General features: G+C 36.2%; 48 protein-coding genes and 2 pseudogenes (1 of these 50 running past the window's edge). 25 read left to right on the top strand and 25 right to left on the bottom strand.

The genetic code is table 11. The annotated features are described in order from the left end of the window. Positions 1 to 1,077 precede the first annotated feature (1,077 nt). Together ACFIKI_RS06790 and ACFIKI_RS06795 are read left to right on the top strand one after the other, a co-directional pair. Positions 1,078 to 1,434: a hypothetical protein gene (locus ACFIKI_RS06790; protein WP_375666469.1), complete on the top strand. Its 357-nt coding sequence runs from the start codon at positions 1,078 to 1,080 to the stop codon at positions 1,432 to 1,434. Between the two features lie 537 nt (positions 1,435 to 1,971). Further along, complete coding sequence (locus ACFIKI_RS06795) at positions 1,972 to 2,337, top strand: response regulator (RefSeq protein WP_273724078.1); 366 nt, start codon at positions 1,972 to 1,974, stop codon at positions 2,335 to 2,337. A gap of 303 nt (positions 2,338 to 2,640) precedes the next feature. Here ACFIKI_RS06795 and rpsI read toward each other — a convergent pair whose 3' ends face one another. Beyond that, positions 2,641 to 3,126 (bottom strand): 30S ribosomal protein S9, encoded by a 486-nt coding sequence (gene rpsI / locus ACFIKI_RS06800; RefSeq protein WP_015856545.1) that lies wholly within the window; start codon positions 3,124 to 3,126, stop codon positions 2,641 to 2,643. A 2-nt stretch (positions 3,127 to 3,128) separates the two neighbouring features. Then, a complete protein-coding gene (gene rplM / locus ACFIKI_RS06805; RefSeq protein WP_015856544.1) occupies positions 3,129 to 3,593 on the bottom strand; it encodes a 50S ribosomal protein L13 in 465 nt (154 codons plus the stop codon). Between the two features lie 294 nt (positions 3,594 to 3,887). On the opposite strand from rplM, the gene recJ reads away from it, so the two are divergent. Next, positions 3,888 to 5,672: a single-stranded-DNA-specific exonuclease RecJ gene (gene recJ, locus ACFIKI_RS06810; RefSeq protein WP_375666470.1), complete on the top strand. Its 1,785-nt coding sequence runs from the start codon at positions 3,888 to 3,890 to the stop codon at positions 5,670 to 5,672. A 17-nt stretch (positions 5,673 to 5,689) separates the two neighbouring features. Here the strand turns inward: recJ and parE are convergent, their stop codons facing one another. From parE to ACFIKI_RS06830, 4 genes are all read right to left on the bottom strand, one after another. After that, positions 5,690 to 7,756 carry a DNA topoisomerase IV subunit B gene (gene parE / locus ACFIKI_RS06815; protein ID WP_375666471.1) on the bottom strand — a complete coding sequence of 689 codons (2,067 nt, stop codon included), beginning with the start codon at positions 7,754 to 7,756 and terminating at the stop codon, positions 5,690 to 5,692. Positions 7,757 to 7,837: 81 nt separating this feature from the next. Then, positions 7,838 to 8,575, bottom strand: a complete 738-nt coding sequence (lipB, locus tag ACFIKI_RS06820) for a lipoyl(octanoyl) transferase LipB (protein WP_375622362.1) — start codon at positions 8,573 to 8,575, stop codon at positions 7,838 to 7,840. 147 nt (positions 8,576 to 8,722) lie between these two features. Continuing rightward, positions 8,723 to 9,574, bottom strand: coding sequence for a TPM domain-containing protein (locus ACFIKI_RS06825; protein ID WP_375666472.1), 852 nt, complete (start codon positions 9,572 to 9,574; stop codon positions 8,723 to 8,725). After that, the gene (locus ACFIKI_RS06830; protein ID WP_375633780.1) at positions 9,574 to 10,200 is read right to left on the bottom strand and encodes a LemA family protein; all 627 of its coding nucleotides are present in this window, start codon (positions 10,198 to 10,200) and stop codon (positions 9,574 to 9,576) included. The genes ACFIKI_RS06825 and ACFIKI_RS06830 overlap by 1 nt, the downstream gene beginning before the upstream one ends. 422 nt (positions 10,201 to 10,622) lie before the next feature. Between ACFIKI_RS06830 and ACFIKI_RS06835 the strand changes: the two genes are divergently transcribed. The 8 genes and pseudogenes from ACFIKI_RS06835 (at position 10,623) to ACFIKI_RS06870 (ending at position 23,184) form a co-directional block, all read left to right on the top strand. Then, the gene (locus tag ACFIKI_RS06835; protein ID WP_375666474.1) at positions 10,623 to 11,399 is read left to right on the top strand and encodes a class I SAM-dependent methyltransferase; all 777 of its coding nucleotides are present in this window, start codon (positions 10,623 to 10,625) and stop codon (positions 11,397 to 11,399) included. A 1,315-nt stretch (positions 11,400 to 12,714) separates the two neighbouring features. Next, on the top strand, positions 12,715 to 14,253 hold the full coding sequence (gene hutH / locus ACFIKI_RS06840) for a histidine ammonia-lyase (RefSeq protein ID WP_375666476.1): 1,539 nt from the start codon (positions 12,715 to 12,717) through the stop codon (positions 14,251 to 14,253). A 416-nt stretch (positions 14,254 to 14,669) separates the two neighbouring features. Continuing rightward, on the top strand, positions 14,670 to 15,029 hold the full coding sequence (locus tag ACFIKI_RS06845) for a hypothetical protein (protein ID WP_375666477.1): 360 nt from the start codon (positions 14,670 to 14,672) through the stop codon (positions 15,027 to 15,029). 448 nt (positions 15,030 to 15,477) lie between these two features. Continuing rightward, positions 15,478 to 16,854 carry an amino acid permease gene (locus ACFIKI_RS06850; RefSeq protein ID WP_375622368.1) on the top strand — a complete coding sequence of 459 codons (1,377 nt, stop codon included), beginning with the start codon at positions 15,478 to 15,480 and terminating at the stop codon, positions 16,852 to 16,854. A 1,042-nt stretch (positions 16,855 to 17,896) separates the two neighbouring features. Further along, positions 17,897 to 18,268: pseudogene (locus tag ACFIKI_RS06855) on the top strand (hypothetical protein). Between the two features lie 383 nt (positions 18,269 to 18,651). Then, positions 18,652 to 19,053, top strand: coding sequence for a hypothetical protein (locus ACFIKI_RS06860; protein WP_375666478.1), 402 nt, complete (start codon positions 18,652 to 18,654; stop codon positions 19,051 to 19,053). Positions 19,054 to 19,219: 166 nt separating this feature from the next. After that, positions 19,220 to 19,690 (top strand): annotated as a pseudogene (locus tag ACFIKI_RS06865) (hypothetical protein). 740 nt (positions 19,691 to 20,430) lie between these two features. Further along, entirely contained in the window at positions 20,431 to 23,184 is a 2,754-nt protein-coding gene (locus ACFIKI_RS06870; RefSeq protein WP_375666479.1) for an autotransporter outer membrane beta-barrel domain-containing protein, read from the top strand. 270 nt (positions 23,185 to 23,454) lie between these two features. On the opposite strand, the gene ACFIKI_RS06875 is transcribed toward ACFIKI_RS06870, so the two are convergent. The 5 genes from ACFIKI_RS06875 to ACFIKI_RS06895 all read right to left on the bottom strand — a co-directional run bounded on the left by ACFIKI_RS06875 (position 23,455) and on the right by ACFIKI_RS06895 (position 27,313). Beyond that, entirely contained in the window at positions 23,455 to 24,717 is a 1,263-nt protein-coding gene (locus ACFIKI_RS06875) for an acetyl-CoA carboxylase biotin carboxylase subunit family protein (RefSeq protein WP_375666481.1), read from the bottom strand. After that, positions 24,714 to 25,661 (bottom strand): DMT family transporter, encoded by a 948-nt coding sequence (locus ACFIKI_RS06880; protein ID WP_375666482.1) that lies wholly within the window; start codon positions 25,659 to 25,661, stop codon positions 24,714 to 24,716. The genes ACFIKI_RS06875 and ACFIKI_RS06880 overlap by 4 nt, the downstream gene beginning before the upstream one ends. Beyond that, on the bottom strand, positions 25,658 to 25,954 hold the full coding sequence (locus ACFIKI_RS06885) for a hypothetical protein (protein ID WP_375666484.1): 297 nt from the start codon (positions 25,952 to 25,954) through the stop codon (positions 25,658 to 25,660). Before ACFIKI_RS06885 ends, ACFIKI_RS06880 begins: the two co-directional genes overlap by 4 nt. A 445-nt stretch (positions 25,955 to 26,399) precedes the next feature. After that, positions 26,400 to 26,747, bottom strand: coding sequence for a hypothetical protein (locus ACFIKI_RS06890; protein ID WP_375666486.1), 348 nt, complete (start codon positions 26,745 to 26,747; stop codon positions 26,400 to 26,402). A gap of 107 nt (positions 26,748 to 26,854) precedes the next feature. Next, positions 26,855 to 27,313, bottom strand: a complete 459-nt coding sequence (locus ACFIKI_RS06895) for a prephenate dehydratase domain-containing protein (RefSeq protein WP_375666487.1) — start codon at positions 27,311 to 27,313, stop codon at positions 26,855 to 26,857. Between the two features lie 740 nt (positions 27,314 to 28,053). Here ACFIKI_RS06895 and ACFIKI_RS06900 point away from each other — a divergent pair. After that, the gene (locus ACFIKI_RS06900) at positions 28,054 to 28,827 is read left to right on the top strand and encodes an ATP12 family chaperone protein (protein WP_375666489.1); all 774 of its coding nucleotides are present in this window, start codon (positions 28,054 to 28,056) and stop codon (positions 28,825 to 28,827) included. A 34-nt stretch (positions 28,828 to 28,861) separates the two neighbouring features. On the opposite strand, the gene ACFIKI_RS06905 is transcribed toward ACFIKI_RS06900, so the two are convergent. The 3 genes from ACFIKI_RS06905 to ACFIKI_RS06915 all read right to left on the bottom strand — a co-directional run bounded on the left by ACFIKI_RS06905 (position 28,862) and on the right by ACFIKI_RS06915 (position 31,371). After that, complete coding sequence (locus ACFIKI_RS06905; RefSeq protein ID WP_375631309.1) at positions 28,862 to 29,407, bottom strand: hypothetical protein; 546 nt, start codon at positions 29,405 to 29,407, stop codon at positions 28,862 to 28,864. A gap of 156 nt (positions 29,408 to 29,563) precedes the next feature. Continuing rightward, positions 29,564 to 30,973 (bottom strand): type I glutamate--ammonia ligase, encoded by a 1,410-nt coding sequence (gene glnA, locus ACFIKI_RS06910; RefSeq protein WP_375622377.1) that lies wholly within the window; start codon positions 30,971 to 30,973, stop codon positions 29,564 to 29,566. A gap of 59 nt (positions 30,974 to 31,032) precedes the next feature. Then, entirely contained in the window at positions 31,033 to 31,371 is a 339-nt protein-coding gene (locus ACFIKI_RS06915) for a P-II family nitrogen regulator (protein WP_375606671.1), read from the bottom strand. A gap of 598 nt (positions 31,372 to 31,969) precedes the next feature. On the opposite strand from ACFIKI_RS06915, the gene ACFIKI_RS06920 reads away from it, so the two are divergent. Further along, complete coding sequence (locus ACFIKI_RS06920) at positions 31,970 to 32,326, top strand: hypothetical protein (protein ID WP_375666491.1); 357 nt, start codon at positions 31,970 to 31,972, stop codon at positions 32,324 to 32,326. Between the two features lie 106 nt (positions 32,327 to 32,432). Here the strand turns inward: ACFIKI_RS06920 and uvrA are convergent, their stop codons facing one another. Beyond that, the gene (uvrA, locus tag ACFIKI_RS06925) at positions 32,433 to 35,348 is read right to left on the bottom strand and encodes an excinuclease ABC subunit UvrA (RefSeq protein WP_375666492.1); all 2,916 of its coding nucleotides are present in this window, start codon (positions 35,346 to 35,348) and stop codon (positions 32,433 to 32,435) included. 330 nt (positions 35,349 to 35,678) lie between these two features. On the opposite strand from uvrA, the gene ssb reads away from it, so the two are divergent. From ssb to ACFIKI_RS06960, 7 genes are all read left to right on the top strand, one after another. After that, positions 35,679 to 36,185: a single-stranded DNA-binding protein gene (ssb, locus tag ACFIKI_RS06930; RefSeq protein WP_375666494.1), complete on the top strand. Its 507-nt coding sequence runs from the start codon at positions 35,679 to 35,681 to the stop codon at positions 36,183 to 36,185. Between the two features lie 230 nt (positions 36,186 to 36,415). Continuing rightward, positions 36,416 to 39,199, top strand: a complete 2,784-nt coding sequence (gyrA, locus tag ACFIKI_RS06935; RefSeq protein ID WP_375666496.1) for a DNA gyrase subunit A — start codon at positions 36,416 to 36,418, stop codon at positions 39,197 to 39,199. 24 nt (positions 39,200 to 39,223) lie between these two features. Then, entirely contained in the window at positions 39,224 to 39,742 is a 519-nt protein-coding gene (gene coaD, locus ACFIKI_RS06940; protein WP_375622382.1) for a pantetheine-phosphate adenylyltransferase, read from the top strand. Further along, positions 39,732 to 40,325 carry a peptidylprolyl isomerase gene (locus ACFIKI_RS06945; RefSeq protein ID WP_375666498.1) on the top strand — a complete coding sequence of 198 codons (594 nt, stop codon included), beginning with the start codon at positions 39,732 to 39,734 and terminating at the stop codon, positions 40,323 to 40,325. Before coaD ends, ACFIKI_RS06945 begins: the two co-directional genes overlap by 11 nt. Positions 40,326 to 40,343: 18 nt before the next feature. After that, positions 40,344 to 40,856, top strand: a complete 513-nt coding sequence (locus ACFIKI_RS06950) for a peptidylprolyl isomerase (protein WP_375666500.1) — start codon at positions 40,344 to 40,346, stop codon at positions 40,854 to 40,856. A gap of 1,462 nt (positions 40,857 to 42,318) precedes the next feature. Then, positions 42,319 to 43,437 carry a tRNA guanosine(34) transglycosylase Tgt gene (gene tgt, locus ACFIKI_RS06955; RefSeq protein WP_375666502.1) on the top strand — a complete coding sequence of 373 codons (1,119 nt, stop codon included), beginning with the start codon at positions 42,319 to 42,321 and terminating at the stop codon, positions 43,435 to 43,437. A gap of 1,281 nt (positions 43,438 to 44,718) precedes the next feature. Next, a complete protein-coding gene (locus ACFIKI_RS06960; RefSeq protein ID WP_375666504.1) occupies positions 44,719 to 45,918 on the top strand; it encodes an MFS transporter in 1,200 nt (399 codons plus the stop codon). A gap of 42 nt (positions 45,919 to 45,960) precedes the next feature. Here ACFIKI_RS06960 and ACFIKI_RS06965 read toward each other — a convergent pair whose 3' ends face one another. The 9 genes from ACFIKI_RS06965 to ACFIKI_RS07005 all read right to left on the bottom strand — a co-directional run bounded on the left by ACFIKI_RS06965 (position 45,961) and on the right by ACFIKI_RS07005 (position 54,074). Beyond that, a complete protein-coding gene (locus ACFIKI_RS06965) occupies positions 45,961 to 47,385 on the bottom strand; it encodes an MFS transporter (protein ID WP_375666506.1) in 1,425 nt (474 codons plus the stop codon). A gap of 119 nt (positions 47,386 to 47,504) precedes the next feature. After that, positions 47,505 to 48,719 (bottom strand): NADP-dependent isocitrate dehydrogenase, encoded by a 1,215-nt coding sequence (locus ACFIKI_RS06970; protein WP_375645837.1) that lies wholly within the window; start codon positions 48,717 to 48,719, stop codon positions 47,505 to 47,507. A gap of 901 nt (positions 48,720 to 49,620) precedes the next feature. Further along, a complete protein-coding gene (locus ACFIKI_RS06975) occupies positions 49,621 to 50,658 on the bottom strand; it encodes a tyrosine-type recombinase/integrase (protein ID WP_375666507.1) in 1,038 nt (345 codons plus the stop codon). A 6-nt stretch (positions 50,659 to 50,664) separates the two neighbouring features. After that, positions 50,665 to 50,883, bottom strand: coding sequence for a hypothetical protein (locus tag ACFIKI_RS06980; protein ID WP_012755083.1), 219 nt, complete (start codon positions 50,881 to 50,883; stop codon positions 50,665 to 50,667). Between the two features lie 118 nt (positions 50,884 to 51,001). Then, positions 51,002 to 51,625: a lambda exonuclease family protein gene (locus ACFIKI_RS06985; protein ID WP_375666508.1), complete on the bottom strand. Its 624-nt coding sequence runs from the start codon at positions 51,623 to 51,625 to the stop codon at positions 51,002 to 51,004. Position 51,626: 1 nt separating this feature from the next. Next, entirely contained in the window at positions 51,627 to 52,454 is an 828-nt protein-coding gene (gene bet / locus ACFIKI_RS06990; RefSeq protein WP_375666510.1) for a phage recombination protein Bet, read from the bottom strand. Positions 52,455 to 52,526: 72 nt separating this feature from the next. Then, the gene (locus tag ACFIKI_RS06995) at positions 52,527 to 52,985 is read right to left on the bottom strand and encodes a hypothetical protein (protein WP_375666511.1); all 459 of its coding nucleotides are present in this window, start codon (positions 52,983 to 52,985) and stop codon (positions 52,527 to 52,529) included. Between the two features lie 113 nt (positions 52,986 to 53,098). Continuing rightward, positions 53,099 to 53,479 (bottom strand): hypothetical protein, encoded by a 381-nt coding sequence (locus ACFIKI_RS07000; protein ID WP_375666513.1) that lies wholly within the window; start codon positions 53,477 to 53,479, stop codon positions 53,099 to 53,101. Positions 53,480 to 53,744: 265 nt separating this feature from the next. Then, positions 53,745 to 54,074: an XRE family transcriptional regulator gene (locus ACFIKI_RS07005; protein WP_375666515.1), complete on the bottom strand. Its 330-nt coding sequence runs from the start codon at positions 54,072 to 54,074 to the stop codon at positions 53,745 to 53,747. Positions 54,075 to 54,186: 112 nt separating this feature from the next. On the opposite strand from ACFIKI_RS07005, the gene ACFIKI_RS07010 reads away from it, so the two are divergent. Together ACFIKI_RS07010 and ACFIKI_RS07015 are read left to right on the top strand one after the other, a co-directional pair. Then, positions 54,187 to 54,468 (top strand): hypothetical protein, encoded by a 282-nt coding sequence (locus ACFIKI_RS07010; protein WP_375666535.1) that lies wholly within the window; start codon positions 54,187 to 54,189, stop codon positions 54,466 to 54,468. 10 nt (positions 54,469 to 54,478) lie between these two features. Then, entirely contained in the window at positions 54,479 to 55,783 is a 1,305-nt protein-coding gene (locus ACFIKI_RS07015; protein ID WP_375666516.1) for a hypothetical protein, read from the top strand. Between the two features lie 174 nt (positions 55,784 to 55,957). Here ACFIKI_RS07015 and ACFIKI_RS07020 read toward each other — a convergent pair whose 3' ends face one another. Continuing rightward, positions 55,958 to 56,620 (bottom strand): hypothetical protein, encoded by a 663-nt coding sequence (locus ACFIKI_RS07020; RefSeq protein WP_375666518.1) that lies wholly within the window; start codon positions 56,618 to 56,620, stop codon positions 55,958 to 55,960. A gap of 75 nt (positions 56,621 to 56,695) precedes the next feature. Between ACFIKI_RS07020 and ACFIKI_RS07025 the strand changes: the two genes are divergently transcribed. The 3 genes in view from ACFIKI_RS07025 to ACFIKI_RS07035 are tightly spaced (each overlapping or abutting the next) and all read left to right on the top strand, a layout consistent with a single transcriptional unit that may run on beyond the window. Further along, the gene (locus ACFIKI_RS07025; RefSeq protein WP_375666520.1) at positions 56,696 to 57,169 is read left to right on the top strand and encodes a crossover junction endodeoxyribonuclease RuvC; all 474 of its coding nucleotides are present in this window, start codon (positions 56,696 to 56,698) and stop codon (positions 57,167 to 57,169) included. Then, positions 57,159 to 57,524: a DUF1376 domain-containing protein gene (locus tag ACFIKI_RS07030; RefSeq protein WP_375666522.1), complete on the top strand. Its 366-nt coding sequence runs from the start codon at positions 57,159 to 57,161 to the stop codon at positions 57,522 to 57,524. Before ACFIKI_RS07025 ends, ACFIKI_RS07030 begins: the two co-directional genes overlap by 11 nt. After that, positions 57,514 to 57,671 carry the 5' portion of a DUF1376 domain-containing protein gene (locus ACFIKI_RS07035; protein WP_375666524.1) on the top strand. It continues 922 nt past the right edge of the window, so 158 of the gene's 1,080 nt are visible here — the first part of the coding sequence; the start codon lies at positions 57,514 to 57,516; its stop codon lies off the right edge, out of view. The genes ACFIKI_RS07030 and ACFIKI_RS07035 overlap by 11 nt, the downstream gene beginning before the upstream one ends.

The following is a 57,671-nucleotide window of genomic DNA, read 5'->3' on the forward strand; positions in this document are numbered from 1 at the left end:
AGTTGATTCAAGATAAACAGATTTGAAATGAGAGAATCCTACGTTATTCGGGACTCTCATTCAACATACAAAACAGTTAATTATTATTATAAATCAATGCCTTGTAAAGATGAAAAGGGGCATGAGCTGATTTGAATATCCATAAATTTTTCGTATCAACTCAAAAAATATACGATCATATAATTTTATGGCTATTCTAGATTATCATTTTGATAAACTGAAGAAGTATAACGATTAGCATTACAAAGGTTTGTGCAAAAATGCTTTTATTAGACATTATTAAATTTTTTATGATTTATATTTTAAATCATTTTATCTTGGTTAGAAAGAAGGTGTATTCATTTTTATTTCTCTATTTTATCTTAAAGTCGTAGAATTATATTAATATTAGAAAGTTATAATTGTGGAAGACAATGAACTTTATTAAAATTATTCCACGTTCTTGTAGAAACGCATGGCTGTGAAATCGTTGAAATATGTAATAGCTTATGGCATTAGATTTGGCGCATTCACCAAAGTTATCCCTTATCTTACCTAATTTAGCTTTTTTAATCAAAGAGTTAAGCCGGTGTTTACGCTAATTGTAGCTGGGGCAAATATTTTTCTCAATCTATACTAAGGAAAAATTATTTTGTTGTAATATTTCTATAAAATAGTTTTTGGATTTTTTGTAAACTTTAAAAAGATTTCTATTATAGACAAAAATAAAAAATACTATGTGTAACTAAAAAGCAACATATTAATATTTATATAATTATAATTTTAATCATAACTATTATAGTTAATAATATAGTTAATAACAAAAATATAATAAAAACAATAATATAAATTATATTTTAATATATTTTTACCATTAAATTACACAATATAAAATACAAATAAAATAATTGACAACACCAAAATAAATACGTAATGTATATATTGTATATATAATATAATACAAAATAATAATTAAATTTTTTTGTTATATTATTATTCTTAGAAGCTAAACACACATTATCGATAGATGATGTGATGTTTTTTTAGAGGATACAGTAAAAAAATTATTTTATTAAATATTATAATAGGTGTTATATAATGGAAATATTTAAAAATTGTATGTTATGTGTTGTTGCAGTAGTTATTTTCTTTTCACAGGTTTTAAGAGTCAATGCTGATTCTTTAAATGATAGATTTCAAAATGCTGGTTTTACTTCTATAATGTCACAGGAAAATAGAGTTATTAAAGCTGTTGATATGATTATTAACCAATTTGGAAGACCAAGCACTGAAAAAAATGTCCACAAAGTTGCGGCTTTAATGGGGATGGAGACAGCGATTTTTGGTTTCATCGCATATCTTGTATATTTCTTTACTAGACAGCCACCGGATCCTGGCAAAAGCGTAGGTGAAAGAACATTCACTGCTTTTGCTCGAAGTGTATGGGCTTTGTAGTAAAAGATATTTCCTTGATAAATTTTGAATTGTTCTGTTATTGAATGTTTTATATTAAATAAACCGTGAGGTTTAATCACGGTTTATTTATTTTTACTTTTAATAATATTGGTAAATTTATCCTTTAATATCATTAAGATATTGTTGGGGGGATGGCAGCATAGGGGGTATTAAATTTAAATAATCAGCTGCTTTTTAAAGTTAATTAAATTTTTTCTCTTCAAAATATGCATTTGAGCTGAGTTTGTATTTGATATTTTTTCTATGATGAAAATGTATATGCTTTAATTGAGATATTCATAAACGGTGCTTATTCACTGAAAAAATATAGGGCAATACAATACTTATGGTTATTGTGGATTTTGTGCTGATGAACTGAAAAAGTATAGCGATGCGTTTTATAAATATTTGCAAAAAATGCTTTTATTGGAAGCTTTTAATCTCTTTGTGGTTTACAATTTTTTTTATCATTTTATCTTAAGCAAATAGAATGTAGATTCATTTCTATTTTGTCTAAGAAGGGTGGAAGTTATACTAATGTCAAAAAAAGTCATGATCGTGGAAGATAATGAGCTTAATATGAAGTTATTCCGTGATCTTGTAGAAGCGAGTGGTTATGAAACTGTTGAAACGCGTAATGGTCTTATGGCATTAGATTTAGCGCGTTCATCAATGCCATCTCTTATCCTTGTGGATATCCAGTTGCCAGAGGTCTCTGGAATAGATGTTATTAAACAATTAAAAGAAGATGAAGAACTAAGATCGATTCCCGTTGTTGCTGTAACAGCTTTTGCTATGAAAGGCGATGAGGAGCGAATTCGTGCCAGTGGATGTGAAGAATATATGTCAAAGCCTATTTCTGTTCCGCATTTTATCACAATGGTAAAGCACTTCTTGGATTAAAGCTTTGTTAAGTGATGATAGAAAAAAACATTGAAAAATTTATAAGATTGCTAAAGTTATCGTGCAGATATTTTTGTGCTTTAGCATGTGGATATGCCTATTAGCAAAATAAATTTAAAAAATTGAAACTGAGGTTTTGAATTTTTTGATCTACTTTTTAGTCCTTGTCTAAGGAGATGCGGTTGTTTTGCATTCTTGTTTTCTTCTAACAGATGTAAATTTGTCTCTACGAAACGTCTGTTTTAGCAGTTTAAAAAAGCCCCGTTTTTGTTCGAGGCTTTATGCATTGTGCAAAAATTGAAATTAACGCTTTGAGAATTGGAAAGAACGACGGGCTTTTGCTTTACCGTATTTTTTACGTTCAACAACACGGCTATCGCGGGTAAGAAACCCACCTTTTTTCAAGATTGAGCGAAGTTCTGGTTCGTAATAGGTTAAAGCTTTGGAAATGCCATGGCGCACTGCACCGGCTTGTCCGGAAAGACCACCACCTGCAACGGTTGCAATAATATCAAACTGGGTATCCCTATTTGTTGCAACAATTGGTTGACGAAGAATCATTCTAAGAACAGGACGAGCAAAATATTTGTCGAATTCCTTATTGTTGATCGTGATTTTTCCAGAACCTGGTTTAATCCATACACGTGCAACAGCGTCTTTACGCTTTCCTGTTGCGTAAGCACGTCCTTGTGAATCAAGCTTTTGCACATGAACAGGAACAACATTTTCATGTGTTTCTGTAATACTTGTTACTATGCTAAGCTCAGAAAGAGAATTAATTTCAGCCATAATCAAGCAATCCTTTTGTTTTTGCGGTTTAAAGCACCAACGTCAAGAGATTCAGGCTGTTGTGCTTCATGTGGATGTTGGCTTCCAGCGTAAACACGTAGATTCTTCAATTGACGGCGACCAAGAGGCCCACGAGGAATCATACGTTCTACCGCTTTTTCAATAACGCGTTCAGGAAAACGCCCCTCAAGAAGTTGACGTGCTGTACGTTGTTTGATTCCACCGATATAGCCGGTATGCCAATAATATTTTTTATCCGTATATTTTTTGCCAGTGAGAGCTATTTTATCTGCATTAATGACAATAACGTTGTCACCATCATCAACATGTGGAGTAAATGTAGCTTTATGTTTGCCACGTAAGCGGTTCGCAACAAATGTGGCAAGACGACCTAAAACAAGGTTTTCTGCGTCAATAATAACCCATTTTTTCACCACTTCAGTTGGCTTTTGTGAAAAAGTTGCCATAGAAGTATCCTTTATTAGAACCCTTTATATAAGGGAATTTTTACTGTTTTGCGTTGAAAATTGTTACCATAGCGAAATATTTAACGCATACTACTTGCTCTGATATAATGTCTTTTGATTGACGTCAAGAGAAAATAAAAACTTTATAAAACAGCATGTTATGAGAGGGGTATTATAATACCACATGAAAAGAAGTTCGTGGACCATTTAAACTTAAAATGAATGTTGCAAAAGACTATTTTATCTTTAACGCATGATTGTATTTTATCGTTCTTCATTATAAAATAAACAATAATGCAGTGTCCTCGTTATTTTCTCAATGTTGAATCTTCTGCTTGTGGTCAAGCTTGGTTAGATGCCCTTGATGTTCAAGGGATAAATAATGCGCGCGCTATTTCTCAAAAATTTGGTTTTCCAGATCAGTTAGCTCGAGTACTTTCAGCAAGAGATGTGGATGAAGCTGAGGCTGTTGATTTTATTAATCCGACATTGCGTACGCTTATGCCTGATCCAGAAAGTTTTAGAGATATGCAATGCGCAGCAGAGCGCATTGTTAAAGCTCTTCTCGATCAAGAGCAGGTTGCTGTGTTTGGTGATTATGATGTTGATGGGGCTTGTTCATCGGCACTGATAGCGCGTTTTTTTCGTTATTTTGGTATTGAAGTCAAAATTTATATTCCTGATCGTATTGTTGAAGGCTATGGTCCGAATGAACAAGCAATGAGGATGCTTGTGCAAGAAGGCGCTCGGTTAATTATCACTGTTGATTGTGGCGCAAACAGTCCAGATGCCGTAAAAGCAGCGAGGCTTGCTGGTGCTGATGTGGTGATTTTAGATCATCATCAAATGTCAGAGATTCATCAAGAAGCTGTTGCTCTGGTCAATCCTAATCGCCCTGATGATTTTTCTAAACAGGGGCATTTATGTGCAGCGGGTGTTGTTTTTGTTACGTTAGCTTGGGTTCATCATTTGCTGCGGAAAAAACAATTCCAAGGGCAGCTGCCTGATCTTTTAAGTATGCTTGATCTTGTTGCATTGGCAACCATATGTGATGTCGTTCCATTACAGGGGGTTAACCGTGCTTTTGTGATAAAAGGGCTTCAAGTTGCTCGTTCTATGCATAATCTAGGAATAACAGCTTTAACAAAGGTTGCACGAATAGGGGAGCCGCTTAATAGTTTTCATTTAGGTTTTTTTTTAGGTCCTAGAATTAATGCAGGAGGGCGCATTGGTGATCAAGCTTTGGGAGCACGTTTGCTTAGCTGTGAGAATAAAGATGAAGCGGACAGAATAGCAGAACAATTAGATCGGCTTAATCAAGAACGCCAAGAAATGGAGAACATTCAATTAGCACAAGCAGAATCTTACATTTCTTCTCTTTATCAAGATCAAGAAATACCATTGTCACTTGTAATTTCTCATAAAGAATGGCACCCGGGAATTATTGGTATTCTTGCTTCCCGTCTCAAAGAGCGTTTTTTTTGCCCTGTTTTTGCTATTGCTTTGAAAGAAGATGGAAATGGCGTAGGGTCGGGACGCTCAATTAATGGTATAGATTTAGGAGCACTCGTTCGTGAAGCTGTTACATTAAATTTATTAGAAAAAGGAGGGGGACATAGTATGGCAGCAGGAATTACAATTCAATCAACAAAAATTGAAATTTTTCGAAAATGGCTAGAAGAAAAAGTTTCTTTAATGGTTTCACAGTTGCGTGCAAAAAAATCTCTTAGTATAGATGGTTCTCTTTCTGCTTCTGGTGTTAATGAAGCGCTGTTTGAATTGCTTGAAAAAGCAGGGCCATTTGGGGCAGGGAATACAACACCTGTTTTTGTTCTTCCCTCTCATCGACTGGTGAATCTATCTGAAGTTGGTAAAGGACATCTTCGCCTCATTGTATCTAATATTGAAGGAAAAAAACTGCAAGGAATAGCTTTTCGTGCTGTAGGGACATCGCTTGGTGATTTTCTTTTTGAAAATATTGGTGAAATGATTCATTTAGCTGGTCATCTTAGTTTGAATTATTGGAATGGAACGATCAATCCGCAGCTGCGCGTGATTGACGCAGCCGCGGTGGTTTGAAAGGGATATTTTTTACATTAGATGTCTAGATTAGAAGCAAAAGTAGAATTTTCTTGTATGAAACGAAATCGTGCTTCTGGTTTTGTTCCCATGAGACTTTCTACAGTCTTTTTCGTTTCTTGCATTTCCACGGCATCAATAGAAACACGAAGCAATGTACGTTTTTGAGGATGCATAGTCGTTTCTTTAAGTTGTTCTGCGCGCATTTCACCTAGCCCTTTAAAACGCCCGATTTCGATTTTAGCTTTTCCAGTAAATTCAGTTTTGAGCAATTCATCCTTATGAATGTCGTCACGAGCATAAGCAACTTTTCCTCCTTGCGATATTCTATAAAGGGGAGGGACGGCAAGATATAAATGTCCCTGATGAATAAGGTCAGGCATTTCTTGAAAGAAGAAGGTAATGAGCAGTGACGCAATATGAGCACCATCAACATCAGCATCTGTCATGATGATAATACGTTCATATCTGAGATCTTTTTCACGATACTTGGAGCGTGTTTCACATCCAAGAGCAAGGATAAGATCGCTAATTGTTTGGCTTGAGTTCATTTTTTCATGTGCAGCACTGGCGACATTTAAGATTTTACCACGAAGAGGTAAAATTGCTTGGTTTGCTCTATTTCTTGCTTGTTTAGCAGATCCTCCTGCAGAATCCCCTTCAACAATGAATAGTTCAGCACCCAAAGCATGGTTTTGGCTACAATCTGCAAGTTTACCGGGCAGACGTAATTTACGGACAGCAGTTTTTCGACTTATTTCTCTATCTTGGCGTCGTCTAACACGTTCTTCAGCACGTTCGATAACCCAATCGAGAAGTTTAGTTGCTTCTTGTGGGGAATTTGCTAACCAATGATCAAAAGGATCGCGGATTGCATTCTCAACGATACGCTGTGCTTCAATGGTTGCTAATCGATCTTTTGTTTGTCCAACAAATTCAGGGTTACTGATAAAGACTGAAAGTATTGCGGCTGTTGAAATCATAATATCGTCAGACGTAATAATCGCTGCGCGCTTGTTTCCTATTAACTCAGCGTAGGATTTCAATCCACGCAAAAGAGCTTGACGTAATCCTATTTCATGTGTTCCGCCTTCTCCTGTAGGAATCGTATTGCAGTAAGATTGCACACAAGAATCACCACCATGCCAAGCGATAGCCCACTCAACGGAGCCATGGCCATTATTGTGTTGTGTTTTGCCAGAAAAAATTTCTGACGTTACTCGATATTCATCTTTTAGTGACGAAAGTAAATAGTCTTTAAGCCCATCGGGAAAATGAAAAACAGCTTTTTCAGGAATATTTTTTGCGCCTTCAAGTATGACGGGATCACAAGACCAGCGAATTTTTACGCCACCAAAAAGATAGGCTTTGGAGCATGTCATCTTATAGATTTTTTCTGGGTCAAAAGCTGCTTTTTCACCAAAAATTTCATGATCAGGATGAAAACGAACGCGCGTACCACGACGATTATAAACATCTCCCAGATCTTCCAATCCAGATTGAGGAATACCGCGTGAGAAACGTTGGCGGTACAGTTTTCGTTCTCGGGCAACTTCAACTTCCATATCATCAGAAAGAGCATTGACGACAGAAATTCCTACTCCATGAAGTCCACCAGCAGTTTGATAAGCTTTTCCATCAAATTTTCCCCCTGAGTGGAGTTGTGTCATAATAACTTCAAGAGTCGATTTCTCAGGCATTTGAGGATGATTTTCAACAGGAATACCGCGTCCATTATCTGTAACGGTTATATAACCGTTCCTATCTAATGAGACCTCAATAGAATCTGCATAACCCGCAACAGCTTCATCCATCGCGTTATCAATAATTTCGGCAAATAAATGATGAAGTGCTTTACTGTCTGTTCCACCAATATACATTCCAGGGCGTAAACGTACCGGCTCTAAACCCTCAAGAACTCGAATAGAGAGGGCATTATAGTCATCTTCTTGCGTATCTTTTGCACTTTTTCTTGAAATCATCGCGTTTGATTTCATTGGAGACTGCAGAGTGTTTTCTTTTGTATTTACCCGAGATTGGGCTTTATTTAAAACACTAAAAAGATCCTTTTTGTTATCGCTCATAGCGTTTAACTATCCACCTCATAAAATCAAATATTTATTAAAATAATTTTATGCCTGTTTTTTATTTAAAAATCAATGCACTTAGGAAACATCGATTGTTGGACCAAAAATTTTTTCAAAAGCGTGTTTGAGAGCAATATCAATATCATGCATTGTTACAGGGCAACCTAGATCAAGAAAGCTTGTTACACCGTGGTTTGTAATTCCACAAGGAACAATTCCTGAATAATGGGCTAAATTAGGATTAACATTGATAGAAACTCCATGAAAACTTATCCATTTTCGCACTCGAATGCCAATAGCTGCAATTTTATCTTCGGAAGAAAGATCATTTTGTTTTGATGGGCAATGAGATTGTTTAACCCAGACACCAACGCGATCTTCTCTGCGTTCGCCTTTAATATTAAAGTTGGCAAGCATCTGTATGATCCATTCTTCTAATGCACTAATGAAAGCACGAATGTCTTGTTTCCGGCGTTTAAGATCAAGCATGATATAAGCAATACGCTGTCCTGGACCGTGATATGTAAATTCACCTCCACGTCCTGCTTCATAAACAGGGAATAAATTAGGCGCCAAAAGATCTTTTTTATTTGCACTCGTTCCCGCTGTATAAAGGGAAGGGTGTTCAAGAAGCCAAACTTGTTCATGCGCGGTTTTTGCAAGAATTTTTTCTACACGTTCTTGCATATAACGCAGAGCTTCAGGATACTCAACTAGATGATCACTTATCTTCCATTCAACGGGTGGATTACCTAGAATTGCATTAAAATGATGTGATAAGTGATTACGATCTGTATGTTTCAATTCAAATGTCATTGGTAATATTTATCTTGATGTTTGAGTTTATTTTGTAATCAATACAAAGTGATTACAGAGTAAGGTATAGAATTGTTGAATAAAAGAGAATACGTTCATAAATTTTATCTTAAGAAGATTTGCTACGCTTAAAAATCCATGTTCCTTTTACCATCTTCCTGTTGCACCACCACCACCAGATGATCCACCACCACCCCTAAATCCCCCTCCACCTCGAGGACCTCCGAACCTTCCACCAGGATATCTGCCACCGGCACTTAAGTTAAGAAACCAAGGTGTGAAGATGATCCCCAGCCAGAGATACTTTTGTGGACCCACTTTTTTACCAAAAATCATTGCAAGAATGGGCAAACCAACGACTATAAAGAGAATGAGAAACATGATTGTATTTATAATCATTTCTTCTTTTTCAGCTTGTTTACGTTGTTCTTCAACGATTTTAGCTTTTTCTTTGATGCGAAAAGTAAAATCAGAATCACTTTCTGTAATAACTTTGATAATTGCATCAACTGCTTCAGCAATTCCTTTTTGATAATTTCCTTCGCGAAAATTAGGAATCATGAAGCTATTAATAATGACAGAGGAAAGAGCATCTGTTAACTCTCCTTCCAAACCATATCCAACTTCGATACGTGCTGTGCGTTCATTCGGTGCAATGACCAGTAATACACCATTATTGATCTTCTTTTGGCCTAATCCCCATGTACGAAAAAGAGAATTGCTGTATGTTTCTATATCGTTGCCCGAAAGAGTAGGGAGTGTCACAAGAACAATTTGATCTCCCGTTTTCTCTTCGAGTGCTGCCAGTTTTTTTGTCAAGTCTTCCTTGGTTGCATTATCGAGCAAATGAGCCACATCATTAACATAACCTGTTAAATGAGGAAATTTTATTTGCGAACAAGCGATACTTCCCAATGCAGCAACTAAATACAGAGAGCAGATAAAAGCCCATAATTGTGAAAATACAATACGTTGCAAAGAGTATCGAAATGATTTCATTAATTAAAATTAACCTTTGGTGTTTGTTGGCTATCAGTATCGATGGTAAAAGTTGGCATAGGTTTAGCATCACGAAACCATAATTTTGCCCAAATCATCGTCGGCATTGTTTTGAGTGCAGTATTGTAGGCACGTACTGTTTCAATATAATCGCGGCGCGCAACGGAAATACGGTTTTCTGTTCCTTCTAATTGTGATTGAAGAGCAAGAAAGTTTTGGTTTGCTTTAAGATCCGGATAGTTTTCAACAACAGCCATAAGCCGCGAAAGTGCACTTGATAAATTTGCTTGATTTTTGAGATATTGCTGCATAACTTCTGGATTATTCAACATATCTGCATTAATGTTGACTTGTGTTGCTTTAGCACGTGCTTCAATTACATTTGTGAAAACACTTTGTTCATGAGCTGCGTAAGCTTTAACTGTTTCTACAAGATTGGGGATGAGATCTGTACGACGTTGATATTGATTGAGCACTTCACTCCATGCTGCATGTGCTTTTTCTTCATTTGTTGGTATCGTATTAAATCCGCACCCACTTAAAAATGGCACTAACCATGCCAAAAAAATCACGATTGGAAATTTTTTTAATATTTTAAACATTGAAGAAGTTTGTACATTTAACATAAAGATGTCTCCACAGATATTTTATGTATTATATAGGGTTTATTTTCTTGGTGGAAAGTATTTTGAAATTTATAAACAGGTGTATTTATCAATAAACTGATATCTCTATGCGTTTTAGGTACGCTTAAGTGACTTGTTGATATTAAAATAATAATAGTAATATAGATGTCATCTTATAAAAGATCAATAATATTTATATCAATTATTATTACAGAAAATTATATTATTTTCGTAGGAGTTTTGGGTTTCAAAACGTGCAGATAACAATTGGAAAAGAGAAAAATGTAAGTATCAATCTTATGGAAAGATAGAAGGTCAGGGCAGTTCTTATTTTCCTCCTTTAGAAGTTATGTTTAATACATTGGATAAAAAAGGCTTTTTAATTATGTATGGTAGTAATTGAGAAGGAGGGTGAAAGTCCTATGATAGAAAGTGTTCAGCGGCAAAGTGAAAAGTTTGATGGATTGGCTAATGATTATGATCGTTATCGTTCTCGCTATCCCCTTACTTTATTTAAAACCATGCTCCATCCTTTTAAGAACAAAAAGCATTTGTCCATTGTGGATGTGGGTGCTGGGACAGGCATCGCATTAGAGGGAATTGTTAATTTTTTAGGAAATGAGCACCAATATCATGCTATCGATGTATCGGCAGATATGATTAAGAAAGGGCGGAAAAAATTTCCTACAGTGCAGTGGTATCAGGGCCGTGCCGAAGAGCTTTTGCCTCAAATTGGCGAGGTTGATCTTGTCATTGCAGCGCAAGCGTTTCAGTGGATGGAGCGTCCTAAGTTGCTTTGTTCTGTTTCAGATCAACTTCGAGCCAATGGTGTCATGGCAGTTATTCAAAATAATCGCGATTTCAAGCATAGCGAATTTCTAGAGGCTTATGAGACCTTGTTGGAGAAGATGAGTCCGAACTATTCTCGTTATTATCGTAATTTTGATTTTTTACAGGAAATGAGTGATGGCTTTGGGGTAAAATCGGAAAAGATTTCTTTTCATGCGCACAATTGGACGATGATGATCCCATCTGAAGCTTTTATTGGAATGAGCCGCTCTTCAACGCAAGCGCAACGCGCTATTGCTTGCTATGGGGAAGAATATTTGCGGCAATTGGTCGCATTGATAAAGAAATATGAAGTGCAAGGCAATTTGGAGCTTTTGTATCGAAGTGAGCTCTATATGTATGCAGGATAATCCCATATCGATGATTGCTTTTGCTCTTTTAGCACATCAGAGTGGGCGGTATTCAGGAAATTAACGCCTTATTAAGGCAGGTTTTGAGGGGGACGGTTTTTTTCTTCAGCATTCACGTTGATATCTTATTACGTCTGATTTTCATTGTTTACTTGATATGAGAGAATTTAAATAGAAAATTTATGCACTGCATTATAGTATCGAAGCGCTTTCTTTACTGCAGTTTAACAACAGATTATTTTATAAAATAAGAAGAGGTAGATTGAATAGAAATATTTGATAATTCTTTGTTTTTATGATTGTTTTTTATTATTAAATGAGAGTGTTTTTAATAAACTTTGACAAAAACAACTGAAAAAGTATAAAAAATTATCATAATCAGAAATTTGTAGTAAAAAAGGTAATGGCTTGGAAGCACCTTTAAAAAACAACTCATTTTGAAATTATCTCTAAATTCAGATTCAATATAACAAAAAAGTAAAATATAAATATGTTATATGGAGCATTTCTCTTTTTTAAAGATATAATATAAAAACAATATGTTAATTAAATTTTTTGATATAAGAAAACTTCTTTTATTTTTATTTTAAATAACGGGTTAGGGCGAGTCTTGTGTGGTTTTATTGAAGATGTGCTTTTTAGGTTTAAATCTGGCGCTTTAAATACAATTTTAGAAGTAGCAAAAAAGCTCAATTTCTTCTCTGTTGTGATGTGTTGAATAAGTTTTTTAATTTTCTATAGAGTTTAATTTTTGCGATCATGATAGATTGTGACAGCTGTCTGTCTAAGATTTTTATAAGTTTAGTAGGAATAGCTTAATGATAAATCCATTGAGTTCTTCATCTTTACGCGTCATAAAAGAATAAGCCTGCACTATCACACACTTTGCCATTTCTCATGTTGCGACAGTCCTTGACATGGTTTATAAAAGAGGTTTTTAGTCCTTTTTTGTACAGTTTTATCCATACGACAATCTCGCTTATGACGTGCAAGCGGATGGTTTTGATTGATTCAACATACACAGATTTGGAATGAGAGAGTCTTAAGATATTCCGCTCTCTCATTTAATATTAATAATGCTAGATTATGATTATAAATTAATGCGTTGTCTATTTTTGAAATCCATGACCTTGGTTGAGCTTGTCAATATTCATTTTCATTTATCGTAAACTATTCCACTTTTGGATAATGACTTCATTGTAAGGAATGTCTTTAAGAAAGCATTCTCGTTTTAAAGAGTCGTTATAGTTTTTTTGTTTTATAGAAGGATCAATAATGCTAAACATTATACTTTGATAAAAAAAGAAAGTAAATTATGACTATTATACTGAAACCGAGCGAGGTGACGCTTAGTGAGCTTACAGCTATTTATTTTAATGGTGAAGAGAGTAAACTTCATAATGACACGCATTTAGCTATCGAGAAAGGGGCTCAGCGCATTGCTGAAATTGCTGCTGGAAGTGAGCCTGTGTACGGTATTAATACTGGTTTTGGGAAGTTGGCTTCCATTAAAATTGATGCGGACGATGTCGCTGTTTTACAGAGAAACCTTATTTTGTCCCATTGTTGTGGGGTAGGAGAGCCTTTAGCTGAAAATATTGTGCGTTTGATAATGAGCTTAAAGCTTATCTCTTTAGGAAGAGGGGCTTCAGGAGTTCGTCTAGAATTGGTAAATTTGCTGGAAAATATGCTTGCAAAGGGCGTCATTCCTGTCATCCCTGAAAAAGGGTCTGTTGGTGCTTCAGGTGATCTAGCTCCACTTGCTCACATGGCGGCTGTTATGATGGGAGAAGGAGAAGCATTTTTTCAAAATATTCGTATGAGTGGGGCGGTTGCATTAGAGAAAGCGGGATTATCCCCTATTATTTTAGAGGCAAAGGAAGGTCTAGCTCTTATTAATGGGACTCAAACATCAACAGCCCTTGCACTTGCCGGTCTTTTTCGAGGTTATCGGGCATTGTGTGGTGGATTGTTGGCTGGGGCTTTGACGACAGATGCTATCATGGGATCAACGGCGCCATTTCATCCTGATATCCATATTTTACGAGGACATTATGGGCAGATTGCCGTATCGAAAACATTAGAAAAGCTTGTAGAGGATTCAGAAATTCGTGCAGCACATTTACGGGGGGATGAGCGTGTACAAGATCCTTATTGTATACGTTGCCAGCCACAGGTCATGGGGGCATGTTTTGATATTTTGCTGGCAGCAGCAAAAACACTGATTATTGAAGCAAATGCTGTTACAGATAATCCATTGATTTTAAGGAATGGTGAAGTTGTATCAGGTGGAAATTTTCATGCTGAACCTGTAGCGTTTGCTGCTGATCAGATTGCTCTTGCTTTATGTGAAATAGGATCTATTTCTCAACGGCGTATTGCTCTTATGGTTGATCCAGCAGTTTCTTATGGACTTCCAGCTTTTTTAGCGCATAATGCGGGTCTTCATTCAGGTTTTATGATTGCTGAAGTAACAGCGGCAGCTTTAATGTCTGAAAATAAGCAAATGGCCCATCCTGCTTCCGTTGATTCAACACCAACTTCAGCCAATCAAGAAGATCATGTTTCAATGGCTTGCCATGGAGCTCGTCGGTTATTGGTAATGAGCGAAAATCTTTTTACACTTATTGGCATTGAAACGCTTGTTGCAGCACAAGGAATTGAATATCGTGCACCTTTAAAAACAAGTACTTTCTTGCAATCTGTTATGGGATGTTTACGCAAAAATGTTGCTTCTCTTAAAGAAGATCGCTATCTGGCTCCAGATCTTCATCAAGCTCATATACTTGTGCGCGAAGGGCACTTATTATCTGTTTTACCAGAAACAATTTTTCCTTCATTAAGTTTTCAATAATATTTGTTTTAAGGACAATGATGAAGAGCGGATATTGAATTTTGAAACTTCCTCATATGAAAATATAGAAGATCAATACTATATTTGAATTATTTAATAAATTATGTATATGTATGTTATTTATAGTCAACTAGATATTTTATTATTTTATAGGGATCTGATTTAGCATCATAATTTTATAGAAACTATAAATTTAAAGTACCTATACTTTTCTGATTTCTATCAGAAATTTTAATATAAGTTAAATAATATTCACAAATTATATGTTGTAATATTATATTTTTATAAGTACAAATTATAATATATGTATTATATTAAGTAAAAATAAAAAAATTATTGTAGATTCTTCTTATTTGTTAATACTTTATGAATTTTATATTTCATTTTTGATATTTTAAATAAAAAAGGAGAAAGAAATGTTTAAAAGTGCTAGATTATGTGTATCAATAACAGTTATTTTTTTCTCTCAAATTCTTGAGATTCATGCAAATTGTAGGAGAGGTGGCTTTCCAGAGGAAGTTTTCATTACAATAGTGGCCCAAGAGAAGGAGTCTCTGATTTTAGCGAAAAACAAAGATTTTATTGCTATCTCAGGGCAAAATCCCGAAGATAAAGAGAATGCTATTATTGGGCCAACAGTCAAAGATTCTATTTTTAGCGCATATTTTTTTTCCATTGGAAAGTTTATCTTTAAGACAGTTGGAGTCCTTAAAAGATGGGTTGTAAATACAATTTCTCATACTTTTGAAGGCTTGCGAGATTCGTATTATCATTGATTGAGCTATTCAATTGGCGTAAAAAGTTTGCTTTTTGGGCTCAAAGAGAGTTTTCTTAAAGTAACAAAAAATTAATTGTACGCATAGTTAATACGTTTGTTATGAATTTTTAGGCTTCTATTTCCGTGCACGGAAATAGAAGCCTAAAAGTTTAGATTACATTAAGATTAATTTTCTCTGTAAAAACTAGAGAATACGAAATGAATTAAATGACAATTATAAAAAAATTCATTATCACTTTATTTGAATAAAATAATACAAAATTGCAGGCTATAAAAGCTGAATAATTCGCAATAAAAGTATTTTTTCATTGTTTAGAGCAAAGTGTTGGATTGGCTGGTCTTCGATGTTTTTTGAAATATATTTGTGAAAAAAACATGAGGCTTTATTTATCATAAAGCTGTTATCGTGGTGTGGAGTGTCAGCATTTCAAAAAGTAAGGAAAGAAATGGCAATAAATGAATTGAAAAGAGGGATGAGTAAGCGCCAAGTTATTTTTTTAGCTCTTGGCTCTGCTATTGGAACAGGTCTTTTTTATGGGTCTGCACAGGCAATTAAGCTTGCGGGTCCCAGTGTTTTGATTGCCTATTGTATTGCTGGTTTAGCTATTTTTATGGTTATGCGGGCTTTAGGAGAGATGATACTTCATAATCCATTACCTGGTTCTTTTGCTCGTTATGCGGCAAATTACATATCGCCATTAGCAGGTTTTTTAACGGGATGGACATATGTATTTGAAATGATTCTTGTGGGTTTGGCTGATATTACAGCTTTTGCAACTTATATGGGGTTTTGGTATCCTGATGTTGCTCCTTGGGTATGGGCACTGAGTATTACATTAATCATCACAGGTATTAATTTAGCTGCTGTAGAAGTCTATGGTGAACTAGAGTTTTGGCTATCTTCTATTAAAGTTATCGCTATCATTGCGATGATTATTTTAGGAATAGCAATTATTTTTTTTTGGGGGGGGGAAGGGGCAGATTTTTCTACCGTTACTGTTCATAATTTATGGAAAAATGGTGGACTTTTTCCCAATGGTTGGTTTGGTTTTTTAGCTTGCTTTAGTGTTGTTGTTTTTGCTTTTGGTGGCATAGAAATTATTGGCATGGCAGTTATGGAAGTTCAAAACCCTCATCAAACGATTTCAAAGGCAATTAATTCTACTCCAGTTCGTATTTTGCTTTTTTACGTCATGACGTTAGCTATTTTAATGTCTCTTTATCCTTGGAATGAGATTGGTCTTATGGATAGCCCTTTTGTATCTATTTTTGAAAATCTTGGGATTTCGTATGCAGCAAATATTTTAAATATTGTTGTTGTTACAGCGGCTATTTCAGCAATGAATAGTGGAATGTATGGTGCTTGTCGTATGATCCATGGTTTATCGCAGGAAGGTTATGCTTTAAAAAAGTTTCAATATTTATCAAAAAATGGTATACCAGTTTTTGTTATTTTAATGATCTTTGGTATCTTTCTTCTTGGTGCTGTCCTTAATTATTTTTACCATGAAAAGCTTTTTTTTCTTATTGCCGCAATGGCAACATTTGCGACAGTTTTTGTTTGGATGATGATTCTACTTTCACAATTTTTTATGCGAATTAAGATGCCTAAAGAAGCACAGAATGGTTTAAAATTTCCCATTCCATTTTGGCCAATAGGGTCGATTTTTTCTATTTTATTTATGGTTTTTATTTTTATTCTCTTATGGTATTTTGATGAGACGCGACCGGTTTTAATTATAGGTGTTAGTTGGATTGCTTGGCTTGTTGTTTGTTTCTATGCACTTAAACTTTATAATTTTAAGAAAAAGAAACAGCAATAAAATGTGAATAGAGATAAAGCTCAAAACAAATAGCTGATGTCATCAGGAAAACAGATGTTTGATTGTTATTCTCTAAAGGTTAGAACAATCTAGATTGAAAAAATCTGCTCGTTATTATTTTGCTTTGGAAGTTTTTGTGAGCCATTGCTTACGGTAACGACAAAATCATATAAATATTAGGCGTTTTTTGATGGTGAGCTGTGCCATCAATATAAGTCTTTCAGGTTAAAATGCCTAACAGCGCAAATAGATTTTACCAGATACAAGATTATAGGCAGATATCTTTTTCTAAACGTATTAATGAAGTTCTGTTTCACAAGAGAAGTTATTGTAAGAATTGTTTTTTTAGCTCTTAAAAAAATTGGCTGTTTAAATTTTGTTGTTTAGGAAACTACTATCTCTTTTAGAAGCGAAGATAAAGTTCTTTATGTCTTTTCTTGAAAAGAAGGGTTGAAGTTTTTTATTTCTATTATTTTTTCTCAAAGAGAATTGGCGTTGGTAGAAAATAGTGGATAACAAAGTCATTAGAGGCATTGTATCATTGTGTTTGCGAAAACTTTAATAAAGAGCAGCAAGGTATTACAATAAAATCTCATAGGAAAAGTAAATTGAAGAGAACAATAAACGTGTGACAGTTTTACGTCTCTTGTTGTTATTGCGCTCACAAGAGTAAGGATCAAACTTATTTTTTATAATATTGATACGAGAGTAATTTTTATCACAAGTGGTGGCGGACAAAATGCACTCCGCAACTGTATTACGGTGTAAAATATTCAATATTACCATAAAAGGTGCTCAAGAACACTACAACCAACAACAATCGTTGGCAAACAGTTTTTACACGAGAAATCTTTCAATAAATTTGAAGTGCATACCACAACCGTCTTATCCATTTGGGGGACAGCTGGCAACATTGTGTTGGACGTGCAAGGTCCATGTTTCCTTCAATGGCATCTTTACTTTTCTGTGAAGAAGCAGCTGTTTATGCAGTACAGCATGCTGACAATTTAAGGAGGAAAAAATGAAATGAACTTTAAACTTATTGAGTGTCTTAGCTCTATTCGTCATAATTGGTTGCCAGTTTAGGAAGTCTCTTGCAGGATACTTGACGGCATGGGAGAATCCAGATGAAGATTTTACTGAGATAGGAAAAGCACTGTTAGAGTGTGGCAAGCCAATCCCTTATGATACCGATCTCAGAGAACAGAAAGCTAAGCATCAATACGAAAGCATCTATTAAAGCTTGCATGCTTCAAGTTGATTATCCATGATAAAGTGGGGGGATGGACTTGGTATGAGAATTATAAAGCCGAGAACTTTACCCATTTGTCATCCAGGTTTAGGTACTGTCATTACGCAACGAAGTGTCAAAAAGTGCTTAAACAGTCCGTTTTGTAAAAAATCCAGAATATGAATGCTATCCTTAAGTTTTTCTGCTGGTGATGAGAAACAATCCTCCATCTTTGCATTTGCTTGGAATGGCTGGATTGTTTTCTCAACCAATCATTTCAATGCTACCATTTATGAGGACTACAAATGCAGGAGCCACAATTTATAAAAAGATCTATTTAGGTTGTAATCAAAATATTGAGAATAATTACACGCATAACATTGATAAAATATGATTTAAGTAGTAACTTTGCTGTATTTTTGATACGGTACTGATGGCAAATCATCGGAAAGAGATAAATGATTATAAAGGTTGATAATGTCCATCATTGTTTTGGAAGTGAACAAGCAGCATGTAAAGTAATTTATGGATTGTTTCATAATATCAAATTATTCAAGGACAGGAAAATGAAGCAGATTTTAAAATTATTCAGCGGGATGACCTTATTTGTTATGGCTGGATGTTACCCAGAGCAGACTTCTCGAACAGTTGTAGATGCATGGGAAAAATCCGGTGCAGATCAGCTTGAGATCAAAAAAGCTCTGTTAGAATGTGGAATACAGCATCTTGATGATCGTCTTGATACAGAAACAACTACTGATGAGAAATTCAATGCTGAGGAGTCTGTGAATGCATGCATGATACAAGCAGGTTTTCAAGATAAATTGGGAAGGGTGAAGTGGTGTGAAAAGTATGAAAATCTTCCAATTTGTCAGCCTGATGCTGTTATTCCTCAGCGAAGTGTAGAGAGGCGCTTGAATAGTCCTCATTGTGAAGAGCATAAAGAGCAACCAGAATGTCAACCTTAAATATTGATGCTGTTTGTAATCAATAATCTTTATATTCTTGTTCTCGCATGGGGGGAGGCGGGATTGTTTTTCAATGGACTAACCATCTTACATGCGAAAAAATATTAGCACAGGCTTATAAGCTTTTTTATCGTGAATATTGAGAGAAGGGGAAAAATAAAAAAAATTGAAATTATTGAGTGCTATAACTTTGTTAAGCTTTGCGGGATGTGTTAGCAAATCTCCTCCATCGACGTTGGCATTATGGGAAACGCCCAGTGTCAATAAATCTATGGTTCAACAAGCACTGTTAAAATGTGGCTAGAAACCATTCTATGTTTCTCCTGAAAATATGGATTCGCGTGCAAGTGAATTTGTAGCGATTTATGAGTGCATGACTAAAGTAGGTTGTGGGTACAAACTACAGGATTCAAAGGGAATTTATTTTTCATCAGCACTGCGAAGTGATTCATTTTTAGTCAATTTAATAGTAGCAGGGTATCAGCAGGTTATGGACAATGATACTTTTGGAGCAACCAATTCGACAAAACAAGAGCGAGATTTGATGTTACGTTTTGAAAATGATAACAAACGCCAGAAAATAAAAAAAATTGAAAAAGTGATCATTGACAGTAAAATATATTCAACTTTCAAGTAATAATTCAATGAAAATATTAATGGGGAGAGGGAGTAAAAATGCAGCTCTTTTATCCTCGATATAGTTATATTCATCAGAGACTAGCTTAGTGATGTGTTATTGTCAGATGATAATAATATTGGGGGATGGTGAGTTATTGTTTGGAGAAGGTTATTCAATATAAAAAATGGCAAAGAATAGCTTTGCTAAAATACCTTCTTTAACGATCATAAATAAATTGCTTTTATAGAAATGATTTTGATGTTTTTTACAGGAGAGTGAGTGTTTTATTGTATTTAGATTTTATCAGAGGATATGAAAGTGTTATGCGGGTAATTTTGATGTAAATAGCTTTTCGTTTTATGATCTATTTTGAGATGATATGTTCTAAAGTAGCTCATTGATTAATTCTAAATATTGATGATAGGGCATTAAGAGAGGTTTTGTTTATTTATTCAATTTTTTGTTAGATGGCTTACAGTTCCTTAGGTTTTTGTTGTGGTTTAGTTGTCTGGCGCTTATATTACAGTTTTCAGAACTTTTAGGGGGTAATTCTTTAAGAGATCGTAATCCTAAATGGTATCTTAAAACTGTTTGTTCTTTCTTTACATAAAATACAAAACATATTATAAGACCCTATCATTTATCATAAAAATAATAAAATCACTTTGTTTATTTTATTCTTATCGTATTTAATTTGTGATTTATTTTTGTACCAGCATTTTTTGTGTTTGTTGAGAAAAAGAAAGTTTTAAAAAACAATGATAAGCAAAGCATCTAAAAATCGCTTATATTCGTGTGTTTTTACAGCAGCTATTTTTTCTTTTTTGTTAAACATAAATATTGAGGCACATTCTCATTCATTTGTATCACTGTCATGTGATGAAAACAAATTACCTTACGGATGCAGTGATGGTTCAAAGCATACAATTAGTGATAAAGTATATAAATTCACGGCATTTGTTAAAGAAAAGAATGGCGATGGTCGTTCTCACATGTTGCCTTCTGCTATAGTCGTACAGGAGCCAAATACAGTTATTGAGGCAATGCGTGTAGAGGTTGAAGGGACTGCAGGTGTAGAAGATATTTATGGTGCTGTGGTATCACGAGGAGGAAAAGTTGTTTTGAGCGATTCAGCTTTTAAAAATGTATCAATAGGTCTTAAAGCTGATAGTGGAATGATTGAGGTTGATCGTGGAACAATTGAATCTTCTCAGATAGCTGCTTATGCAGAGAATCTAGGAGCATCTGTTACGTTAACGAATACAAAAATTAAAGTGGAAGGTCAGGGTATCGGTCGAGAGAGTGCTCTTTTCGTTAGGGCTGATGCGAGTATTCAGATGAAAAGTGGATTTATTGATGTGAATGATGCTGCTGCGCTTTATGTGGGGAGAGCGGGGAGTGCGACTTTAGATGGTGTTACCATTGCTTCAAAATATCAAAAAACAGAAGACAAAGAAAATACAAATGGAAAAATTACACATACAGTTTTCAATGTAAAACATCAGGGTTCTGTTTATGTAAAAAATACGAATATTATTTCTACGGATGTTCATGTTTTAACAGTTGGACAAGATTCTAATACACCATCCAATAATGGCAGGGAAGGAAATATTTTAATTTCACGGGTTAATATTGAAGATTCAACAATTAAAGCAATCGGTAACAAACATGGTATGTATTTTGAGAGGGATGGGGAAAATGATGCGTATGAACAGGGGCTTGTCTTTTTGAAAAGGACGATTTTTGAGGTTCCAGATGGGACAGCTGTTCATAGTCATAACAGTCGTATTTATATTGGAGTAACAGAAGGTACAAAAATTTTTGGTGACTTATTATTAACAGCTGAAAGGGGGGGGAGTGTAGCGATTTTGGCTAATTCTTCTTCATTGATAGGAGGGACTCGTGTTGCCGATGATTCTATTGCTGAGCTTTATTTAACAGGGGGATCAAAATGGTTTTTGACAAAAAGAAGAGCGATAGCTTCACAAGTTGCAAACCCTACAAGTTCGTCTATTTCATTTGTAAAACTTTCTGATAGTTTTATTGCTTTTGAGACACCAATGTTTCAGGAGTATCAGACGCTTTATATTGGGAAGGGAGAGAAAGAAGTTTATAGTGCGCAAGAGAGGGCAGATATTTATCTCAATACATACCGCAGTCGTGAAGGTTTGCTCGATAATAAAAAAACTGATCGGCTTTTGATACATGGTGATGTTTCTGGAAAAACGACAGTTTATGTGCAATTTGTTTCAGGAAATCAGGGTGAGATAGCAACCGGTGAAAATGCTCATAGTATTTCACTTATTCAGGTTTCTGGAAAAGCGGCAGAGGATTCTTTTCAGTTAGATCGTCCTTATATCGCATTAGAGGGTTTGCCTTACCAATATTATCTTCATGCTTATGGTCCAGCTTCTGCTCTTGGAAATGCACAAACTTCTCAAAGATTGGTTGAAGGAGATGGAGATTTTTGGGATTTCCGCCTTGAAAGTAAATATATTCAGCCTGCTTTAGAGGTGTCTGCTATTCCTCCTTCTGCATTAAAGGTCAGAGAGGTTGTTCCACAAGTTTCAACCTATCTTTTGTTACCAAATGTTTTATTTCATGTTGGACTTATGGATATTAGTCATCAACAAAAGCAGTTGCAAGCTACGCGGTCTATTCCTCGTAAATTATTAAAAAACGAAGAGAATTTTTCTTTATCTGTTCACGGTTATGGTGGGCATTATCGTTATATCTCAGATCTTTCTACACTTAAATATGGGTACGATGGACGTGTTGATTATAACGCTATAGAAACAAATCTTTTGTTTAAAACGGTAGAGAGTGCACATAATACGACATCTTTTGGGATTATGGGAACCTATGGAAAACTTTCCTTACAACCTCATAATGTGGAACAAAGTCAAAAGAGTACATTTAATAAATGGTCATTTACGGCATACGCTAGTGTGGAACACAACACTGATTTTTACGTAGACGGTCTTTTATCTTATGGTTTGTTTAAAGGGGATGTGCGTAGCCATGTTTGGGGTAAGACGGCAACATTAAAAGCAAAACCTCTCAACGTTTCTTTTTCTGCTGGTAAAGTGTCTATGATAGGACGTGAAGGTCTTATTTTTGATCCGCAATTTCAGCTTATTTATCAACATCTGCAATTTGATAAGTTTCGTGATATTGACGGATTTGATGTTGAGATGAAAAAAATAGATCAATGGTTTATGCGTGTTGGTGGGCGTTTAAGTAAAACATTTACAGCCTCTGAAAAGGATCGTATCACTTCTTTTTATGGCAATATTCATCTTGCTCATTGTTTTGGTAAAGAACAATTTGTGCATTTTAAAGATGTTTTTCAGTTGAGTTCTTTTGGTTCTTCCTTAGAAGTTGGCTTGGGTGTCAATTCACAGTTTTCTTCTAAAGTCACACTTTACAGTGATCTTAGCTATCAGCACACGTTAACCAAGGCAGGTTTTTCTGGAATTCGTTTTTCTGGTGGATTGCGCTATCATTTTTAAGCAATCTTTTTAAAAATAATAAATGTGATTTTAAAAGTTTTGTTTTATTGTCGGGATTTAAACCATTGATGGTGCAGAATTTTAATTGCTTCTTTTAATAATGGTATCATGTGTTTAAATAGGTATGGAAGGATCACGTTGATTTATTTTTATCTGCTATAGTATTTCTCAAATGCTTTAAAAAATTTGTCCATCTGATAAACAGATTTAAAATGAGAAAATCCTACAATATCGGGGTTCTTATTCAATATGAATAAAGATAAATTATGATTATAAATCAATGTTTTGCCATATGATGCTTAAGGTGTTATCGAGCCATTTGTGGTAATTGCGTGCTTCTTCGTTTGAGGCATGAACAGAGAAAATAAAACCGGGATATCCACCAAATGCTGGTGGCGGTGGTGAAATATGATCTGTTTCAAAGAAAATGATAGTTCTGCTAGTTTGTGGATGTTGTACGACCTTATCGAGACCTAAAAATCCAGAGAAGCGTCCATACCCATGAAGAGGAATAATATAATTTGCCGCCACTTTTTCAGCTGGGAGTATATCGGGAAGGTCTGGGGTTTGTTCAGCTAAAGCGGCATTCATACAGAGTTTTGCAAATGAAATTCCTGTACCTTGCTCCACAATAAAATGGGAAACACCTGATCCACCTATACGAGCACCGATCTCAATGATATAGGGTAAGTTATTGGCATCTAAGCGTAGTTCTACATGGGCAGCCCCCATATTTATACCAAGAGCTTTGACTCCAGAGCATGCAGCCTCACATAAAGTAATAATTAAAGGATCATCTATATCACAGCGTTGACGATAAATTGTTTCTTCAAACCATGGTCCCTCAGGCTGTCCCTTGTCTCCAACGGACAGAACATGTACACCTGCTGTATCAACAAAGCATTCTACGACAAACTCTTTTCCTGGCAAATACTGTTCTACGATTAAACCTACAGGTTTATTTTTATCACTAAAACGTGCCATGTCTTTATGCTGAATATTCCATACGGCTTTAATGAGATTAGAAAATTCAGCGGGATTTTTAGCTAACATGACGCCTGTACTTGCCCATCCAGAAACGGGTTTAATAACGAGCGGATAGTCTAAGGCATGTACTTGTGATAGGTCTTCTGGATTATCTATATAAAAAAATCCTGGTGTTCTTAAGCCTGCTTTAGCAAAAGCTTGACGCATGAGATATTTATTTCGGGTTAATACTGCTACTTCTGGCTCAATACTTGGAGTATTGATTTTTTTTGCAGCCAAAGCTGTCCATAGGATAGCTTCTTCGCGAAGGGTCATAATCCCAGAAATATTGCGTTCTTTTGCTCCCGTTGCAAAAGTGTCTAGAGCTAACTCTGGGTTATCAAAAACAGGAAGTTGCCAAGTTGAAGTGACTGCTGCGGGGTGTTGAGTGGGAGCACTTTCAGCGGTATCATAGATCATTACTAATTCGATATTAGCTGCTTGTGCTGCTTCAAATATAAATGGTAGTTTTGCATTGCGCTGGCAAACTAACGCGAGTTTTTTCATTTTGTTTCCTTATTAAATTTGGAATTTTGGACACGACGTTTTTGTTGCCATCCAGATACCTTTGATGCATCTATAAATAAGAGTGTCATTCCTATAACAGCCATCATCATAGCAATTATTTTGATAATGTTGAGAGAAGGATTCGAGCCGATTACCCATTCACATATAACCACTGCAAAAGGGGATAATACGCCAATAGTGTTGGCGTATAATACGCCTCCCTCAGCTAAAACTTTTTGGTACAAAACGTAAACTGGTGCAGAGCAAACAGTTCCTAAAATCAATATTTTAAATATATCTTCTAAATGAAGATATAAGAGTGGGGCAGGATCAAAAATGAATAATGGCATAAATGATGCGACAGAAATTGTTGTGATCCAAGCCAGTGAGGTGAGCAAAGGTAAATTTTTAAGATAACGTTTAGACAATAAGCCATAAGCAGAGTAAGAAAGGGCTGCTGTTAAAGCAAGACCTACTCCTATCAGGTTATAATATCCACCTTCTCCACTGTTTATATTGAATGCTACAGCTGCTACACTGACAATTATCACTCCGCTAAATTTCAGCCATGAGAATTTAAGGACATTTGTCAATGCACCTAATATATAAGTAATCCCTGGAATAGTAGCGAGCACCATGGTTAAATTACTGGCTTTGAGAGACTTTAATGCGCCAAAACTGCATACAAAATACAGCGAAAATCCTAACACTGAGAGAATAAAAAAAGAAGGTATCATGGAAAGCAATGGTAGGGATCTGAAAACAGCTTTCTCACGAAATACTGCAATCAGCCATAAGGTGGCAGCAGTGGCAAACAACCTAAGTCCAACTGCATGCATGACGGGTATATTGCTAACCAAATTCTTAGATAATAACCAACTTATGGAAAACAATGCTAGAATAGCAAAGGTAAATAGGAATAACTGTCCTTTTAAGAAACTCAATGATTTAATCCCCCAATAATGTACTGTGCATAAGATGATGTTGAAAAATTAAATCGTGACTTTGAAGTCTGTGGTTTTCCAAGATTATTTTGGATATAATCCTTAGCTCCTGCCAAATAAGCGTCATCTAAATTTAATGCTTCAAGTGTTTCTATATCTGCTATCATCAATACTATTACTTTTTCAAGACGCTCCAAATCAAATTGAAGATAATCTTGATTTATTTCAATCAATGCTTTGTTTCGCATCAATATTTCAAAAAGCAAGACACCTATGCCAGCATCGAATGTCATATGCTGATCAGAACTTTTTGGCTAAGGAAATATGCGTTCTAATAGAAAAAATTCAGTTGTTTCTTTCCAAAATTTTGGATGATTTTGTAGCATAATACGCACTGTAATTAAATCAACTTTAGTTTCTTTTAGAAGACCTGTAAACCAATTTTAATTTTATATACGGATTTTTATCTAATGGCCGCGGTCCAGTATGATGTGCATAGTTATGATAATAGCTCCACAAACAGCGAGCATCGTAAATGTCTTCTTTAGATAAGTTACGACTATGCAATTGATCGAACAGGAAGTTACTATCTCGACCGAGTAAACGTTCAGCTTCCACAATTGTTTGCTTGTTGTAAATATCAAAGAATTTACTGAAAAAAAAACAAAGCAAATGTTTGCTTATCAATTTTCTTAGCAGTTGCTACAGATTCTGGGAATAGAACAATGCAATTGTTGTCTATCTCCCTCTTGACGCTATTCCCATTTTTATACATTGAAAAGGTGATAGATAATTCTTTGTATATTTTGAGGCGTCAGCAAGATAGGCCGTTTCATGACGATATCCTGTAACTAATTTCAGCCGGAATCCTTCTGGATCAGGTCCATTTGTTGCATGCATTGGAGCCAAGAAAAACAAGGGAGCATCTGGTAATGGGGCTTTGAAAGCAGCCAAAGTGTTATCAAATTGAGGAGGGGTTGTTAAACCGCTGATCATCCACTGATGAAGATCATCAGAAATGGTCGCTAAAAGTTTTGGAGATAATCCGTCAAGAATATTAGCATGGTGGTTCAGCAGAGTGATCAATTTATTAGATCATATTACTATCTGCCGAAGTTGGTTCCTTAATGCTCCCATTTCGTTCTTGGCGCATACGGAATTTGTCAACTAAGTTAACAATGGAAAGAAGCGCTTCAGATTTTTTCATGTTTAGTTGACTTTAGTGAGTGGAGCAAAAAGGCCATTGGCACTTGTCCAAAATTTTCGACAATACTCAGCCTATAGCGATTTGCCGCAACCGATGTTGTTATACAAGCATCGGCTTTTTCATCCTTACAAAGAACGGCTGCATCAGCATTGCTGTTGGCAAATACTTTGTCATATTGATGAGCTACCAGAGATTGCGGGGCAGGATGAGTCGCTACGGTTTTAATTTCATCAGCGTTATTGCGTTTAGCTAAAAGCATAAAGTGAGTAGGCATGATAAAGCTGTCAAATAATTGCATATCACCTAAACGGATAAATATGAGTGTATGCAAATCAGGGTAAGCAGCACAGCTTAAGAGATATCCATCCTTTTTCGGAGAAAGTTCATTAAATGCTTCTTCAAGAGTTGCGTATAAGATAATACGGGATCTCGAGTCAGTGGACAAAATATTTTTATTGTGATTGTTAAGCCACCATTATTCTGCAGTTGCACAGTTAGTATCTGCAGGGACAAGTGTAAAAGCATTATTTTCAGATTACATGATCTCTATTCTTTTAATTATGCGACTAAATTTAAATAATGTAATATGTAGAGTATATCAAGCACAATGCGTTAAGTAATTTAGTGCTTTATAAAATAATGTATATGTGAAAGCAAATTTACGATATAATTTTGTCTGTTCATTATTCTATCATGCCGTAAAACATCGTCGTTTAGGGGAGCGATTGAGCAGGAAAAATTCTATGCAGGGTATTTATTGGATATGTTAGAGAATTATTGGAATGGTTAAGCGAAGGTGAATGACTTGTAAACTGCACTGCTCTATCATTTTTTGGATGAGCAGCGTTTTTGAATCTGTTCGTATTGATAATACTATTGTAGGTGAATAATAAGCAAATTGGTAAGGCGTGAACATCTTTTCCATAAAACTTAATATGTTTAATTTCTTAATTAAGATAATACTTTTAGAAATTATTTTACTATTATGATTGTATTAAATATATAAAAGGCAATCATCATTATCTTGTTTGTAAAAAAACATGAAATATAACTCTTAAATTTTAGAGTGGGGGGTGGTAAGGTCTTTTTTTCTTTGGAATCGTTAAGAAGGTCAGATTAAACTTTATTGAAGCTACAGAACCTAAAGAGACAGTCGCTTTCTTGAAAAGATCAGAGGTAAACAATATGCGTGAGATTTTGGATCATTTTGATATGCCATTGAATAAAAAGAGTTCTGTTCAAAATCTTTCATGTCAGCCATTACCAAAACGATTTTATAAACAAGTAAAAATTTCTTGTGAGGAAGGAGGCTTTACTCTCTTATTAGATGAACGTCCTGTAAAAACGCCCGCAAGGCGTCATTTTCATGTGCCAACACAAGTGTTTGCTGAATTTGTTGCTCAAGAATTTGAGAGTCAAAAGCACGTTGTTGATCCTGCAAAAATGCCGATGACGCGTCTGGTTAATACTGTTATTGATGGTATCGCTGATGATATGCAGGCTGTATTTGAAGATTTATTGCGTTTTGTTGCATGCGATATGATCTTTTATCGTGCACAAACTCCTACAGAGCTGGTGCAAAAACAATCTAAACAGTGGGATCCTTTATTAGATTGGGCTGAAGAAAAATTGGGTGCACGGTTTTATTTGACAGAAGGGCTGATGCATGTGGAACAATCACCAGAAGCACTTCAAGCCGTGAGCAATTATTTACGTAAAGTTGAATCTCCTTATATGCTTGCTGCACTTCATATGATGACGACCTTAACGGGATCTGCTCTCATTGCTCTTGCGGTCGCTGCGGGCAAGATTGATGTCGATCATGCATGGTCTATTGCCCATTTAGATGAAGATTGGATGATGGAACAATGGGGAATAGATAAAGAAACAATCGCACGTCGTGCTCATAAAAAAGTTGAATTTAATGCTGCTGCTACAATTGTTACAACTTGTTTATAGGGGAAAATCTTTTATTTACGTGCATTCTTTTCGCTCAGAGTATTTTTGTGACTTTTTGAGGATTGGTTTTTACTTTATCAAGTCCAGGAAATATTTCATTGGTTATGGTTAAGAGCGCTTCGTCATTGCCACGGATAAAATACCATTGGTTATCGTGAAGTAGGGCAATAATTTCAGTTTGAATAGAGCATTTTTTTCCAGCATTTGTTGTGGTTACAAGCTCCACGGGTATAACAAAATAAGGGGTACCATTATCAAGGGTACCTTCACGTTTTTGTTTTTGATCAATGTTGATCGTTTCAATCTTGTAACTTTCTGCCAACCGTTCTATTTGGCTTTTCATGATTTGTAGAAATTGTGATTGATTAAGATTTTTTTTGGCGGTTAAGCGGTTGATGACTTGGGGAGGAATAGCATTTAAGATGGCATTTGCATCGGCATTTTTAAGTGCTTTACTATAAGCAGATGTTGCTTTCTCAAGAGTTGTAAGTTTTTGGTTGGTTATTGTATGTGCTTTAGTTGTTGATGTGATAAAGACAATGCATAAAAGAACGGGAACGAGAAAACAAATTCGCGGCATTAGAAACCTTTGTTAATTCATTTGAAGAGATTCAACACATTATAAAGGAAAAGCGGACGAGCAAAAAGCCTCTTGCGCTTTTGCATGAGACGAATATCCACAAAAATGGAGGCTTTTGCCTCCATTTTAAATACCAAAAGAGTGCGTACTGATTGTTTAAACGGAATAGTACATATCAAATTCAATAGGATGAGGCGTTGTTTCGTAGCGCAAAACTTCTTGCATCTTTATTTGAATGAAGGAATTAATCTGATCATCATCAAAAACATCGCCAGCTTTAAGAAAGCCACGATCTTTGTCGAGTGCTTCAAGTGCTTCACGCAAACTTCTTGAAACGGTAGGGATGTCTTTGAGTTCTTTTAAGGGAAGATCATAAAGGTCTTTATCCATAGCATGTCCAGGGTGAATTTTGTTTTTGATACCGTCAAGACCAGCCATTAAGAGAGCGGAAAATGCCAAATAGGGATTGGCTGTTGGGTCTGGAAAACGTACTTCTACACGTTTTGAGTTTGGTGAGGAACTCATTGGAATACGGCAAGATGCGGAACGATTACGTGCAGAATAGGCAAGAAGAACAGGAGCTTCATAACCAGGAACCAAACGTTTATAGGAGTTTGTGGATGGGTTGGTAAAAGCATTTATTGCTTTTGCGTGCTTAATAACACCACCGATAAAAAACAGACAGGTTTCTGATAGTCCGGCATATTCATTTCCTGCAAAAATGGGTTTGCCATCTTTCCAAATGGAGAAGTGAACATGCATTCCTGACCCATTATCACCAAAAACTGGTTTTGGCATGAAGGTTGCTGTTTTTCCATAACTGTTTGCTATTTGATGCACGACATATTTAAAAATTTGCATCTTGTCAGCCTCGCGAACGAGTGTATCAAAACGAATACCCAATTCATGTTGGCCTGCTGCTACTTCGTGATGGTGTTTTTCGACCTGTACCCCCATATCTTTGAGTGCTGTGAGCATTTCAGAACGCATATCTTGGCAAGAATCAATCGGCGGAACAGGAAGGTAACCTCCCTTCATTCGTGGGCGATGTCCTAGATTGCCTGTTTCATATTCCATATCATCATTAGAAGGAAGTTCACTTGAATCGAGTTTAAATCCTGTGTTGTAAGGGTCTGTTTTATAGCGCACATCATCAAAGATAAAAAACTCCGCTTCTGGACCTACATTGATTGTATCTCCAATGCCTAAAGATTTCATATAAACTTCGGCCCTTTTGGCGATAGAACGAGGATCTCTACGATAAAACTCTCCAGAGACAGGATCAAGTACGTCACAAAATATGACTAAAGTAGATTGAGCAAAAAAAGGATCAATATGTGCTGTTCCAGGATCTGGCATTAAAACCATGTCAGATTCATTAATTGTTTTCCAACCAGCAATTGAAGAACCATCAAACATGACACCATCACTAAAAGTATCCTCGCTGATCTCTGCGATATCCATTGTAATGTGATGCAATTTTCCTCGTGGATCAGTAAAACGTAAATCAACAAAACGGATTTCGTTGTCTGTAATCTGTTTGATAATATCTGATGCGGTTGTCATATTCAATTTCCTTAATGTGACGTTGAGGTAGATAAAAAAGTAAATTTTCTCGTTATTTATTAAAGAGCATCGATACCGGTTTCGTCCGTGCCTATACGAATTGCATCATCAATGGAAAAGACAAATATTTTTCCATCTCCTATATGTTTGGTTTGAGCTGCTTTACGTATTGCATCAACAGTTTGTTCTAGTTTGTCATCGGACACGACAATTTCGATCTTTACTTTAGGTAGAAAGTCAACAACATATTTCGTGCCACGATAAAGTTCTGTATGTTCCCTTTGACGACCAAAACCTTTCGCTTCTGTTACTGTAATACCATGTAATCCAATTTTTTGAAGCGCTTCTTTCACTTCATCAAGTTTGAAAGGTTTTATAATGGCTTCAATTTTTTTCATGCTGAAATTATCTCCAACGTTATTTTGTCTTTTTAGACTGCATCACATTATATTGGCAACTGTAAGATGTCCAACAGATAGTTTGTGCACAAAAAGTCATAAATGATGACACTATATACTCTTGGAGGAGAACTTTTTTGTATAATAAAGTGAAATATTATTGTTTTGGAAAAAGCTTACTATCCTTGTAAACGAATCAAAATAATATAATAAGAGTATTTGGTTTCTTTTTTGTTATATAATGCCTTTATTTATAACAATAATTAGACGTTTCCCATATTGAGTGAGGAATTCTAATAACGTAAGATTTTCTCATTTTAGATCTTCTTATAGTAAATCAATCAAATTATATCTTTGTTTATCAAGAGATACGAGCGTGTGGATAAAAATATTTGAAAAAAGGACTAAAAATGCCTTTTATGAAAGCTTTCGATAACCAAAGGTTGTTGCAATATTAAAGGGTATGGATGGGACAATATTGGAAAAGAGTGTGATGATGCCGATTACGCTCCTTCATAGATGATGGTGTATAATAATCAATTTCCCATTCTCGGGTGATGTCGTGAAATGGGCTTAGGGAGTGTTGAGAAATATTTCTTTGAAACAGATGTGTGAATTGGCAACGCAAATATATTCCGTTTGGGGTGTTGTGTCCCTTCGTGAGGAATGTAATCCCATTAAAGAATGCGATAAACAAAAGCGTGAAGCAATGCGCAATCTTCATTATTTAAACAATATTGCTGCGGATGCTTTTGAAAGCCGTCAAGATGAATTAAAAGAAGATGTTAAATATGGGAATTGGGTTATACCCTTAAAACTTCGTATTCTGCCAAAATTAGGCTGTCTGGTCGTTTCAGCTATAAACAAAACAGAGAATAAATATGCAATTATGCGCGCATTCTTATTTGGCAATACGACAACTGAAACAGCTTATAAAGCGCTAAATTGTTTTTAGTCTTTGCTTCAAACATGTTGCACCACTGGAATTAGGTGTTGGTTTACAAGTAATAATAAAAGTACAGGCTTTGTTAGTATGCTGTATTTTACAATGGAAAGCGTTTCTAAGAATTGGAATTATAAAGAGATGGGCGCAGTAAAACATCTTTTAGAAATTTTCCTGTATAGGAAGCGGGAACCTTAATGATGTCTTCTGGGCGTCCAATTGCAACAATTTCGCCACCGCGATCTCCACCTTCTGGTCCCAAATCAATAATCCAGTCGGCTGTCTTTATAACATCAAGGTTATGTTCAATGACGATGACTGTGTTACCTTGCTCGACTAGTTCATGAAGCACTTCAAGAAGTTTGGAAATATCGTGAAAATGTAAACCTGTTGTCGGTTCATCCAAAATATAGAGTGTACGTCCCGTTGTTTTACGAGAAAGTTCTTTCGCAAGTTTTACACGTTGTGCCTCCCCACCAGAAAGTGTGGTTGCTTGCTGTCCTACTTTTATGTAACCCAATCCTACTTTAATGAGAGTTTCCATTTTATTATGAATAGCGGGAATAGCTTGGAAAAATTCCTCTGCCTTTTCAATTGTCATATCCAAAATATCGGCTATAGACTGTCCTTTGAATTTTATTTCTAGTGTTTCTCGGTTATAGCGTTTTCCTTTACAGACATCGCAAGTAACATAGACATCAGGTAAAAAGTGCATTTCAATTTTGATGACTCCATCGCCTTGACATGCTTCGCAGCGTCCTCCTTTAACATTAAATGAAAAACGCCCAGCTTTATAACCGCGCGCTTTTGATTCTGGAAGATCGGCAAACCACTCACGAATCGGTGTAAAAGCGCCTGTATAGGTTGCGGGATTAGAGCGTGGAGTGCGTCCAATAGGGGATTGGTTGATATCGATGACTTTATCAAGAAATTCTAACCCTTCAATTTTATCATAGCTGGCGGGGTTGTGATGAGAGCCCATGATATGATGTGATGCTGCTTTGAAAAGCGTTTCAATAAGAAATGTTGATTTTCCTCCTCCAGAAACACCGGTTATGCATGTGAATGTTCCAAGAGGAATGTTCGCATTGATATTTTTGAGGTTATTGCCTTTTGCGCCAATGACTTTAAGTGTTTTCGTTTTTGATATTTTGCGTCGCTCTGTCGGCATTCTAACAGCCATTTTTCCTGCAAGGTATTGGCCTGTAAGAGAGGCTGAATTTTCTATAATTTCCTGCGGTGTCCCTTGCGCTATGATTTCTCCACCATGAACGCCCGCGGCAGGGCCCATATCGACAACATAGTCTGCCGTGAGAATAGCATCTTCATCATGTTCAACAACAATAACTGTATTGCCAAGATTGCGCAAATGGCGCAGCATTTCCAAAAGGCGTTCATTATCGCGTTGGTGTAAACCGATAGATGGTTCATCTAAAATATAAAGAACGCCTGTAAGACCAGAACCAATTTGGGATGCTAACCGAATGCGTTGGCTTTCTCCCCCTGAAAGTGTTCCTGAATTTCGAGACAAGGTAAGATATTCCAATCCTACATGATTTAAAAAAGCCAAGCGTTCGCGAATTTCTTTTAAAATACGTACGGAGATATTACGTTGTTTTTCTGTGAGATATTGATGAACATTGGCAAACCAATCATCTGCTTTTGAGATGGAAAGATCTGATATTTGCCCAATATGCATTCCATTGATTTTTACAGCAAGTGCTTCTGGTTTTAAACGATAACCATGACAAGCTGGGCAGGGCGAAGAAGACATATAGCGTTCGATTTCTTCTCGAGACCAAGCAGAATCGGTTTCTTTCCAGCGTCTCTCCATATTAGGGATAATTCCTTCAAAAGGTTGGGTCGTTTTATGCGAACCAGAATGATTTTTATAAATAAAAGAAATTTCATCTCTTTTTGTACCGTAGAGAATAGCTTGTTGTGCTTCATTAGAGAGTTCACACCATTGATCTGTGAGTTTGAAACCGTAAGCTTTTCCTAATGCTTCTAAGGTTTGTTTATAGTAAAGTGAATCTGATTTAGCCCAAGGGGCAATGGCGCCATTCTTGAAGGTAAGATTTTTATTGGGCACAATTTTCAGTGGATCTATTGCTTTTTTGATGCCCAGTCCATCGCAGAGAGGACAGGCGCCAAAAGGATTATTGAACGAAAAAAGGCGTGGTTCGATTTCAGGGATAGAGAAACCCGATACAGGGCAGGAAAATTTTTCTGAAAAAATGATCCGTTTGTGTGTATCATTTTTTGATTTATGAGCAGATTCTTTTGTCGTTTCTTTTTGTGTCAAGGGTTGGTCTGCCATTTCAGCAATGGCAAGTCCATTGGCTAGTTGTAAACAGGTTTCTATACTATCAGCCAAGCGAGAGGTGATATCTTTCTGTACAACAATGCGGTCTACCACGACATCGATGTCGTGTTTATATTTTTTATCCAGAGGTGGAATGTCAGGGATTTCATAAAATTTGCCATCAACTTTAGCGCGTTGAAATCCTCTTTTTAAAAGTTCTGTTAGCTCTTTTTTATATTCTCCCTTTCGTCCTCGCACTAAGGGTGCCATAATAAAAATTCGCATTCCTTCTGGTAAGGACATAATTTGATCCACCATTTGGCTTACTGTCTGGCTTTCAATAGGAAGTCCTGTTGCAGGAGAATGAGGAATGCCAATACGAGCAAAGAGAAGGCGCATGTAGTCATGGATTTCAGTAACAGTGCCTACTGTTGAACGAGGATTGCGGCTGGTTGTTTTTTGTTCAATGGAGATAGCTGGAGAGAGACCGTCTATGCGGTCGACATCGGGTTTTTGCATGACTTCCAAAAATTGGCGTGCATAAGCTGAAAGGCTTTCGACATAGCGGCGTTGTCCTTCAGCGTAAATTGTATCAAACGCTAAGGATGATTTCCCTGATCCAGAAAGTCCTGTTATAACGATGAGTTTGTCACGAGGCAGATCAAGATCAATATTTTTAAGATTATGCTCACGTGCACCGCGAATGGAGATATATTTTTGATGAGTCATACTTTATCCTTGGCATATGTGGCAAAAATTGAGCACCTAAAATGGAATAAAACTGTTTTTTTAGAATTACAATGCGTTTAACTGCTTTAATGCAAAAGGAAGGTATAAGTTTTGTGAAAAAAATACAAATGAGCAGCTTTTTATTCTCTCGTGGTGGAATAAACTATGTGTTTTTCTCATCTTTTGTTATAATTACACTGAATACAGTATTAGGAAAGGATAGCAATACCCATATTGATGGTCAATTGCGACATGTAAATTGAAGGTCAAGATGGTTATGACTGTTATAGAACAGAGTATTTTACGAATTAAAATTTTGGAGTTTATACGATGGCTGGTAGCCTTAATAAAGTTATTTTGATTGGTAATCTTGGTGCGGATCCTGAAATCCGCCGTTTAAATTCTGGTGATCAAGTGGCAAATCTGCGTATTGCTACTTCAGAAAGTTGGCGCGATCGGAATACAAATGAACGAAAAGAACGCACGGAGTGGCATAGTATTGTTATTTTTAATGAAAACCTTGTCAAAGTTGCAGAGCAATATTTAAAAAAAGGCAGCAAAATTTATATTGAGGGGCAGTTACAGACACGAAAATGGCAAGATCAAAATGGAAATGACCGTTATACAACAGAGGTTGTTTTGCAAAAGTACCGTGGTGAATTACAAATGCTTGATGGGCGGGGAGCTGCGAGCGGGGAGCAAGGAGTAAGTCAAGGCGGGAGTTATAGTGGTGGCTTTGCCGATAGTCATTCAAATCAGAGAAATACTTTTGGTCAAAACAATAATCAATTGGGAGAAAGTTTTTCACACAAATTAGATGATGACGTCCCTTTTTAGGAGTCTTTAAATTGCAGTATTATGATCATTTTATGGTTTGTTTGTTTCAGATTTTTGAAGTTTAGCAAAATAAAAATTGTTCATTATTATTGGTAATTTAAAATATAAATTAATAACATCTTGAAAAATATTGTTAAATTTCTTTTTTGTCATGGGAGAGAAATTAGCATTTTGGTGTATTTTTCGCTATAAATAAAGTGAAATGATTCTTTTTTGAAAGTTTTGAAACTGTGACCGATCTTATTCCACACCCAGAACGTGATGTGCTAACCGGTATTGAACCAATCAGTATTATTGATGAGATGCAACGCTCCTATCTCGATTATGCGATGAGCGTGATTGTTTCACGTGCACTTCCTGATGTTCGTGATGGTCTTAAGCCTGTTCATCGACGTATCCTTCATGCTATGAATGAGATGGGGCTTTCTTTCAATAAGTCGTATCGTAAATCTGCTGGTGTTGTTGGTGAGGTTATGGGGAAATTTCATCCCCATGGTGATGCTTCAATTTACGATGCATTAGTGCGTATGGCGCAGGACTTTTCTTTAAGAAATCCATTAATTGATGGTCAGGGAAATTTTGGTTCCGTTGATGGTGATCCACCTGCGGCCATGCGCTATACTGAGTGTCGTTTAGAAAAAGTTTCAGAAGAACTTTTAGCTGATATTGATAAAGATACTGTTGATTTTCAGGATAATTACGATGGGCGTGAACGTGAGCCGGTTGTCTTACCAGCACGTTTTCCTAATCTTTTGGTCAATGGATCCGGTGGAATTGCTGTGGGAATGGCAACTAATATTCCGCCCCATAATCTTGGTGAAATTGTTGATGCGTGTATCGCTTTGATTGATAATCCCGATATCACATTCGATAAAATAATTGAAATCGTTCCTGGTCCAGATTTTCCTACAGGGGGCATTATCCTCGGCCATTCTGGTGTTCGTGCAGCTTATGAAACAGGGCGTGGCTCAATTATTATGCGCGCTAAAGTTGAGATCGAAGAAATTCGCAGTGGTCGACAGGCAATCATTGTGAGTGAGATCCCTTATCAAGTTAATAAGGCAACGATGATTGAGAAAATGGCCGAATTGGTGCGTGATAAACGCATTGAGGGAATCTCTGATTTGCGTGACGAATCGGATCGTGATGGATATCGGGTCGTTATTGAGCTGAAGAAAGATGTTGTTGCGGAAGTTGTTTTAAACCAATTATATCGGTATACGCCGCTACAAACTTCCTTTGGTTGTAATATGGTTGCTTTGAATGGAGGAAAACCCGAACAGATGACGTTGCTTGATATGCTTCGTGCATTTGTTTCTTTTCGGGAAGAAGTCGTCAGTCGGCGAACAAAATATCTTTTGCGTAAAGCGCGTGAACGGGCCCATGTTTTGGTTGGTCTTGCCCTTGCTGTTGCCAATATTGATGAAATTATAGCGCTTATTCGCAAAGCTCCTGATCCGCAGACAGCACGTGCACAGTTAATGGAGCGACGCTGGCCGGCGATGGATGTTGCGCCTTTGATTAAACTTATTGATGATCCTCGTCATATTATTCATGAGGATGGTACTTATAATCTCTCTGAAGAACAGGCGCGTGCTATTTTAGAATTGCGTTTGCAACGATTGACAGCCCTTGGGCGTGATGAAATCGCTGATGAATTGAATAAAATTGGCGTGGATATCGCTGACTATCTTGAGATCTTGGCATCACGCGTACGCATTATGTCTATTGTTAAGGATGAGTTGAGTGCTCTTCGTGAGGAATTTGCAACGCCGCGACGTACCGTATTTGGTTTTGGTAGCGCTGAGATGGAGAGTGAAGATCTGATCGCACCAGAGGATATGGTGGTAACGGTAAGCCATAGTGGCTATATTAAGCGTGTGCCTCTTAATACCTATCGTGCACAGCGACGTGGTGGTAAGGGGCGTTCTGGTATGTCCACGAAGGATGAGGATTTTGTAACGCGGTTGTTTGTGGCCAATACGCATACTCCGGTTCTTTTCTTTTCATCACGTGGGATTGTTTATAAGGAAAAAGTTTGGCGATTGCCGCTGGGGACACCCCAATCGCGTGGGCGGGCTTTGATCAATATGCTTCCTTTACAACAAGGTGAGCGTATTACAACGATTATGCCTTTGCCTGAAGATGAAGCGAGCTGGAGTGCATTAGATATTATGTTTGCGACAACACGTGGAACTGTGCGTCGTAATAAATTATCAGATTTCGTTCAGGTTAATCGTAATGGTAAAATTGCGATGAAACTTGATGAAGAAGATGAAATTCTTTCTGTTGAAACCTGTACAGAACATGATGATGTTGTTCTAACAACAGCCAATGGACAATGTATCCGTTTTCCAGTTATAGATGTTCGCGTCTTCGCGGGGCGTAATTCTGTGGGGGTTCGTGGTATCAATTTGGCTAAAGGTGATAAAGTCATTTCGATGACAATTTTAGAGCATGTCGAGGCGACGTCCATTGAGCGTTCTGCTTATATTAAACGTGTAATAAATGAACGGCGTGCTTCTGGTGCAGATGCTGATGTTGAAGATGTTATAACTCTTGATGAAGAAGATGGGGGTGCTGAAACAGAGTTAACAGATGAACGTTATGCAGAACTTCATACACATGAACAAATGCTTTTGACAGTGAGTGAGTTTGGTTATGGTAAACGCTCTTCTTCCTATGAGTTCCGGATTTCGGGACGTGGCGGAAAAGGGATTCGTGCAACAGATCCATCTAAAACAGCTGAAATTGGTAAATTAGTAGCGGCTTTTCCGGTGAAAGCGCAGGATCAAATTATGTTGGTATCAGATGGGGGACAACTTATTCGTGTCCCTGTTGAGGGAATTCGTACTGCTGGGCGCTCAACTAAGGGTGTTACAATTTTTAATACAGCCAAAGGTGAAAGAGTCGTATCGGTTGAACGTATTTCTGAACCTGAAGATGATACGAATTCATTAGATGATGAAGGTGAGAAGCATTCTGATACAGTTGATATGAGCGAAGAAAAATAATTTTGAAGAGGAAGGAGTAAAGTCATGAAAATTGCTCTTTACGCAGGTTCTTTTGATCCTCTTACAAACGGTCATCTTGATGTTTTAAAAGGGTGTTTTGTGTTAGCTGATAAGGTGGTCGTCGCTATAGGCATACAGGGTAACAAAAAAGCACTCTTTAGCTTTGAAGAGCGTGTTGGTTTTATTACCCAAGTAGGGAAAGACTTTTTCGGTGCAGATTTTAATCGGTTACAGGTTCTTTCATTTAATAACCTTCTCATTGACAAGGCACGTGAAGTTGGTGCTTCATTTCTCATTCGCGGATTGCGTGATGGTACTGATCTTGATTATGAAATGCAAATGGCAGGGATGAATGGCATTCTGGCTCCTGAATTGCAAACTGTTTTTTTGCCGGCAAGTGTTTCTGGGCGTGCGATAACCTCTACATTGGTTCGTCAAATTGCCTCTATGGGAGGTGATGTGACACCATTTGTGCCGCCCAATATTGCACAAGCTTTGCGCTCGAAATTCCAGTCTTTAGAGGAGAATAATTGTGTCTCGTAGAATTTTTGCTGTTTTGATATGTGTGTTTTGTTTTTTTTCATTGTCCGCTGTCGCTGGTAATCCTAGCCCAGCAAGTGATGCAAGCCTTCTTGTTTTATCTCTCAAAGATGGTGATGTCATTATTCGTCTGCGTCCTGATTTGGCGCCAAAGCATGTTGCGCAAATCAAAAGATTAACAGAGGAGGGGGCCTATAATAATGTTGTGTTTCATCGCGTTATTCCTAATTTCATGGCGCAAACTGGTGATGTAGAATTTGGAAAAAAAGGCAGTAGAGATTTTGATTTGAAACGCGTTGGTATGGGGGGCTCAAATTATCCCAATATACCGGCAGAGTTTTCAAAGCAGCCGTTTAAGCGTGGTACAGTTGGGATGGCACGGTCACAAGATCCGGATTCCGCGAATTCTCAATTCTTCATTTGTTTTGATGATGCTTCTTTTTTAAACGGTCAGTATACGGTTGTTGGAGAGGTTATAAAGGGAATGGATGTTGTTGATAAAATAAAAAAAGGTACGACAAGTAATAATGGATCTGTAAAAAATCCTGATGTTATTAATGCTGCTACTTTACAAGTTGAAAAATGAATCAAGGGAGCTTTCCATATGGCTGAGAATAAAAATCCAGAGAATACTTTAATTCTTGAAACAACAAAGGGCAGAGTTGTTATTGAGCTTTTTGCTGATTTAGCACCTTGTCATGTTGCACGTATTAAAGAACTCGCCCGTGAAGGTGCTTATGATAATGTTATTTTCCATCGTGTTATTGATGGTTTTATGGCGCAAACAGGGGATGTACAATTTGGAAAAAAAGATAGTGATAAATTCGATTTATCACGTGCTGGTATGGGGGGAGCAGAAAAACCAAATTTAACAGCAGAGTTTTCAAATTTTTCTCATAAGCGTGGTACAGTTTCTATGGCACGGAGTCAGAATCCAAATTCTGCTAACTCTCAGTTTTTTATTTGTTTTGCAGATGCTCCGTGGCTTGATCGTCAATATTCCATATGGGGGCAGGTTGTTGAAGGTATGGAAAATGTTGATAAAATTAAACGTGGTGAACCTGTTGTAGAGCCCGATGCAATTACCAAAGCTGTTATTGCTGCGGATGTAGAGTAGTATAAATTATACTAATTTCAATTGTAAGTTTCTAAGAAAAAAATATTCTTTTCTGATCAATAAAGGCACACGAAACTCTTTTGTAGTATCACGCTTTACCTTTTATAATTTCGAGCTAAGCATTGTCCATATATTTCCTTCAATCGGATCTTCCTGAAGAATATAACGCAAAGGATTTGTAAAATACCTGTCAAAATAAGAAAACGTAAAGTCTGTTGTATTATGGTTGTTGTTTGGCAAAGTGTTTTATAAAAAATTCGGCATTTCTCTTCAATCCATTGCCGCTCTTAATGGTTTTATGATGTTACTTTCTTAAGAGAGCGTGTGCTTTTGTTTTCTGCTCGTAAATCAACATCCAATTCTAATGCAGAAGCATGTTTGAAACACATATTAAGACAGATAAGAGCTTTACTAGCTCATCCAGTTTTCTTAGCAAAGTGGAAAACCAGCATTTATATATATTGGCGTAATCTTTAAAATAAGAAGACAGTTTAATCTTAGAAGAATATAAAGGTACAGAAGTGAAACAAATGGCTAGTCTTGCCATCTCTTTTTTAATTCAACTTTACTTTTTTTAAGTATCTAACGCAATATCTTTTAAATAATGAAGATTATGCATGGACTTACGCTTTTATTTTTCTCGTTTTTTAATAGAGGAATGCTCCAAACGGAATACACTTGTGTTGCGTATTTACGTGTTTTTTAAGAAGCATTTCTTAGTACATATTAACATTCACTTCCACGATGACATTCATGGCGTGTATAGTTTTAAAGCTATAAATAGTATAAAATCTATTATGCACCACCACCTTTAAAGCTTGTGAAGGAACAAACGGGTACCATCATATGCTTTTTCAGCCTCTAATGTTACGATAGAGTTTTGGGTATTTGAGAATCTTTACAAAAAGCATTTTTAGTTTTTTAAATTATTTTTATTTACACGTTAATTTCTTTTGTGAATTATCTCCAATGTCAAGAGCTATCTTAATATTGTGAGTGGATAAATGATTATGCTCATTTGTGCTGTTATTAAGCGTGAGGATCGCAGTGCCCAATAGATGAAAAATTTTTATCTGTAAAAGTTAAAGAATATTGTAAGTTGTACAATGCGTTCAGAATTTTCTTTTGTGCGCACAAAGTTATTGCTTATGGAAGTATGTGAGGATGAAATTATTGTGATAATAATTTTGCAGTTCTGTTAAGGTTTTAGTGCGTTAAGCGTAGGTATTTTGAGGTGTGATATTATAAGGATTTTACTCTTTTTCTGGAGCTAGATTATCACTTTTATTATGGTGATTTCTTAACAAGAAATGTTCTTTTATCTCGTTTAATTTTTTATGCTGGGTACAATATTGAGCGAATCAAGAATTAATTCATAAAATTTATAACAATGTTCGTAAGGGAGATACCTTTTCTCTTTACTATAGAGATATGCATTGATGGAATCAAAAAGACGAGAGTTATGATAAAGACATTTCATTATAGAAAAATTGCTCAAGATGGGTATGCACGTCGAGGCGAAATTATAACGGGGAGAGGGGGCGTCCGTACACCCGCATTCATGCCAGTTGGGACGGCAGGAACCGTTAAAGCTATGTATATGGATCAAATACGTGATCTTGGTGCAGATATCATTTTGGGGAATACTTATCATTTAATGTTACGTCCAGGAGCTGAACGTGTTGCGCGTTTGGGAGGATTACATGAATTTTCACGCTGGAGCGGGCCTATTTTAACCGATTCTGGTGGCTTCCAGGTTATGTCATTGGCGGGAATCCGTAAAATTACTGAACAAGGTGTGATTTTTCGCTCTTACATTAATGGAGCCTACTATGAAATGAGTCCAGAACGTTCTATCGAAATTCAAGGACTTCTTGATGCGGATATTCAGATGCAATTGGATCAATGTATTGCATTACCTGCCACTGAAAAAGAAATGGAAGAAGCTATGGAACTTTCATTGCGGTGGGCGCAACGTTGTAAAACGGCTTTTGGAGATCAGCCAGATAAAGCATTGTTTGGGATTGTTCAAGGTGGTGATAATATGAAACTGCGTGAACGTTCTGCTCAAGCATTAAAAGAAATGGATTTAAAAGGTTACGCTATTGGAGGGCTTGCTGTTGGTGAGCCGCAGAGTGTTATGACAGCAGTATTGGATACTACTTGTCCGATTTTACCAGAGGATAAACCACGCTATCTTATGGGAGTAGGGACACCTGATGATATTTTACAAAGTGTTGCTCGTGGTGTTGATATGTTTGATTGTGTTATGCCAACGCGTGCAGGACGTCATGGTTTAGCTTTTACCCGCTTTGGTAGAATTAATTTGCGTAATGCGCGTTATGCAGAAGATCCCCATCCTCTTGATCCACAGTCACTTTGTCCAGCAGCAAATGATTATAGTTGTGCTTATTTGCATCATTTGATTAAATCTGGTGAATCTCTTGGGGGGATGTTGTTGACTTGGAATAATCTTTTTTATTATCAGCAACTGATGCAGGGAATTCGTGATGCTATTGAAGAAGGCTGTTATGCTGATTTTTGCGCTGAAACGCGTGCTCTATGGGCACAAGGACGCTAAAATATTAATCGTACTATAGTACTTCATTTTTTTATTGAATTTATTCTCGCATTTACAAATTTAGCTAAAAATATGAAATTAGAAATATCTTCCAAAATTATAAAACTCCACTATCTTAAGATATAACAGTGCGGTTTTATAAGGACACATATTCTTGTTCTAATTACTAGTTAAAAACAGAAACTGTTACTCCGGTACGCGCTACCTGATCCGGAGAAAAACAGTTTTTCTGTTTCTGATTACTGTTTACAGCAACAATGTTAATGAGGCGTTAGCGAACTCTTAAAGAAGTATGAAAATTGTATTTTTATGAGCTACTTTGTGTTTTTTATTACTAAAGGTAAAGAATGGATTATATACAATCGAACAGATAAATTTTTAGAAAATTAAAATAAGCTTATAATATTTAAAATGTTATAATTTTATGTTGTTATTATTTTTATATCTTAATATAAATATTATTTACAATATATTTATGTAATATTATTAATATTATAAAACTAAAAAACTATACATTTGATATCATGGAAAATAAATATTAATTAATATATTTATAAAATATAAATAAATATATTAAAACAAAACTTATTATATTTACTTTATGATTTTTTTATAGAATTTATCTGAAAATAATCATAATATATTTGCGTGAATATTTTAATTTACAGATAGTGAGTTAGATATCTGATGCGATTCCTCTGTGAGGGAGGGGGAAAGATGCCTAAAAGAGGATATTTAATAAATCTAGAAACCAAGCACTATTATCATGAGAATTTTTAAAAGACTCTATAATAATTTATAAGAATGGCCTAAAGTTGAAATTATAGCTTATCGATTTGGGGGATCTGCATTTAGGTAGCAAAAATAAAGCAACAATAATTGGGGGAGAAGTTTTATCTTTGTATCAAGATAATGATGAGATATTGTTCACTTGTTTGAAATGCATTATTCAGCAAATTTTAGAATTATTTATAGGGTATAGTATATCGTTGTAAAATAAAGTTTTCACTGTAAAATTTCAACGGCTGAAAAGAGGAGACAAAGTTTATTATCTGGTATATCTGATAGAAATAGGTGAATGTGAATACGTCTATGACCTTGAGGTTTTCAAAGATTTTCCATTAAAGAATCTTACTTAAAACTCCATAAAATGCTTTATATATAAAAATATTTCTAAAACTTTATTGGGGACTATTGGGCATGCGTATAACAATGTTTTGAATTTTTGTTTGTGTGTATTACAGATATTTACAGTTAAAACTCCTATCCAGAAGTGATGATATGAGGGATTCTTATCAACAAAAGGTTCTTGTATTGGGAATTGATTCGAGAATACGACGTTTAATAATTTTAGCTCTTGCCGTGGGCAGTTTTGCTATTGGTACTGCAGAGTTTGTTGCAATGGGGCTACTGCCAGAGATGGCACGAAGTTCCTATGTTGATATTCCTACCGCTGGTCAATATATTTCTGCTTATGCATTAGGAGTTGTGATTGGAGCACCTCTTTTAGCTGTGGCAACAGCTCAGGTATCACGCAAAATTGTTTTGATAGGCTTGATGTTTTTTTATGCCTTAGCAAATATTGCTAGTGCCTTTTTTTCTGATTTTAGCATATTAGTAGTATTACGTTTTCTCAGTGGTCTTCCCCACGGAATCTATTTCGGACTTGCGGCTATGGTTGCCTCTTCAATGGTGGAAATGAAAGAACGTTCTAAAGCTGTTGGCTATGTTATGCTTGGCTTAACAATTGCAACCGTTTTGGGAGCACCCAGTGCTACTTGGATTGGTCAACTTATTGGTTGGCAGATTGCTTTTGTCCTTGTGGGGATGATCGCTTTATTATGTTGTTTGCTTATTTGGAATTTTTTTCCTTGTGATTCAAGTTTTCCAAAAACGAATCCTTTGCAAGAAATGGGTGCATTAAAGCAAAAGCAGGTGTGGCTTCTTTTGTTGATGGTGTCGGTGGGAGCGTCAGGATTATTTTCTGTTTTCACTTATATCAAGCCAACATTAATGCATATTTCTGGTGTTTCACTTGAATGGGTACCATTTATTATGCCGTTAGTTGGATTGGGAATGGTGATAGGAAATCTCTTGGGGCCTAAATTAGCTGTTAAAATTGGCATTTCACCGATGATATTTTTCTCTATGCTTTGGAGTGTATTGGTTTTTTTTCTTTTTTTCTTTTTATCCTATGCTCCGTTAACGGCAGCAATAGGATGCTTTTTTGTTGGAACTTCTTTTGCTGCTATGCCTTCTATACAAACAAAAATTATGGATGTTGCATTACAAGGACAGATTTTGGCAGGAGCATTAATGCAGTCTGCTTTTAATATTGCCAATGCTCTTGGTGCAGAATCTGGAGCATTAGTTTTAAAATTGGGCTATAGTTATGAATATACAGCTGTTTTAGGAAGTGTTCTAACTTTGTGTGGATTAATGGTTTTTTGCGTCTCATGGTATATGGAGAAGCATGCTTAATATTTTTCATTTTTAAAATGAAGAAGGTATTGTTATATTTATTTAATTATTGGAATGTCCTGTTGGATTTTTTAACATGCAGTAAGAAATGCGCAGCGCTAATGGAATAGCAAGACAAAATAAAAGACCAATGAGCACTATAAGAAGAGTTTTGGCTGCTAAGATCATTCCTATTGTTCCTCCAGGATTAAATAGTCCGGCAAGATTGGTGATAACTCCGGCTAGAGTTGCACTTAAGGCCGCTGAAAATAGTTGTACAGAGGTAAGGGATTCACTGGCACGTAGAGCATCTTCATCATTTGCACATTGTAAGATCCGTGTGAGCAAATGGGGCCATGCTATGCCCGCACTGATTCCAATAGAAAATAGTGCTAAGCAGATAATAAAAATATATCCAAATGTGGAGACTTTTGTTGGTATGAGCCATAAAAGAATAGCTGTGCCCAACAGTTTTAATAGGGGGGAGTATACAATGATATTGCGAATTTTTTTTGCCGATACACCAGCACTTGAGAGGGATCCACATGTCCATCCTAGGCTCATAAGTGCTGCTATATAACCAGCAATAAGTGGAGCTTGTCCATGAAGCTCTTGAAGAAAAAGTGGAAGATAAAGCTCTATACTGTACACGACTGTTGTCATAACGAGTATTAATGCGTAAACAGAAAAAATTTCAGAAGAGAAAGAAAAGGATTTGCGTGGCAACATAGGATAAAAGCTATATGATTCGATTTTTGCTAGAACAAAGAGAAGACTAAGTCCGATGACTAATCCAAAAATTTTTGCCATTGTCGTGTCCATAGCACCTCCAACAGAAATAATAAAAATCAATAAGGTGAGTGTGAAAAGCTGGAGAAGAGGGAAAGGGGATGTTGGAACATAGTTTTCATTCTTTTTGGGTAAAAATTTAAAGGCTATGAGTGAGAAGAATATAGCTAATGCGCCAATGATCCAAAAAGATGCTCTCCATAGGCCATAATATACAGAAATTCCTCCAATCGCGGGTCCTAACAAGGTTGATATTCCCCACATTCCAGAGATAACACTTAATGCCTGAGACCATAAAGATGGGCTGAAAATAATACGTACCATGGAATAGGATAGAGATAACAAAGAACCACTTCCCAATCCTTGAATAAAGCGTCCTATTAAAAATAATGGCATAGATGAAGAAATGCTGCACAAGAAAGTGCCTAAGGTAAAGATAAGTCCAGAGATAACATAAGCGTTGCGAGGACCTAGTTTCCCTAATATTTTTGTTGCAAGAGAAGTACCTAGGAGTGAAGCTGTAATAAAGACAGTAGCCACCCAAGAATAATATTCATTACCAAGATGATTCATAAGGGAAGGTAAAATAGTAATAACAATATAAACATTGGTAGCGTGTAATACAACACCACCTGTAAATGTTAAAAAGCAAAGACCATTTTCACCCAATAAAAGCGCAGACCAGCTTTGTTTTTTCACCGTTTTTTGCTATTTAATAAAAATTTATCCTCTTCCCACTTATAAGGTACTTCTTTGAATTTGCCAAGAGAAATTCAAAGCTCTAAACAGAGCTTTGAATTTTTAATTTAAGTAATAACTTAATTGTCTATTGCCTTTTTGAGATTCTCGTCAATTTTATCGAGGAAACCTGTTGTAGAAAGCCATTTTTGTTTAGGCCCAATCAAAAGTGCGAGATCTTTAGTCATAAAACCTTCTTCGACGGTTTTAATACAAACTTCTTCCAATGTCGTGGAAAAGTTTTTTAATTTCTCATTGTTATCTAGTTTAGCACGGTGTGCCAGTCCACGCGTCCATGCAAAAATGGATGCAATAGAATTTGTTGATGTTTCTTCACCTTTTTGATGCTGACGATAATGGCGTGTTACGGTGCCGTGTGCTGCCTCTGCTTCAACAATTTTACCGTCAGGTGTCATGAGAACAGAAGTCATCAGACCAAGAGAACCAAAGCCTTGGGCAACAATATCAGATTGGACATCACCATCATAGTTTTTACATGCCCATACGTATCCACCTGACCACTTTAATGCAGAAGCAACCATATCATCAATAAGACGGTGTTCGTAATATAATTTACGGTTGTCAAATTCAGTTTTAAATTCCGTATCGAATATTTCTTGAAATATATCTTTAAAACGACCATCGTAAGCTTTTAGAATGGTATTTTTTGTTGAAAGATAAACTGGAACATTCCGTTGTAGTCCATAATTAAAGGATGCGCGGGCAAAAGCACGAATTGACTCATCAAGGTTATACATAGCCATGGCAACCCCTGCGCTTGGAGCATCAAAAACATCATGTTCAATAACTTGATTGTCATCACCTACAAATTTAATACTTAATTTCCCTTTGCCTGGAAATTTAAAATCTGTTGCCTTGTATTGATCGCCAAAAGCGTGACGTCCGATAATAATTGGCTTTGTCCAGTTAGGAATAAGGCGAGGGACATTTTTACAGATAATGGGTTCGCGAAAAATGACTCCTCCTAAAATATTGCGGATTGTACCATTAGGTGATTTCCACATTTTTTTTAGGTTAAATTCTTTAACGCGTGCCTCATCAGGTGTGATGGTTGCGCATTTTATACCAACCCCATATTTTTTGATAGCATTGGCAGAATCAATTGTTACTTGATCATTGGTTGCATCACGATTTTCGACGGAAAGATCATAATATTTTAGATCAATGTCGAGGTAGGGATGGATTAATTTATCTTTAATATATTTCCAGATGATGCGGGTCATCTCATCCCCATCAAGTTCAACAACGGGGTTTTCTACTTTGATCTTTACCATTAGAAATCCTTTTTTTTTTAAGCGATACGACTTTATAGCACTTTCAAGTTTATAATGAAAAGTAAAAACAAGGGAAAAAAGCATTCAAATATGAGCTTTTAGAATATATTCTCAATAGAGTGTAAAATTTTGTTGGAGGGTTTAATCTTTGAAAAGAAGTGATGTGTTTGCAAATCTATAATTATTCTATGATTGATGAAGAATCTGTTTAATGGATAAGGTAGTTAGATCAGAGGGGGTGGGGATTATGCATTTTTATTATCAGAGATTCCATTTAATAAGTTGATCGTATTCTGAATTATAGTTTCTTGATTTGTTGTGTTAGGTGAATAAGAAACTATTTTTATATTGCTATTCCAATTCTAAGATTATGGTCTGTTTGTTTATAAAAAGTTTAATGTGATAACAAAGGCACTGTAATTAGAAATGCTTCATATAAAATGCGTTTGGGATAAACTTCAGTTTTGAAGGTTGGAAAAAACGTATAAATGATGCGGCTGGTTTTAATTTAAAAACTAACAGCATACGCAAGAATATGATTTATAAAATTACCGTATCGCGCGTTAGAATCCTCTAATTCTTATTAATATTTTATCGATTCTTATTGTTATTAACTGTGCGCAGTAAAGTACCATCCTCGAAATGTAACAAAGGAATTAATCACCTAATGATTAATGATTCTTGTATCCTTTTTACGAAGAGATACCTTTTAAAATCTTATTCTCTCGTTTTTATTTATGCATCCCTCATAAAAAAAACAAATAAAATGAATATATTGCACATAAAGAAAGAATGATGGTACGCCCAAGGGGCGGGTATAGAGTAAATAAAATCAAAGAATTATATAGAATATAAGGGAATTAATGAATTTTGATTCTATTACATTTTTTTGTCTCTATCCCTAACTTTTTTGGAGCTTTTTTATAGCTTCAAGAGCTAGTCTTTTACGATCTGCACTCTTTGTATAAAGGGATGCCATTTGATCTTCTGTCCAGCCAAAAATTGCTTTCAATTGTGATACTGTTGCTCCAGAATTAGCTGCACGTGTTGCGGCTAATTTTCTTAATCCATGCGCCGATTTTTTAATTCCAGCCGCATTACAAGCGTCTCTAAATGCATTACCAAAGCTTTCTTTGGTGAATTTTTGATTCACTTTACTACAGATAAATGTTTTTTCTCCAATAGGACCAATTTCAAGTGTTTTTGCTAGTTCCGGTAAAATAGGAAGAAAAACATCTGTTTGAAATTTACTTTTTTCTGTCTTGAGATGAATGATATTATCTTTGACATCGTTCCAACCAATGCGGACCGCATCACCACGACGCAAGCCCGTATATAAAAGAACATCAATCCAGACACGTTCATGGGTACCATGATGCCATCTTTGATAATATTTTTCGACATCTTCTTCTGTCCAAACAGGAAATCCCTCTTTGTTTTTGAGGGGGGGTCTTTTTATTCCTAAAGCTGGATTATTTCCCAAAAGACCTTGATCAATCGCCCAATTAAAAAGTCCATTAAGGGCTTTCAGAAAATTTCTAGCCATTGCTGGTGTTTCTTTACGCCGTTCAACACCGGCTATGATATGTTTCTTTTCAATTGCTTGGTATGGAATGTTTCCTATGGTATCACATACCTTCATAAGGATGAGTTCTTTTTGTTTTTGGGTGACTTTAGAAAGGCTATGCCAATTGGAGCTGTTAAAGTATTGTTTAAATAGCCATGCAAATGACCCTTCAACAAGTTTACCAGTTTTTGATTTAGGAAGTATAAGCCCTTGTAACTCGGCAAGTGCGCTTTTGTAGTTATCAACAAACTCTTGCGTTCCATAGGTACCGCGTATTCTAATGCGTTTGCCATGACCAATACGTACATACCATACAATTTTGCCATGTTGAGTAATTTGTTTAACGAGATGAGGAGGACGTGGTTTAGGCATGGTATTTTACATCTTAGAGAGTGCGGTTTCGTAATATTCATTCTTTGACAAATCTAAAAGTTTGTCTGGGTGGTTAACTGAATTTGGTATTGGAATATCGGATTTAAGATAGATAAGCAGTTCACCAGTAGGTTTGATTTCTACGAGTTCACAACCTTGTTTTTTAGCTTCTCTTAAAGCGCGTGCAATGGCTGGTTGCGTTATAGCAGCTGGACGAGGCGCCATATCTTTTCTCCTTACATTGAGATGCAATTCACGTGTGGCGTGAATCACGCATTACTTGAAAGTGTTAAGAAGGGGGGGGTGCTCGTAGATATGCGGGGAACAAAACACCCCCATAAGGTTAAGCAGCTTTTGTTGAGAGTTGTTGTATCTCTCGTTCTATCTCTGCTAAAAAGGTTTCAACAGCTTGATTGATCTGTTCAATTTGTTGATCATCACGGAGAACACGCTTGACTTTCATGCGCAAGTGAAAGAATTCCCCCGTAAAACGTGGGTCATAGCTTACGAAATCACACCATTTTCGTTCTGTACAAGCCATTTGGAATTGCATTTGTGCGTGATATTCTGGTTTGATTTCGTCACCTATCCAAAAGCGCATATGTGTTACTGATCTCGGGCATTTGACTTCGATTAAACCGTCTTCTCCAATGAGACCATCGGGGCTAGCCCCCGCCATTTCTATTGTGGGGTGTTGGATAAAGCCGCATTTTGTTATATTGGCATCATAAATGAAGCCATATTCTCTCAAGGCATCATCTTCATGTTCGATACCCCATCTCATATCTTCAGTTTCATAATAGGGGCTTGTTTCTCTTGTTAAACGTTCTGTTATGAGTTTGATTTTGTAGTCTTCATATTTGCTCGTAGGCAATCCTTTTGTAGTTTTATTGAGTATGTTGTAAATATTTGATGCGGTGACTTTACCCAAGCGCGCTTGGAACCATTCTGCTGTTCTTTGTTCCATCTCACACCGCCGTTCTTTGTTCTTGTGGTGCATATTCTATATCTTGGACGTGAATATATTCGGCATCTTGTATAGGCGCCTCTATTTGCTTTTGTTGTAGGAAAGATTGTTCTTTTTCATGCTGTCTCTTTTGCAAAACATCCAAAATCCTTTGTGCTACTTCATCAGGAAGATCTTCAAGCTTTTGGACTCGTCCATACTCAAGGACTTTTTCCTCTTCTGTTTGAGTGATGTTTATTAATTGTTTGATTTGCGTAAGCACATCATAAGAAACTAACTTTGTTTGTAGGTTATGGTTTGTTTCATTGATACGTTTTGCTTCATCTTCTTCATAAATACCGGAAAGCCCGAAAGCATAGCGAGCACATTGTATAGTGGCTTTATGGCGTAACATACGTGCTGGATATTTTTTCCAAGGTTCACTTTTGTCTTGTTCGCATTCTTTGAGATATTCGGTGACTTCGATAGGGTCTTTAATGTCTTTGAGACGAATAGCACATTTGATAGCAATGATATTCCCATTCTCATTGAGTTGATCTTGAAAGGTCATACCATCAAAGTCAGGATTTGATTTGATGATCTTTATCCACCCATCAATAGAAACAACGGGTATGATGCCGCCGCCTTTTTTAGGGAATGCATAGATTTCTTTTGTTAAAGGGTTAAGTCCATAAGTATTGGCAACAAAAAGAAAAACGGCAAATTCTGCATCAGTGATGACATTAGCATTTTTATCTCCAATACAAGTTTTTATGATTGTGGTTCGAAATTCTTCAGCAGAAAATCCATATTTTCCTGCCATTTCTTTTAAAAAAGTAGAATTTGTCATGTTGATTTCCTACATTGTGCGCAATTCACCCGTGGCGTGAATCACGCTGGTGTTTAAAAGTTGTTTGTGTGGTTAGAAAGGAATGTCGTCTTTTGTTGAAGAGTCGCCGTTCTGGGCGGTCATAGTTTGTTTACAATCTTCTGAATTATCATAAATTTTTACATTGCCATAAATTCTTGAATCGGCATGAATAATCACATTTCCATAAATTTGTGTGTGTCCAAAAATATGTCCATCATATATTTTGACGTTATTATAAATTTTTGCATTGCCAAAAATCTCGGCACAATCACCAATTTGTGCTTTATCATAAACCTTAGCACTATCGTAAATCTTGGCACAACAATACGCCTTGGCATCATTATAAATCCAGCAATCGTCTTTTTGACTTAAATTGTCTTCATACTCTACAAAGCCGCCAAGGTCGCCTGCTTTAACATCACCAAAATCTTTTAATGCACGTATGCGGTAAAGCGTAATGTATCCATCAAACTCAATTGTTTCATCAGTAAGTTCGTATTTCTTTTCCATGGTTTTACTCCTTTAAGTTAGATTCTGCCTTTGTCGTTCTTGCAAAAGAACGGCATTGCATTGTGTGGTGAATTTTTTGAAAAGGTGGCGTTTTTTAAAAACGCCTTTAGCTTTTAAAGCACATCACAAGGACGCAAACGGTGTTGTTTTTCGTAAGAACCATACATTTCATCATCATATTCGCGCTGTTTTATATCATCTAAAAAACGACCATATGCTGCGCTGTGTAGAATAAAATCGTGAGGAATGTTTCCGTTGAAACACTGCTCTTCACATTCTTTAAGATAAAACTCAGCAATATCTTCAGAGATATCTTCGCAACGGTTAGTCGATGGTTCAATACGTAAAATTTGGACAGCATTATCGGTTTGGTCGATAAAATTGATAATGTCACTTTCTTCTAAGAAAGGTCCAGATTTTGCGAGATTTTGTTCTTCATTTTCGCACATCACTAAGAGAATTTCATCAGAATTTATAAATATAGGTTTATTCATAACTGCCTCCATAATTTAAAATTAATAAGCACATTTTGAAAAAAACCACCTTGACAAGGGCATTTTTTTTTCTGGTATGGTGGTTTTGTAATTGTATTTTTTGCAAATGTCAAATAAAAATTGCATAAAATGCAAAAAATTTTTTTAAAAAAATATATAACTAATTTTGCGCTATCCACAATTTAGGAGGAGTTATGACTGATATAGATAAAAAAATAAGAGACTTTTCTTTGATGCTTAATGAAAAAAAGCAATCAATAATAGCTTATTTGGTTTTTATTTTTTTTAATAATTCAAGGAAATCGAGTACCGCTTCTTTATCGGCTGGTTCAAGAGAAGCGCATATTTTTACAAAATTTAAGTCTGCTTCTTTGTAAAAACTGGGTGGTGGTTCATTAAAAAATTCAGAAATTTTTATCAATTCATCTATGGTTATATCGCGGGACCGCCCATTTTGATAGGTGTGAAGCATGCGGTTCACTGCCGATGGGTGCAATTTAAGATGAGATGCTAACGATGTTTGAGCACCGTGCCCTCGTTCTTTAAGTCGTTCTTTAATCCATAGCTTAAGTTGAGACTGAATATCTTGTTCCATGATTCATATAATCCTTGAAAATATATTTTTATGCAAAAATGCTAAAAAAGCATAATTGCGTTGACTTATGCATAAAACGCAATTATCTGTTGTGGCGTTATGGAGATTACATATGCCTTCAAGATTGATTATAAAGTATTTAGGTGGCTTAAAAACTGTAGCAGGTATAGTGGAAAGAGATGTGTCATCTATTTCTAGGTGGCGTAGTTTTATACCAGCACAGCACCAGAAAAAAATTTTAACCTACGCACATGACCATGGCATAGACTTGCGCCCCGAAGATTTTTTTTATTCCGAGCGCTTGCAGAGATTAATGCAAGAGCAACACCCCCCAATGTCAAAATTTTCAAAAAGTTCCGGCGTTGATAGCGCGTGTGACACTTTGCAGCATTAAGGAGATCAAAATGAGTTCAAATGAAATTTTACCAATAGTAGTTATTGCAATGTTTCTTATCACTGGAGTGATATTGCGGTTTGTTTTCTCTTATCGCGGTCAGATTGAAGATCTAAAAGAGCAAACAAAAAAGATAAAGAGTGAGTTTTCAAGGGAAACTGTAGAGCTTACTCATGAACGTGATGTTGCGATTAAAGAGCAAAATAGAGCAGTTATAGAACGCGATGCTGCGATTAAAGAGCAGAATAGAGCAGTTATGGAACGTGATGCTGCGATTAAAGAGCAAAATAGAGCAATTATAGAACGCGATGCTGCGATTAAAGAGCAGAATAGAGCAGTTATGGAACGTGATGCTGCGATTAAAGAGCAAAATAGAGCAATTATAGAACGCGATGCTGCGATTAAAGAGCAGAATAGAGCAGTTATGGAACGTGATGCTACGATTAAAGAGCAGAATAGAGCAGTTATGGAACGCAATGCTGCGATTAAAGAGCAGAATAGAGCAATTGAAGATTGTAATAATGCCTTTGAGAGACACGATATTATAATTAAAGAACGCGATAAGAAGATTATAACACAGAATCAAATGATAAATCAGTATGATAAGGCACTTACACGGAAAGATAAAATTGTAGAGACACTAAAAGCAGGTATTCAATCACGTGATGAGGAAATTGAAAAACTTAAACAAGAGGTCATTAAACTTAAAGCTAATGTTGTAGCAGTTGACCCAACTAAGAAATATAAATTCACTGGTGAAATCAAAGAATACAAACACAATGGTGAGAAAGGTGTTTATACTCATGTTTTGCATAGAATTTGCGCCTTAAGAGACTTTGGCACTGTTAAGAAAGGGGATTTGGGAGGCTGGATAGCGAAAGAGGGAAATCTTAGTCATGAGGATAACTGTTGGGTTGGGGGAGAGGCTATGGTTTTTAGTAATGCTCAAGTTTATTCCAATGCTCAAGTTTATGACAATGCACAGGCTTATGGAAATGTAGTTATTGGTGGGAATGCTAAGGTGTATGGCAATGCCCATGTTTATGACAATGCAGAGATTTGGGGTGCATCACAGATTTATGAGGATGCTAAAGTTTACGGGTATGCGACCGTTACTCAGAATGCCCAAGTTCATGGCAATGCCCAAGTTTATGAAGAGGCATTAATTTATGGCACTGCGAATATTTATGAAAATGCAACTGTTCGTGGTGATGTACGTGTTGTGACAGAAAGCATTGGTGACGGCACTTTAGTTAATAGTGGAGAAATGTCTGCTGGTAATGACAATGGCTCTTCACAGAAGAAAAGTAAGTGAGGAGATAGAGATGAATGCAGGATCGTATACTGGTTTAATAGTATCTATAGCGGTAAATATTCAATTAGCTATTCAACTTTATCTATTTTATAAAGAATTACAAATAGTTAAAAAGGAAATAATGAAGAAAAATGAAAAAATATGGAGGCAAGAAGAGGAAATCCAAAGATTATCTTATCCTAGCATGTTCTCTTCTTCAAAAGATAGAAAAAAATCTGGCCAAAACTTAGTTTGAACTACTCTTTCTGGGTGATTTGATGAAGTGTGTTCAATTATAAAGATTGGTACAGTTTCGATATTTGGTTTGAGGTGGCGAACTGTGAGAAAAAACAGTCTTTCTTCATCTTCCTTTAGATTAAAATAATTGCATATATCTTGCGATTTTAAGTCTGCTGTAAAAGGATTTTTAAAACTCATATATTTCTCGTTTTCGAGGATTAAAGATAGCGGATAATCTCCTAGGAAACTACCTTCAACAAATGCAAATGGGCTTTCATCAGGTATACGAAAATTATTCATTTTTATTGGATGTTTTGTAGGATTTTTTATGATTACCTCTATGTCAATAAGGAAATCTTTACCGCTCTTATGTGCGCATGGTTCTCCTTCTATAATAGCCTCTAGATTTGGCCCTAAGTCTCGTCTCTCTTTTTCTTCCCATAAAATGGAAACATGTTCTTTTGCTGTTTCAGATTGTTCTTGTAATTGTCTTAGTTGTTTATTGAAATTTATAAGATCTATTTTTCGATTTCTACAACCTAACCATATTCCAAAAAATGAGATGAAAGTTGGTACTATTAATGAAATAATATCAATCACATCTTTATCTATTTGCATACTTCTTACACCCTTCTTTCCTTCATTTTCGGAAAAAAACACTTCTATAAAACACATTTTGTATTGAGAGGCGCTGTGAATAACACGATTCTTTGTTTTGATCTAGGTACCAAAACGGGGTGGGCGATACGTGGTGCAAGTGGTGACATGTTCAGTGGTACCGTGAATTTTCAATCACGTCGTTTTGAAGGCGGTGGAATGCGTTACTTGCGCTTTAAGCAATGGCTATCAGAAATAAAGCATACAGCAGGTCAAATTGACGCGGTGTATTTTGAGGAGGTGAGGCGTCATAAAGGTACAGATGCAGCGCATGTTTACGGTGGTTTATTAGCAACATTAACGGCGTGGTGTGAACATCATCAGATACCGTATGAGGGTATACCAGTCAGTACGATTAAGAAAGCGACGACAGGCAAAGGGAATGCGTCGAAAGAAGAGATGATTAAGGTGGTGCGTGCAAAAGGGCACAATCCGAAAGATGATAACGAAGCAGATGCTTTAGCAATTTTATATTTAGTTAAAGAAAGGGAATTGGGGTATGTCCAGTAATAAAGTAGCGTTTGTAAAATTTAGTACAGATCAGTTTTTAAAAGATCTTATGGGATTAAAAGCGACAGAGAAGGGTGTTTATACAACACTTTTGTTTCTAATGAATGATAGCAAAGCGCCTCTTATAAATAATGCGTCTTATTTATCGAGTTGGTGTGGGTGTTCAATAAGAACGTTTCAAAAGACATTAGAGACTTTAATAAGCACGGATCATATTACGCGTTTAGAGAATGGTCGTTTATGGCATAAGTCACTAGCTTTTGATTATAGCATTAGCAAATTTTCAGAAAGAGCTTCAAAAGCCGCTGCTATGAGGTGGAGTAAGAAAAGAGAGGAGGCAATGCATGTCAACTAAGTTAGCGTGGGTTCGTTGTTTTCCTTCTGATTGGGTATCTGAAGCTAGTGGAATGACGTCGCATCAAATATCAACTTATATGATGTTGACATTGCTTATGTATAAGAAGAGACAGCCAATTCTTGAGAATGCCTCTATATTAGCACG

It is taken from the genome of Bartonella sp. TT121SHDZB (genome assembly GCF_042193415.1).
Classification (GTDB): Bacteria; Pseudomonadota; Alphaproteobacteria; order Rhizobiales; family Rhizobiaceae; genus Bartonella.

What these genes read in the sequence shown, in the direction of transcription:
- ACFIKI_RS07000 (WP_375666513.1), bottom strand. Translation starts at nt 53,479, where the DNA reads ATGAATAAACCTATATTTATAAATTCTGATGAAATTCTCTTAGTGATG.
- ACFIKI_RS06790 (WP_375666469.1), top strand. Translation starts at nt 1,078, where the DNA reads ATGGAAATATTTAAAAATTGTATGTTATGTGTTGTTGCAGTAGTTATT.
- ACFIKI_RS07005 (WP_375666515.1), bottom strand. Translation starts at nt 54,074, where the DNA reads ATGGAACAAGATATTCAGTCTCAACTTAAGCTATGGATTAAAGAACGA.
- ACFIKI_RS06825 (WP_375666472.1), bottom strand. Translation starts at nt 9,574, where the DNA reads ATGAAATCATTTCGATACTCTTTGCAACGTATTGTATTTTCACAATTA.
- ACFIKI_RS06885 (WP_375666484.1), bottom strand. Translation starts at nt 25,954, where the DNA reads ATGACATTCGATGCTGGCATAGGTGTCTTGCTTTTTGAAATATTGATG.
- lipB (WP_375622362.1), bottom strand. Translation starts at nt 8,575, where the DNA reads ATGACATTTGAATTGAAACATACAGATCGTAATCACTTATCACATCAT.
- ACFIKI_RS07030 (WP_375666522.1), top strand. Translation starts at nt 57,159, where the DNA reads ATGTCCAGTAATAAAGTAGCGTTTGTAAAATTTAGTACAGATCAGTTT.
- uvrA (WP_375666492.1), bottom strand. Translation starts at nt 35,348, where the DNA reads ATGACTCATCAAAAATATATCTCCATTCGCGGTGCACGTGAGCATAAT.
- rpsI (WP_015856545.1), bottom strand. Translation starts at nt 3,126, where the DNA reads ATGGCTGAAATTAATTCTCTTTCTGAGCTTAGCATAGTAACAAGTATT.
- ACFIKI_RS07020 (WP_375666518.1), bottom strand. Translation starts at nt 56,620, where the DNA reads ATGCAAATAGATAAAGATGTGATTGATATTATTTCATTAATAGTACCA.
- ACFIKI_RS06845 (WP_375666477.1), top strand. Translation starts at nt 14,670, where the DNA reads ATGTTTAAAAGTGCTAGATTATGTGTATCAATAACAGTTATTTTTTTC.
- ACFIKI_RS06975 (WP_375666507.1), bottom strand. Translation starts at nt 50,658, where the DNA reads ATGCCTAAACCACGTCCTCCTCATCTCGTTAAACAAATTACTCAACAT.
- ACFIKI_RS06870 (WP_375666479.1), top strand. Translation starts at nt 20,431, where the DNA reads ATGATAAGCAAAGCATCTAAAAATCGCTTATATTCGTGTGTTTTTACA.
- ACFIKI_RS06960 (WP_375666504.1), top strand. Translation starts at nt 44,719, where the DNA reads ATGAGGGATTCTTATCAACAAAAGGTTCTTGTATTGGGAATTGATTCG.
- ACFIKI_RS06875 (WP_375666481.1), bottom strand. Translation starts at nt 24,717, where the DNA reads ATGAAAAAACTCGCGTTAGTTTGCCAGCGCAATGCAAAACTACCATTT.
- ACFIKI_RS07015 (WP_375666516.1), top strand. Translation starts at nt 54,479, where the DNA reads ATGAGTTCAAATGAAATTTTACCAATAGTAGTTATTGCAATGTTTCTT.
- ACFIKI_RS06995 (WP_375666511.1), bottom strand. Translation starts at nt 52,985, where the DNA reads ATGGAAAAGAAATACGAACTTACTGATGAAACAATTGAGTTTGATGGA.
- ACFIKI_RS06900 (WP_375666489.1), top strand. Translation starts at nt 28,054, where the DNA reads ATGCGTGAGATTTTGGATCATTTTGATATGCCATTGAATAAAAAGAGT.
- ACFIKI_RS06830 (WP_375633780.1), bottom strand. Translation starts at nt 10,200, where the DNA reads ATGTTAAATGTACAAACTTCTTCAATGTTTAAAATATTAAAAAAATTT.
- ACFIKI_RS06905 (WP_375631309.1), bottom strand. Translation starts at nt 29,407, where the DNA reads ATGCCGCGAATTTGTTTTCTCGTTCCCGTTCTTTTATGCATTGTCTTT.
- parE (WP_375666471.1), bottom strand. Translation starts at nt 7,756, where the DNA reads ATGAGCGATAACAAAAAGGATCTTTTTAGTGTTTTAAATAAAGCCCAA.
- ACFIKI_RS07010 (WP_375666535.1), top strand. Translation starts at nt 54,187, where the DNA reads ATGCCTTCAAGATTGATTATAAAGTATTTAGGTGGCTTAAAAACTGTA.
- ACFIKI_RS06985 (WP_375666508.1), bottom strand. Translation starts at nt 51,625, where the DNA reads ATGGAACAAAGAACAGCAGAATGGTTCCAAGCGCGCTTGGGTAAAGTC.
- ACFIKI_RS06860 (WP_375666478.1), top strand. Translation starts at nt 18,652, where the DNA reads ATGAAGCAGATTTTAAAATTATTCAGCGGGATGACCTTATTTGTTATG.
- recJ (WP_375666470.1), top strand. Translation starts at nt 3,888, where the DNA reads ATGCAGTGTCCTCGTTATTTTCTCAATGTTGAATCTTCTGCTTGTGGT.
- rplM (WP_015856544.1), bottom strand. Translation starts at nt 3,593, where the DNA reads ATGGCAACTTTTTCACAAAAGCCAACTGAAGTGGTGAAAAAATGGGTT.
- ACFIKI_RS06850 (WP_375622368.1), top strand. Translation starts at nt 15,478, where the DNA reads ATGGCAATAAATGAATTGAAAAGAGGGATGAGTAAGCGCCAAGTTATT.
- hutH (WP_375666476.1), top strand. Translation starts at nt 12,715, where the DNA reads ATGACTATTATACTGAAACCGAGCGAGGTGACGCTTAGTGAGCTTACA.
- glnA (WP_375622377.1), bottom strand. Translation starts at nt 30,973, where the DNA reads ATGACAACCGCATCAGATATTATCAAACAGATTACAGACAACGAAATC.
- tgt (WP_375666502.1), top strand. Translation starts at nt 42,319, where the DNA reads ATGATAAAGACATTTCATTATAGAAAAATTGCTCAAGATGGGTATGCA.
- ACFIKI_RS06795 (WP_273724078.1), top strand. Translation starts at nt 1,972, where the DNA reads ATGTCAAAAAAAGTCATGATCGTGGAAGATAATGAGCTTAATATGAAG.
- coaD (WP_375622382.1), top strand. Translation starts at nt 39,224, where the DNA reads ATGAAAATTGCTCTTTACGCAGGTTCTTTTGATCCTCTTACAAACGGT.
- ssb (WP_375666494.1), top strand. Translation starts at nt 35,679, where the DNA reads ATGGCTGGTAGCCTTAATAAAGTTATTTTGATTGGTAATCTTGGTGCG.
- ACFIKI_RS06915 (WP_375606671.1), bottom strand. Translation starts at nt 31,371, where the DNA reads ATGAAAAAAATTGAAGCCATTATAAAACCTTTCAAACTTGATGAAGTG.
- ACFIKI_RS06980 (WP_012755083.1), bottom strand. Translation starts at nt 50,883, where the DNA reads ATGGCGCCTCGTCCAGCTGCTATAACGCAACCAGCCATTGCACGCGCT.
- ACFIKI_RS06835 (WP_375666474.1), top strand. Translation starts at nt 10,623, where the DNA reads ATGATAGAAAGTGTTCAGCGGCAAAGTGAAAAGTTTGATGGATTGGCT.
- ACFIKI_RS06970 (WP_375645837.1), bottom strand. Translation starts at nt 48,719, where the DNA reads ATGGTAAAGATCAAAGTAGAAAACCCCGTTGTTGAACTTGATGGGGAT.
- ACFIKI_RS06950 (WP_375666500.1), top strand. Translation starts at nt 40,344, where the DNA reads ATGGCTGAGAATAAAAATCCAGAGAATACTTTAATTCTTGAAACAACA.
- bet (WP_375666510.1), bottom strand. Translation starts at nt 52,454, where the DNA reads ATGACAAATTCTACTTTTTTAAAAGAAATGGCAGGAAAATATGGATTT.